The organism is Variovorax sp. F042 (genome assembly GCF_057814215.1).
This window is the reverse complement of sequence record NZ_JBVASX010000005.1, coordinates 223540-278569: the sequence shown is the minus strand read 5'-3', so window position 1 is coordinate 278569 and position 55030 is coordinate 223540. Positions and strand designations below refer to the sequence as shown.

The window sequence follows — 55030 nt, the reverse complement described above, 5'->3', positions numbered from 1 at the left end:
TTTCTCCATGCTCACCATCTACAACGACCAGCACGTTCTTCACCAGGGCAAAGTCGAGATGTTCCGCGGCGAACTCGTGCCGTGCTTCGAGGTGCCCGCCCGCGTCGATCATGTGAAGCATGAGCTGGAGCGCCGGGGCCTCGGCGCGCTTCAGGCGCCAGACGCCTTCGACGAGGCGCTGCTGGCCAAGGTGCATGCGCCGCGCTACCTGGACTTCATCGCGCATGCATGGGAAGAGTGGGTCGCGCTCGACCCGACCAACGTCTCGCGTGATGCGCTGCCTTCGTACTGGCCCACGCGCGGCATGCGCACCGACGTGCTGCCGAAGAGCTTTCCGGCGCGCATGGGGCTGTTCTCGTTCGATGCGGGCACGCCGCTGATGGCAGGCAGCTGGGCGGCGGCGCGGCATGGCGCGGCCTGCGCGTGGACTGCGGCGCAGCGCGTCATTGGCGGCGAGCGCGCGGCCTTCTCGCTCTCGCGGCCGCCGGGTCACCATGCCGGCGCCGACTTCTTCGGCGGCTATTGCTTCATCAACAACGCCGCCGTCGCGGCGCAGGCGCTGCGTGACGCGGGCGTCGAACGCGTGGCCGTGCTCGACGTCGACTACCACCACGGCAATGGCACGCAGGCCATCTTCTACGAGCGCAGCGACGTGCACTTCGCGAGCCTGCACGGCGACCCGCTGACCGATTACCCGTACTACCTGGGCCACGCCGACGAGCGCGGCGCGGGGCAGGGCGAAGGCTTCAACCACAACCTGCCGCTGCCGCGCGGCACGGACTTCGCGGCCTGGCGCGCGGCGCTGAAGACCGCGCTCGACCGCATCGCCGCGGTGAAGGCCGGCGCGCTCGTGGTCTCGCTCGGCGTCGACACCTTCGAGGGCGACCCGATCTCGGGCTTCAAGCTCAAGAGCGACGACTACCTGCGCATGGGCGAAGACCTGGCGCGCGCGGGACTGCCGACGGTGTTCGTCTTCGAGGGCGGCTATGCGGTGGCCGAAGTGGGCGTGAATGCGGTGAACGTGCTCGAAGGTTTCGGGCAGGCGTAGTCAGCACATGCCGCGCTGACGCGCAGGCGACTCGGATGCCGCGAATGGCCCTGTTTTCCCCGGGAAATCAGGGGAGCCCCGATTGCCTTCCCCAACGGGGCGGGGCCCAATCGGCGCTTTCAAAGTCAGGATCCAGTCAGCCATGCTCCGCCGCACCACATTCCTCCGCGCCGCCGCCGCGCTTGCCGCTTGCGGCCTTGTTTCTCCCATGGCGGCGTTCGCGCAGGGATTTCCCGCCAAGCCCATCAAGCTGGTGATCGCCTTCCCGGCCGGCGGCCCGACCGACATCACCATGCGCCAGCTCGCCGAGAACGCGAGCAAGATCCTCGGCCAACCGGTGATCATCGACAACAAGCCCGGCGCGGGCGGCACGCTGCCCGCGCAGGCGCTGCAGACCTCGCAGCCCGACGGCTACACCGTCGCGCAGATCCCGCTCGGCGTGTTCCGCCTGGGCTACACCACCAAGATCAACTGGGACCCGCTGAAGGACATCACGTACGTCATCAACGTCACGGGCTACGCCTTCGGCATCGTCGTGCCGGCCAACAGCCCCTTCAAGACCTGGGCCGACTTCGTTGCCTACGCCAAGGCCAACCCCGGCAAGCTCACCTACGGCTCCACCGGCACGCTGACCAGCCCGCACCTGACGACCGAAATCGTCGCGCAGAAGGCCGGCATCGAACTGCAGCACGTGCCCTACAAGGGCAGCGCCGACCTGATGCTCGCGGTGGTCAGCGGCCAGCTGATGGCCGCCGCCGACAGCACCGGCTTCGCGCCGCAGGTCGAGGCGGGCAAGCTGCGCGTGCTGAACACCTGGGGCGAGAAGCGCCTGGCCAAGTTCCCCGACGCGCCCACGCTGAAGGAGCTGGGCTACGACGTGGTGCAGAACTCGCCCTTCGGCATCGGCGCGCCCAAGGGCACGCCGCCCGAGGTGGTGAAGAAGCTGCACGACGCGTTCAAACAGGCGATGGAAGAGCCGAGCTACGTGACCGCGCTCGGGCGCTACGACATGCTGCCGAACTACATGAGCTCGGCGACGTACACCAAGTTTGCGCAGGAGACGGTGGTGCGGGAGAAGGTGATCATCGACAAGCTGGGGCTGGCGAAGGAAGTCAAGACGAACTGAGCACGAACAGCTCGTCCACCAGCCGCCCCGCCAACTCCGGCTTTACCGGATCCGCCCCGAACACCAGCCGAAACACGATCGGCGCAATCAGGTGATCGATCACCTGCTGCGGCTCCGGCGCGTGCTCGCCACGGGCGCGTGCCTGCTCGACCAGCGTCAGCGCCTCCTTGCGGCGGTTGCGCAGGCAGTCGGTGTCCGAATCCCCGTTGGCCAGCGCGGCCGCGGCTTTCAGCAGCGAGGTGTTGCACGGCTTGGCCAGGTGCTCGATGAGTTCGCGCGCCCAGGCTTCGAGATCGGCCCGTAGTGCGCCGGTGTCTGGCAATGGACGGTTCGGGTCCAGCCGGTGGGTGGCCGTTTCCGCCAACAACCCCTGCAGATCGCCCCAGCGCCGGTAGATGCTGGAGGCGCTGACGCCAGCGCGCTCGGCCACTGCCGGCACCGTCACACGCTCCCGCCCTTGTTCGGCCACGAGTTCTTCGAGGGCGGTGCGCACCAGCGCCTGCACTTGCGCGCTGCGGCCACCGGGGCGTTTGTGGGGAAGGGCGATGTCGTTCATGTTCGGACTTTAACGCAAAGATATTTGCTTTAGTTGATTCTCAGGTCTAGAATCACAAAAGCAAAAAAAGTTGCGTTAAGGATTCGCCATGCCATCCACCTGCCCCGACCTCGCGGTCAGCACCTCCGACCTCGCCGCCCGCGCCAAGCCCTGGCGCTTGCCGGCACGCGCGGCTTTTCCGTTGCTGGCCGCCGTGCTGTTCGCCTTTTTCTTCGCGGCGGCTGCACCGTCGCCGCTGTTCGTGGTGTTCCAGCACGCCTGGCACTTTTCGTCATCGCTGCTCACGGTGGCTTTTGCGATCTATGCGATTGCGTTGCTGATCTCGCTGCTGGTGGCGGGTTCGCTGTCTGACCACATCGGCCGGCGGCCGGTGGTGCTGGCGGCGCTGGTGCTGCAGGCGGTGGCAATGGGGCTCTTCCTGCTGGCGCACGGCATCGGCGGGCTGATCGTCGCTCGTGTGGTGCAGGGCGTGGCCACGGGCATCGCTAGCGGCGCGCTGAGCGCGGCGGTGGTCGAGGCCGCGCCGGCTTCGCGCAAGCGGCTGGGGGCGCTGATCACGAGCGTGTCTCCGCTGGCTGGCCTGGCGTTGGGCGCGTTGCTGACGGGTGTGGCGGTGAAGTTCTCGGCCCAGCCGGTGATGCTGGTTTTCGGCGTGCTGGCCGCGGTGTTTGCGCTGGGTGCGGCGGTGGTGCTGTGGATGCCCGAAACCGTCACGCCGCGCGCCGGTGCGCTGGCCTCGCTGGTGCCGCGCGTGTCGATTCCCGTGCGCGCACGGGCCGAGTTCACGCGCGGGCTGCCGGTGTTCGTCGTGGTGTGGGCGCTCGGCGGGTTGTATCTGTCGCTCGCGCCGTCGTTGATGCTGCATGTTTTCGGCATCGACAACGGCGTGGTCAACGGCCTCACGGTGGCGGTGCTCTCCGGTATGGGCGCGATCGCGCCTACATTGCTTGGCCGCTTCGCTGCACCTCGCCCAGCCATCCTCGGCATGGCCAGCATCGCGGTCGGGCTGGGGCTGCTGCTCGCCTCGCTTGCCACTCATTCGCTCGCGCTGTTCTTCGTCGGCACCGCGGTGGCGGGCATTGGCTTCGGCGGTGCGTTCTCGGCGCTGGTGCAAACGCTGGCGCCACTGGCGCAATCGCATGAGCGCGGCGAACTGTTCGCGGCGATCTTCGTCGTGAGCTATCTCGCGTTCAGCCTGCCCGCGATGCTGGCGGGCTTCCTGGTGGCGCCGCTGGGGTTGCTGAACACGACGGAAGGCTATGCGGCGGTGCTGCTGCTGATCGCTGCTTTCGGCGTCTGGAGCCAGTGGTCGGTGTTGCGCCGTGGCGCGCAGCTCACACATGTCAAGTGCGGTATCCCTTCATCAATTAAGCGTTAACCCTATGTAATTCATTCGTCTTCTAGCGAAGAAACACTCGGATGCAGTCCTGTGGCGCAAAGGCCCGGACTTCTTAACTGTCGCGCCCGATACGGAGCGACGAATTCCCCATCCTGGAGTGATACGAATGAAAAAATCCCTGCTTGTTCTGGCCGCCCTTGCGGCTTGTGGTGCCGCGTCGGCGCAATCGACCGTAACGCTGTTCGGCGTGGTCGACGCCGCCTACCGCAACGTATCGAACAAGAGCGAATCGACGAACCCCTTCGGCCCCTTCTACAGCGTGAAGGCCAGCCGCACCGAACTGGCCAATTCGGGCCTGAGCTCCAGCCGCCTCGGCTTCCGCGGCGTGGAAGACCTGGGCGGCGGCCTGTCGGCCAGCTTCTGGCTCGAATCCCCGATCACCAACGACGACGGCGCCACTGGCCTCAGCAATTTCAGCCGCCGCTCGACGGTGAGCCTTGCCGGCAGCTTCGGCGAAATCCGCCTCGGCCGTGACAAGACCGCCACCGTGCTGAACGAAGAGCAGTTCGATCCGTTCGCCGACACCGGCATCGGCGGCTCGCTGATCATCGACGCCAACGAAACCAGCGTGTCGGGCACCGGCTACGGCAGCAACAGCACGTACAAGCGCGCCGGCAACATGGTGCAGTACTTCCTGCCGCGCAACCTGGGTGGCTTCTACGGCAACGTGGGCTACAGCCTGCATGAACTCACCCGCACCTCGCCGGACTCCGTGGCCGGCGCCGACAAGACCAACACCGGCCGCCACATCGGTGGACGCGTCGGCTACGCGGCCGGCCCGCTCGACGTGGCTGCCAGCTACGCGCAGAACGACACGAGCTTCACGACCGGCACTGGCGCCGCGGCCGTGGCGCGCCCGGGCAAGATCAAGACCTTCAACCTCGGCGCAACCTACGACTTCGGCGTGGCCAAGCTGTTCGGCGAGTACTCGCGTTCGAAGGACCAGCGCGACCCGCTGAATGTCTTCACCCGTGTGCCGGACGTGGACCTGACCGGCTACCTGATCGGCGTGACCGTGCCGATCGGCCCGGGCCAGATCCGTGCTTCGTACTCGCAGGTCAAGTACGACTTCAACCGCGTGCCGGTTCTCGGCGTCGTGAACGCCCCCGATCCGAAGTCCAACAAGCTCGCACTGGGCTACGTGCACAACCTGTCGAAGCGCACCGCGCTCTACGGCACGATCGCGCGCGTCAGCAACAAGAACGGCGCGGGCAACACGGTCGGCGCCGGCCCATCGTATGTCGTCGCGTTCAACCGGGCCGCGCTGCAGCCCAAGTCGTCGATGGGCTACGAGTTCGGCATTCGCCACGCGTTCTGAGCCGGGTAGTCAGTCCTCCCGAGTTTTCTCCAAGGGTCTTCAGACCGATCCTTTTAGCCCGCCTCGTGCGGGCTTTTTTTATTTCCTTGTTGCATTCGTGCCGACAGCACGGCGCGCGCCGCCTCTGCAAAACCCGAGCCGCGCTCGCCCTGCGTCACGTAGCGCGGCAGGTGCTCCAGCTGCGGTACGAAGCGCGCGACGTTCGCCACGCCGATGCTGTGCGCGAAGGTGCGAAACATCAGCTGGTCGTTGGTGGAGTCGCCCACGTAGGCCCAGCGGTCCATTTCGTCGTCGAGCGTGCGGCCCCACAGTTCGCGCACGATCCAGCGCGCGCCTTCGAGCTTGTCGTTGTCGCCGTACCAGCCGTTGATGTGGATGCTGCTCACGGTGGCGTGCATGCCCTCGCCGCGCATCAGCGCCACCACCTGCGCGATGATGGCGTCGCTGAGCTGCACGAACTCGCTGTGGTCGATGGCGATGTCGGTCTCGCGCCCCGGCGAATCGGTGGCGCGCCCGACACCCGGAAATTCGCGCTCGATGCGCGCCAGCACGGTCTGCATGCGCGCGAAGTTGGCGGCGCGGGTGGTCGCATCCTGCTGGTAGCGTTTCCAGACCCGGCCGCCGGCCGCGGGCAGCAGCGCCACTGCGCCGTTCTCCGCCACGATGGCATCGACGGGCCACGCATTGACGAAGGGCAGGCTCCAGCCCACCGGCCGGCCGGTGATTGCCACCACGGACAGCCCCGCAGCCTTGAGATCGCCCAGCGCCTGCAGCGCATCGGGCGTGATCGCGCCTTCGTGGGTCAGCGTGTCGTCGATGTCGGTGAAGACGCCGACGAGCGCGCTGCGTGCCGTCGCCTCCCAGCGGGTCAGCGGCAACAGGTGGTGGGGCGAGGCGGGCAGCGAGGGCATGGCGAGGAATGTTGGGGAGAGTCGGTGATCGTACTTGTGCCTTCTTCGTGTAGCATCCCGCCCCCGCCGCGCCATCGAGGCCGGCGCGGCGCCCTTCATGCCTCACATCCTCGTCGACCACCTCCGCAAGACCTACCGAATCTCCGAGCGCGACCCTGGCGTGATGGGCGCGCTGCGCGGGCTCGTGCAGCGCCGCCATCGCACGGTGGAGGCGCTGTCGGGCGTCTCGTTCTCGCTCGAGCGCGGCGAGCTGCTCGGCTTCATCGGGCCGAACGGCGCGGGCAAGTCGACCACGATCAAGATCCTCTCGGGCATCCTGCGGCCCGACGGCGGGCGCGTGGAAATCGACGGGCGCGATCCGTTTGCAGACCGCGAGCGGCACGTGGCCCGCATCGGCGTGGTCTTCGGCCAGCGCACGCAGCTGTGGTGGGACCTGCCCGTGGGCGACGGCTTCGACCTGCTGCGCGACATCTACCGCGTGGACCCGGTGCGCTATCGCCGCACACGCGACGAGCTGGTCGCGCTGCTGCATCTGGAGCGTGTGCTCGACCAGCCGGTGCGCCAGCTCTCGCTGGGCCAGCGCATGCGTGCAGAAATTGCTGCGGCGCTGTTGCACGAACCCGACATTCTTTTTCTCGACGAGCCGACCATCGGTCTCGATGCGCCGTCGAAACTCGCCGTGCGCGACTTCGTGCGCCGCGCCAACCGCGAGCGCGGCACCACCGTGCTGCTGACCACGCACGACATGCATGACATCGAGGCGCTGGCCCGCCGCGTGATCGTCATCGGCCACGGCCGCGTGCTGGCCGACAGCCCGGTGGAGGCGCTGCGCGCGCAGGTGATGGCCGAGCGCCGGCTGGTGGTCGACTTTGCGCAGGACGCCGAGCTGCCCGTGGAAGTGGCCGGCGCACGCGTGCATTCGCGCGACGGACAGACACTGGTGCTCGACTTCGACCCGGCGCAGACCGCCGCGCCCGCGCTGATCGCGCGCATCGCCGCTGCGCATGCGGTGGAAGACATCCGCCTCGAAGGGCTGGCGATCGAAGCCGTTATCGCGCGCTTCTATGCCATGCATGGAGCGGCCGAGGCATGACGGCGACCAGCCCGCGCGATCTTGCGAGGCCCTACTTCGCGGCCTTCGCGTCGCGCTTCCTGCAGATGCTGCAGTACCGCACCGCCGCGCTCGCCGGCTTCGCCACGCAGTGCTGGTGGGGCGGCATCAAGGTGATGGTGTTCGCAGCCTTCTACGGCCACGCGGCCACCACGGGCGCGAGCAGCTCGATGTCGCTCGCGCAGGCCATCACATACACGTGGCTCGCGCAGGGGCTGCTCGTGCTGCTGCCCTGGCTGGGCGACCCGGAGGTGGGGCAGGCGGTGCGCACCGGCGCCGTCGCCTACGACCGGCTGCGGCCCGTCGATGCCTATGCGCTGTGGTTCGCGCGCAGCGCCGGCTGGATCGCCGCGCGCGTGCTGCCGCGTGTGGCGTTGATGGCTGCGTTCGCGATGGTCGTGTTGCCGCTGGCCGGCCTCGGTGAGTGGGCCTGGCAACTGCCGGCGGGCGTGGCGGCGGGGCTCGCATTCATGCTGTCGGCCGTGCTCGCGCTGCTGCTTTCGACGTCGATGGTGATGCTTCTGAATGTGGCCGCCACCGCCGCGCTCAACGAACGCGGCATCAGCGCGGTGGCCACGCCGGTGGTCATCGTGCTCTCGGGCAACCTGCTGCCGCTAGCGATGCTGCCCGATGGCTGGCAGACCGCGCTGCTGATCCAGCCGCTGGCCGGTTTGATGGACATTCCGGCTCGCCTGTACTTCGGGCAGCTGCAGGGGTGGCAGGCCGTCGGCGGCTTGGGGCTGCAGGCTTTCTGGATCGCGGTGCTCGTGGCCTTCGGCCATTTCGCCATGGGCCGCACCATGCGCGGCCTGCAGGTGCAGGGCGGGTGAACGCGATGGGATCGCTTCCGCTTTTCTTCCGCTTGGTCGGCGCGTCCATCGGTGGGCAGGCGCGCTATCCGGCCTCGGCGCTGATGCTGACCGTCGGCCAGTTCCTCGGCTCCGGCATCGAGGTGGTCGCCGTCTGGGCGCTGTTCCATCGCTTCGGTGAAGTGCAGGGCTGGCACATCGGCGAGGTGGCGCTGTTCTACGGGCTGGTGAACTGCATGTTCGCGCTCGCCGATGCGCTGGGCCGCGGCTTCGACGTGCTCGGCACGGAGTTCCTGCGCACAGGTGCCTTCGACCGCCTGCTGCTGCGCCCGCGTTCGCTCGCGCTGCAACTGATGGGCAACGACTTCCGCATCAGCCGCGCAGGGCGCTTGTTGCAGGGTCTGGCGGTGATCGTGTTCGCCACGCATCAGGCGGCCATCGCATGGACTCCGGCCACGGTGGCGATCGCCCTGTTCGCCGTTGCCGGCGGCGTCGCGCTGTTCCTCGGCATCCTGGTGCTGCAGGGCACGCTGTCGTTCTGGACCGTCGAGAGCCTGGAGATCGCCAATGTGCTGACTTACGGCGGCGTGCAGGCGGCGCAGTATCCGTTGGCACTGTATGCGCAGTGGTTCCGCCGCGTGCTGACCTTCATCGTGCCGCTGGCTTGCGTGGCTTATTACCCGGTGCTGGCAATTCTGGGCAAGGCCGATCCGCTGGGGGCGCCCGGGTGGGTGGGCATGGTGTCGCCGCTCGCGGGATTCGTGTTTCTCGCGGCGGCGTTCGGGGCGTGGCGCTTCGGGTTGCGCCACTACGCTTCGACCGGCAGCTAGCGTGCCATCAACCGGCGCTCTGCAGCGCCAACCCCGCATGCTCCCGCAGCGGATGAAAGTGGATCTTCGGAAATCGCTCCTGCGCCAGCCGCACGTCGTACGGCGAGGTGCACAGGAAGGCCAGCGTATCGGCCGCGTCCTTGGCCATGCGCACCGGGTACGCGTTGACGAACTCGCGCAGCTCGGCCGGGGTGTCGGCCGTGATCCAGCGTGCGCCGGTGTACTGGCAGCCTTCGAGCCGCACGTCGGCGTCGTACTCGGCCTTCAGGCGGTGCTGCACCACTTCGAACTGCAGTTGGCCGACCGCGCCCAGCAGCATCGGGCCGCCGACCTCGGGGCGGAACACCTGGATCGCGCCTTCTTCGCCCAACTGGGCCAGGCCCTGCTGCAGCTGCTTGGTGCGCAGCGGGTTCTTCAGAATCACGGTCATGAACAGCTCGGGCGCGAAGAACGGCAGCCCGGTGAACTGCAGGCTCGCGCCGTCGGTGATGGTGTCGCCCAGCTGCACGCCGCCGTGGGTGGTAAAGCCCACGATGTCGCCCGCGTAGGCCTCTTCGACCGCCTCGCGGCGCTGGCTCATGAAGGTCACCACGCTGGTGGGGCGCAGTTCCTTCGAGGTGCGCTGCACCTTGAGCTTCATGCCCGGCGTGTACTTGCCCGAGGCCATGCGCACGAAGGCGATGCGGTCGCGGTGGTTGGCGTCCATGTTGGCCTGCACCTTGAAGACCACGCCCGCGAAGTCCTTGTCCTCGGGCTGGATCTCCTTCACCACCGGCTGGCGGTTGACCATGGTAGTGCTGGTGCGCGACTGCGGCGAAGGCGCAAGGTCGACCAGCGCGTCGAGCACTTCCATCACGCCGAAGTTGTTCACGCCGGAGCCGAAGAACACGGGTGTCTGCTTGCCGGCCAGGAAGGCTTCGCGGTCCCAGGTGGGCGATGCGCCGGTGGCCAGCTCCATGCTGTCCATGGCGGTCTCGAAGTCGGCGCCGAAGCGCTTGGTGAGCGTGTCGCGCTCGCTCAGCGGGATGGTCTCGAAGTCCTGCGGCAGACGTTCGCTGCCCGACTCGAACACCGTCATCGCCTGCGTGCGCAGGTTCATGATCCCTCGGAAGGTCTTGCCCTGGCCTACGGGCCAGGTCATGGGCACGCAGGGCATGCCGAGCTCGCGCTCCACCTCGTCGAGGATGTCCAGCGGCTCGCGCACTTCGCGGTCCATCTTGTTGACGAAAGTGATGATGGGCGTGTCGCGCTGGCGGCAGACTTCGATCAGCCGCCGCGTCTGCGCTTCCACGCCGTTGGCCGCGTCGATCACCATCAGCGCCGAGTCGACGGCGGTGAGCACGCGGTACGTGTCTTCCGAGAAGTCCTTGTGGCCGGGCGTGTCGAGCAGGTTGATGACGTGGTCGCGATACAGCATCTGCATGACCGACGAGGCCACCGAGATGCCGCGCTGCTTTTCGATTTCCATCCAGTCGGAGGTGGCATGGCGCGAGGCCTTGCGCGCCTTCACCGAGCCGGCGATCTGGATCGCGCCAGAGAAAAGCAGCAGCTTTTCGGTCAGCGTGGTCTTGCCGGCGTCAGGGTGGGAAATGATCGCGAAGGTGCGGCGGCGGCGGGTTTCGGCTACGAAGGGTGATGACACGGGGAACTCCAAGAGCCCGTGATTTTCGCAGACTGGGCCGAAGGAGCCGGATGGGTCAGTCGGCCAGGCCTATATGCAGGTTGTCGAAGGGCGGGGCGGCCTGCATGAGCGCGATGACACCGTTCTGGGCCAGCTGGTACCTTTTTCCAGTACTGTCGGTGCCTTCTCGCACCTGGAAGTTGCCGAGGGCGTTCTGCATTTCGAGGGTCAGCGAGCCGGGAGTACCGTCTGGCCGTGAATAGCTGGTCGCATAGCGGGACGCGTCGACGTATGCGGTTCCGAAGGTGCCCCCCGTCGAGGTGACGTGCATGCGCATCGCAGGCCAGTACACCGGGAACGTTACGCCCGTCGGCTGCTGAAGGCCTGTCATGAGTATCCAGATCGGATATGGGAAAAGTGGGGAGCTCGGAGCAACGTACGGTGAATAGGATTCCGAAATCTGCAGCATGACTCTTCGGCCATTGATATGGGCAACTCGTACCGCGAAGTGCGTCTTTCCGTTCTGGGTCAACAGCCAGATGCCGGGTGACACGCCTGCAGAGATGGCGTAGTCACTCAAGCTCACCGTGGGGAGACAGGCGGAGGTCGTGGGGGGACATTGCCTTGCTACTGTTCCCGCCGCATCTATGTAGAACTGCCAGTAAGCGCCCGGATGCGTAAGGTTGTTGCTGCCTCCCGCCGCAACGATCACGTCGTAGGTGCCGGCCAGCTCGCTCCTGTTGGTCACGAAGGAGCGTGCGGCGATGAAGGGCTGGACCGCATAGGCAACGGGGTCCGACTTGAAGAGGGCGAATGGAAACCCTCCGACGATCGCGCCGCTCGCGGTCCTGAAGCGCGCCGTGTTCCATGCAGTCGTGATGCGCTCGTTCGCGAAGACGTAGGTCCCGGGGTCGTTCGCATCCTCGCTGAAGGTGCCTGTAATCGCGTCGCCGCCAGGCGCCGTCATTGTGTAGAGCTTCTTGTCGAAGTCGATGTCCAGCGTCTGCTCCGTGCCATTGGTCGCGAACACTGTGTAGCGCCCGTTCCGGGCATCCCAGCTGTCCTTGAAAAGGTTGACCTCCATATAGCCCCGAGTATTGGAGGCGGGTAATCCGACGACGACCGAAAGGGCGTTGTTGTGTATCTCGTAGTACCTCTTGGTGCCTGGAGAGTTCAGGAGCCGGATGCCTTGCGGCTTTCCGATCGACGACAGCGGAAGGCTGAGTTCGCTAGCAGCACCCTCGGGAGTGACCGCCGTGCGCATGGAGTTCCAGACATCGAAGACGTTGGCCCCCCAGCTGCCCTCGGTCGAGGCGCCGATATACCTGGTCGTCGACCAGTCGGCGGCATTTTTCAGGCCCACCTGGAAGACGCGCGTGTTGGGAGTCGTGTCGGTGTTCCCGCCCGAAAGCCAGATGTTCTGTCCGCCGATGCGGGCCATGCGGAACTGGAGGGCGTCGGTGGGCGAACTGCTCGTTCCCGTCCACGCGAAATCGGTCGAGGCCGTGATGGCATATGTCCGCTTCGAACCGGAAGGGCAGTACTCGAAGCCGAAGATCGGGTCGTTGTCGAAGCAGGTCTCCAGAGTTGTGCCGTGCCCGGTTATGCGCATCGGAAGAACCTGCGAATCCGAAGAGCCGTCGCTGTTGCGGATGATGCCGAAGCCGTTGTAAGTACCGTCGAGTTGTGCTGGGTCCGTGACGAAGGTCCGTGGCGCGACGAACGGCATCACCTGATAGGCCACGGGGTTCGACCACGGCTTCTCGAAAGGAAAGGCGCCGACGACGGCATCGGGGGTGAGGCGAAAGCGCGCCGTGTTGACGGTGCTCGTGATGCGGTTGCTTGCGAAGACGTAGGTGCCTGGCTCCGCTGGGTCTTCGCTGAAGTTGCCGGAGGTTGCTTGGCCGCGGCTGTCCGTCAGCGTATAGTTCCGGGTGTCGAAATTGATGCCCAGCTTCTGGCGTGTGCCGTTGGTGCCATCGGCGGCGTAGACGTAGTAGACGCCGTTGCGTGGATCCTGGCCGTTCAGATGCGCCGCGACAACCGTCGGATCGAACCTCATGCTTGCTGCCTGCAGGGTGGTCAGGGAAGACGCAGACTCCTCACCCGTCGGCTGCGAGGGCCCGGCGTCCTTCTGCAATGCGCGACCCCCATCGCTCTTGGGAAGAGCCGAATTCGCCACAGGCGAAGCGGCGCCATCACCACTGCCGCCTCCGCAACCGACGAGGCTTATACACAAGAGCGCCGCGCACAGAAGAGTTGCCGGCGAGCTCGGCGTGCATTTCATGCTTTCCCTCTCCCTGTTGTTCGACTGTTCGTGGATCGGTGCTATCGATCCGCGAGGCCTATATGCATCTGATTCGAATCGCCGCTCGTGGGCATTGCGAACATGAACTGACCGTCCTGGATCGCGACGTATGGTGTGCCGCCGCCGTCCGTTGCGGTCTTGACCTGGGCGTTGTTCGCCACCGATGTGAGAGTCAGGGAGAACGGCATCGTCGTTCCATTGGGCAGCACGTACGTGGTCGCAATGCTGGACGCGTTAAGAAGCGTGGTGCCCGGCTCGCCGGCTCCCGAATAGCTGTGCGCTGCGAAGCTGGTCCAGGCAGCTATACCGGCAGACGGCTGACGCAGCCCTGCAACCATGTAGGAGCCGACCTTCGTGTTGTTGTCGTACATCTGGATGAACGCGTACAAGGCGAGTCTGCGGCTTCCCACCTTGGCTACGTAGAAATTCATGTTGGAAAGCCCGCTGTAGAGGAGCCACGAGTCAGACGTAATTCCCAGTGCCACGCTGTAGGGGGAGGATGAACCGTCTTCACAGGTCGTGACTGGCACGAGCTGGCAGATCTTTGCATTTCGCCCGTCCTGGGCGATCACCTGGCGGAACAGGTTGACTGGAATCTTGCTTGTCACGCCGGCTGGCACGCTCGCGACCATCACGTCATACGCGCCTTCGAGTTCGGTTCTGCTAGTGACGAAGTTTCGTGCCGCGACGAAGGGCCTGACTGCATAGGTGAATGGCACCGTCGGAATCACATAGAACGGGAAAGCGCCGACGATCGCATCTTGCGCGACGCGGAATCGCGCAGTGTTCATGATTCCGGAGACCCGCGAACTCGAGAAGACATAAGTGCCCGGGTCGGCCGGGTCGGCGCTGAACGTGCCGCTGCTGGTCTGGTCGAAGTCCTCGTTCATGCGGTAGGTGCCGGCGTCGAAGTCGAGCGTCAGCCTTGAGCTCGAGCGCTGGCTTGCGAACACCTTGTAGGTGCCGTTGCGCGGGTCGACGCCGCCATGGTCCTTGAACAGTCCGACCTGGATATAACCCTGCGTGTTCGGGTTGCTGCGAGCGCCGACAACGACCGAAAGCACTTCGTTTTGCATCACGAAGTATTTCTGTTCGCCGTTCGCATTGAGTCCGTGGATGCCTATGGGGCCTGAATTGCCGCTTTCGTTCACCGGTTGGGAGACGGTGCTGGGCGTGCCCGCTGCATCGACGCTGTCGCGCGTTGCGCTGGTGGTGCTGATGAGGTTGGTGCCCCAGCGGCCGTCCGTGGAACTGCCGATATAGCGTGCGGTGGGCCAGACGGTCGAATCCTTCAGGCCAACACGAAACACATGCACATTGGGTGCCGCGTCGGTGTAGCCGCCCGACAACCAGACGTTCTGGCCGTCTATGCGCGCCATGCGGAACTGGAGGATGTCATCTGGTGACCAGATGTTGGTACCGGTCCAGTTGAAGTCGGAAGAGGCGACCAGGCTGTAGCTGCGCTTGGATGCAGGCGGGCAGCTTTCCACCCGGTAGATGACGAAATCGAAGCACATCTCCAGCAACGTACCCTGGCCCGAGATCCGCATCGGGAGTATTTGCGAGTCCGAACTGCCGTCGCTGTTGCGGCTGATGCCATAGCGGTTGTAGTCTCCATCGAGCAACGCAGGTGCGGTGACGAAGGTGCGTGCCGCGACGAAAGGCGTCACCTCGTAGGCGACCGGATCCGACCACGGCTTCTCGAACGGGAACGCCCCGACGATCGCATCGGTCGTGATGCGGAAGCGAGCCGTGTTCACCGCGCTGGTGATTCGGCTGCTTGCAAAGACATAGGTGCCAGGTTCCACCGGGTCCTCGCTGAAGGTACCGGATGTGGCGCTTCCCTTGCTGTTGACCAGCGAATAGCTCTTTGTATCGAAGTTGATCCCGAGCTTCTGCCTGGTCCCGTTGCTGCCGTCGGCGGAATAGACGTAATACACGCCGTTGCGCGGGTCGCCTGCGTTCAGGCGCGGGACGACGGAGGAAAGGTCGAGCGCGGGGCTCGTCGCCTGTTGTGCAGTCAATCCGGAGTCGTCATCGATGCCCGGTGCCTGGAGCGGGGTAGACGTGATCTGCCCGCTGGTGTCGCTCTTCATTGCCGCAGACACGCCTCCTGAGCCGGCGCTCGCACCCCCACTCTCTCCACCGCCACCGCATCCGGCAAGGCTCAACGCCAACGTGAGGAGTGCGCAGCGTGTCCACGCATTGACGTTTTCGAGCTTCATGCTCATTGATCTGCTCCCTCAATCAAGAACATTCCGAAGTCAGTGCCAAGGCCGAAACCGTGCGACATGACCACCAGCCCCTTGCTCTGCATGGCGGTGTGGATTGGGCCGATGCCCGGATCAAGGCCAATGCCACGTATGCCCTGGGGTTTGTTGATGTCGGCGGGTGCGACGGCAAGATGCTCGATGGCCTGAGTGCCGTCGGCATGTGTCGCCGTGCGGTCGAGCCAGGAGGCATCCAGCCTGATGTCGTTCCAGGAACTGTTGGAGGGGTTGAAGGTCACGCGTCTCGTGGAAGCACCACGGGCTACGACCGGTGGCCAGGCCCCGCTATCTTCGAGGCCGATGGTGAACATCTTGGTGCCCCATATGCTGTACTGCACACCCACGTAGGTCTTCTGCCCGGCCACTTCCATGATGCTGAAGTTGTACTTCCGCGCGAAGTTGGGTGAACTTGGCGGCAGGCCGGGGATCTCGGCTGTCCAATTGCCGCTCGCGGTGTCGGGCGATACGGCAAAAACTGTTTTCAGTTCGGCCGGACAGTTGTCGACGGTGTAGTTCGCTTGTGCACTTGAGTCATGCTCATCGCATATCTGCAAGGTCGTGCCGCTGTTGGCGATCCGTACTTGCCGCGCGAGCCGGCCGTAAGCTGAGACGTTGTCCGAATTCAGCGTGAACAGGTTGTAAGTGCCGTCGATTGCCGACTGCGCGGCTGCAAGAGCGTTCGAGCCGATGAAGGGTTGGACTTGGAAAAGATCCCCGAGTGGTCTGATCGGGTAGGGAAACGCGCCCACCACGGTATTTTTCGCAACGCGTAGTCGCGCCGTATTGGCGGCGGAGTCAATGCGGAGGTTGCTGACGATATAGGTGCCCGGCTCGGCAGGATCCTCGGCAAGTGTTCCGCCCGTCGAAACGCCAGCTTCGTCCGCCGTGCCATAGCTCTTCGCCTCGAGGTCGATGGTCAGGGTATGCCTCGAGCCGAGTGACGCAAAGACCGTGTATGTGCCGCTGTTCGGTCCTCGGCTGACGGGGCCGTCGATCCGCCCGATCTGAAGGTAGCCTCTTGTGTCCAGGTTGGCTGGCGTGCCTACCAGCGCGACCAGCTTCGTGTTCCGGATGGCGAAGAACCTGGCGTTTCCTGCGCCGTTGATCTGTTGCACCCCCTGCGTGCCGGTCACGACTTTCGCGTCGTAGGCGAATCCGCTGCTCGTCGCGTCCGGGCGGCGCGTGTTCGTGCTGTACATGGGCGCATCGGTCACGGCAATGCCATAGCTGCCGTCCGATGCGTATACCCGCGCCTTGATCGTTTCCTGCGCGGCTGGAATGTCGGGGAAGCCGATGCTCAGCCGTTGGTAGTTCTCGGGTGGGTACCCGGGCGTCGAGTACGGATTGGCGGCCAGGAAGGTGTTCTGGTCGCCAATGCGCGCCATCCTGAATCTGAACTTGTTGCCCGGGAAGCCGACGTTGGTGGCGAGCCATGCGTCCGATGCGTCCCTGCTGATCGTGTAGCTTTCCACCCCGGTCCCGGCGCATCCGCCACTCGAGAAGACGAGGTCGTGCATGCAGAACTTCAATCGCGCGCCGTTGCCTTCGATGCTGATTTGCTGGATCTGCGAGCTCGAATAGCCTTTCGTCGGACCCACGGCCACGCCGACGACGTTGTAGATGCCGTCGAATTGCCTCGGGTCATCCGTGAAGGAGCGGAATGCCAGGAAAGGCTGTACCGAGTAGGTGGGCGGGTTCGAATCGCCTTGCCTGAACGGGAAGCTGCCCAGGACGGCTCCGTCCACCACCTGGAAGCGCGCCGTGTTGACCTGCGCGGTGGCCCGTGGGCTGTTGAAGACGCTGACGTCGGCTTCCAGGGGATCCAGGGTAAAGGTGCCGGTGGTCACCTGCCGGGACGCGTCGGTCATCGCGTAAGTGCTGGTGTCGAAATTGATCGACAGCACCTGTTCCGTTCCATTGGCCGCATAGACCGTGTAGGCCCCATTGCGGCTGTCTCCGCCGGAGGCCCCGTGGATCAGGCCGGATGGCCGGCCTTGGTCTCGGCCTGCATCGACGAGTTGCGCCAGGATCGATTCGCTGTCGGCCTGCGATGCGGGAGCCTGCAGGCCGTAGGCAACTGCTTCGTCACCCTTGCTCGCACTCTGGACGGAGGCGCCGTCCCCTGGCGATGCCATTCCCCCTCCGCTTCCGCCGCCGCACGAGGCTAGGCCCATGCACAACGCAACCGCGCCTCCGAGCGCGGCGAATGTTTTTTTCATTGCTTATTCTCCGAATCGGCTCTTTGATGCTGTAGCACCGGCCTATGCCCCCTCCGGGCATTTCTTTGAATCGTATCTACGATTGTTGACTTTGCATACTTTCTATAACAAAAATTGCAAAATCGTTGCCAAGTATCTGACGGCTGGTCCTTCCCTTCTTCTCTTTCTCTCCCTATCTAGAACGCCTCCGTCATCCCATACGCCCGCATCTGCGCCTCGAACCGCGCCACGTCGTGGCTCAGCACCACGAGGTCGTGCGTCACGCCCTGCCAGTCCTTCACGTGCTTGCTCAGCAGCGCCTCGGGGCGAAAGCCCAGGGCCTGGAAGACGGCGATGGCGCTGCGCTGGTCGATGGTCATGCGGGCGACGAGCTTTTCCGCTCCGCGCTCAATGGCCAGCGAGCAGGCCTCGCGCGCGAGCCGCTGGCCCAGGCCGCTGCCGCGCTGCTCGGGCGCGGCCAGCACGCGCAGCTCGGCGACGTGACTGGACCACGAGTGCGGATCGCGGATCACCGCCGCGCAGCCAAGTACCGCGGCTTCGCGCACCGCGAGCACGCTGTCGATGTCGCCGCGCTCGATGGCTCGCACCCAGGCGTTCATCACCTTGGGCTGGGTGATGTCGCGTGGCAAAAAGAGCAGGTCGTGCGCGGGCAGTGCCTGCGCGAAGGCCAGCACGGCGGCAGCGTCGTCCGCGGTCATCAGGCGCAGGACGATGTTGCCTTCGCTGCTCGTCACGGTGCGCGGATAGGTCCGCGAAAAGGAATCGGAAACGGCGGTGATGGTCATGTCGATCGCACTCCAAGCCATTCGTCGAGTTTGGGCCACAGCCTGCGCACTGCGTTGGGGCCGGCGGCAAGGCTGACGTGGCCGCCCTTGAGCACCACTTCTTCCTTGTCGGCCGAGCCGATGCCGGCAATCAGCGGCTGCCCCGCTTCATACGGAACGATGTGGTCGTGCTGCGCAAGCGCGTGCAGCACCGGCACCTTGATGTTCTTCAGCAGCACCTTGCGCCCGCCGAGCATCAGTTCGCCCTTGTGCAGCTTGTTGCCCCACATGAGTTCCTTAACGGTCTGGCGGAAATACTCGCCGGCCAGCGGAAGCATCTCGGTGCCCCAGCGATCGAACATGCGGTACGACTTGACGAACTCGTCGTTGTCCATGTTGTCCCACAGCTGCACCACGCCTGCGCTGCGGCCCGCCGGGCGCAGCATGTCGAAGGAGGCGAACAGCATCTCGGGCGGCACGTTGCCCACGGTGTCGACCAGCCGGTCGACGTCGAAGTAGCGCTTGTCCGACCACGCATGGAACATCTTCATGTGGCTGAAGTCGATCGGCGTGGTGAAGAGCGCAAGGTTCTTCATCGGCCCGCCGGGGTGCAGCGCCGCATAGAGCGTGGAGAGCACGCCGCCCATGCAGTAACCGATGAGTGTGACGTCTTCCTCGCCCGAGCGTTCCTGCACGCGCCGCAGCGAATCGGGGATGAAGTCGAGCACGTAGTCTTCGATGCGCAGGCGCTTCTCGTCGGGGCGCGGCGCGTTCCAGTCCATCATGTAGACGTCGTAGCCCTGCAGCAGCAGGTGCTCGACCATGCTCTGGCCCGGAGCGAGGTCGAGGATGTAGCCGCGGTTGGTGGTTGCCATGACGATCAGCACCGGCACGCGGTAGATCTCGTCGACCATCGGGCGGTAGTGGTACAGGCTCAGCGTGCCGCGCCGGTGGATCTCGTCCTTCGGCGTCTGGCCGACGGTGGGCGTGGCCGAGGTGAGGAAGTCCAGGCCCTTGATGTTGCGCTGGATCGCGCGCTCGATCTCTGCGCCGATGTCGGGCAGGGCGAAGGCATCGAGGGCGGTGGTCATGCCGGGCGCTTTCCTGCTGGCTTGCGCGTGCGGGCCGGCTTCGCCGTTGCGGCCGGCGGCGGGCTCGGCGGCTGGCGCGTGCGGCGCGGCTTCGGTGCGGCAGCTTGCGCGGTCGGCGCGGGGCCGGAGCCGCCTTCCACCGCACGGGCGATGCGCGCAAGGTGATCGTCGATGCGCTGCAGTTGCTCGCCCAGCACCTGGAGGTCGGCGCGCGTGGGCAGGTTCAGCAGCGTCAGGTAGCGCGCCATCAGGTCGCCCAGCGCCTTCTGCGCGGTGAGCGAGGCGTTCATGCCGCCGTGCATGCCCTGGCGGAAAGGGTCGGAGGCCATGGCCTCGTTGGCGAACTCGTTGGTGCTCTTTTCCCACTGGGCGGTGAGCTCGCGCCACATCGCCATCGGGTCGAGCGGGGAGAACTGGTTCATGGCAGGTGCTCCCTTGTCTGTCGTTCTTGTCTCAGGTGTTCGGGTGCCGCGCCGTGTGCGCCGTGTGCGCGGAAATGGCGTCGACGATCTGCGGCCACATCGGAATGGGCAGCGCGTGGCCCATGCGCGGAATGCGCAGCAGCTGCGCGCCCGGGATGGCATCGGCCACGTCGACCCCGCAGGCCACCGGCACCAGCGGGTCGGCGTCGCCGTGGATCACCAGCGTTGGCACGCGCACGTCGCGCAGCGCGGGCTTGCGGTTGCCCGAGGCCAGGATGGCCGCGAGCTGCCGTGCCACGCCGGCCGGGTTGAGGCCGCGCAGGAACACGAGCTGGGCCTTTTCGGCGTCGCGCGCCTCGTCGAGCGGAAAGTCAGACGGGCCGCGCAGCACGCGCCACACCCCGGCGTAGTGCGGCAGGTAGGCCTCGAAGGTCGTCGGCGAAGGCGTGAACAGCACGGCCATCGCCTCGGGCGTGGGCGGCGGCAGGCCCGGAGCGCCGGTGGTCGACATGATGCTGGTGAACGACAGCATGCGGTGCGGGTGGTGGATGCACAGCTCCTGCCCGATGGCGCCGCCCATCGAGGCGCCCACGATGTGGGCACGCGCGATGCCGAGCGCGTCTAGCAGCCCGACGCAGTCGGCGGCCATGTCGCGCAGGTTGTAGGGCGTTCGCAGCGGCTGGCCCGCCATCGCCTGCGCCATCAGCGCCTGGATGTCGGGCACGCCGAGGTGCGAGAGATGCGTCGAATGGCCGATGTCGCGGTTGTCGAAGCGGATCACGCGGTGCCCGCCGGCTTCGGCGAGCCGGGCGCAGAACGCGTCGTCCCACGCCACCATCTGCGCGCCGAGGCCCATGACCAGCAGCAGCGGCGGTGCACCGGCGTCGCCGAAGCTGTCCCAGGCGAGCTCGATGCCGTTGGCGCGCGTGCGCTGCTCGACGCGGGGCGGGACTGCGGTCATGGCTGCGGCCCGGCTTACTTGCGCTGCAGCAGCTTCGTCACTTCGTCCACGTTGGCCTGGATGCGCTGGCGCACCACGTCGAAGGCATCGGCCTGCGATTTGGCGGCGAGGTTGGCCAGCTCCTTGATGTCGTCGATGGCGCGCTGGAAAGACTGGCGGCCGAGTTCGTCGAGCTTGGCCAGGTTTTCCTTCGGGTCCTTGCCCGGCATTGCCTTGGCGGCGGTCTGCCATTCGGCAATCGCGCTCTTGATCATTTCGGTCTGCCGCTGCACGACGGTCTGCAGGCCCTGGTAGGACTTCTCGTTGGCCTGCATCAGCGCCGCCAGGTCCTTGCGGCCGCTCTCCAGCAGCTTGCCGGCACCGCCGGTCAGGTTGAGGTTCTGCAGCTTGTCGGCCATGCCCTTCAGCGGATTGAGCATGTCCGCGGCGGTCGGCATCGCCGTCTTCGCGCTGGCGGTGCTGCTGCTGGCGGTGGTCTTCTTGGCGGCGGCTTTCTTGGCAGTGGCCATGGTGCGGAATCTCCTGTGACGGTGAACGGTTGGATGGCAGGGACCAGCCTGACGGCAAAAGTCCCTCGCCACGATACGCCGCACAGATGCACCGGAGGTTGCCGCAGCGACAAAAATGCCTGCGGGATTTCCCTTGGGTGCCGGGCTTCTTCTTACATCGGCGGCGCAAAGCCGTTGCGGCCGGCCGTGACGCGCAATGCCGTGGGCGTGCCGTTCTTCTCCTGCGCATTGACCAGCACGTGGGCGCCGGGCACCAGCAGCGCGTCGGTGCCGGGGCGGAAGGTGACCACGGGCACATCGGGCGGCACGATGACGGTCTTCTCGCCACCCTTGTAGGTCAGCCGCAGCTGCTGGCCGCCGCGCACCGACTTCGGCGCCGCGGCCAGGTCGGCGACCGTGGCGTTGGTCATGGTGCTCTGGGGCAGCAGGTCCCATGGGCGGTGGCCTTCGCCCGTGCCGCGCGCAGCCTCGGGGAACACCACCACTTCGAGCGCCTTCTGCGTACCGTCGGCCTGCGGCATGGCGGCGGTGCCGATGAAGCTGCCGCGCTTGATGTCGGACAGCTTGATGCGGTAGACCTCGGACACGGCCATCTCGGCCGGGCGTGCGAGCGAGACGACCTCGCCGCCGCGGTCCTGCACGACGAGGGTGTTGGCATCGACGCGCACGATGGTGCCGCGGATGCGTACGGTGTCGGGGCTTTGCGCCGATGCGGTGACCGGCAGCACGGCGGCGGTCAGGCAAAGGGCGGTGGCGGTGGTGGCGAGCAGGGCTTTGGACGCGCTGGACAGGGAAATCGGCATGGTGGCTTTCGGGGGCGATGGGAGTCCGGCCAATGTACGTCGCGGCGGCGAATCGTGCAGACCGCCGACTTAGGCCTGAATGAGCAAGAAAAAAGGCCGCACACCGCGCGATGCGGTGTGCGGCCTTTTTTACGAAGAGCCTGGAGCGTCAGTCGATCAGGCCGATTTCAAGCGCACCGGCCGTGGCCGGGTTGCGCGAGCCGACCATCGCAAAGAGCTTGCTGCTCTGGCTTGCGAAGTGGAACGCGGTGCCGCCGAACGTTGCCGCGCGCATGTTGAGCGGGCCGATCGTGCCCATCGAACCCAGCGTCGCACTGAGCGTGGCCGTGGTGCCGTCGGGTAGCACCTGCGCGCGGGCGTAGTTGACGGCGTCGATGGACGTGCCGCCCCAGCTGCCGTTGGTGGCGCCACCGCGTGCGGCGATGGTGGGCCATGTAGAGCGCTCCGGCAGGCCGATGCGGAACTGCGAGATCGTGGGCGTCGAGGAGCTGACGCCGGCCCCGAGGTAGACGTTCTCGCCACCGATGCGTGCGATCCCGAAGTTGCCGTTGTCGGAGGGATTGGTCACGCTCACGATGTGCCAGGTGTCGACGGTCGGGCCGGCCGACACGGTGTAGGTCCGCAGGGAGGCTGCAGGGCAGTTGTCGATGCGGTAGATCCCGTTGTCATTGCACAGGTAGAGCGTGGCGCCTCCGTTGGCGATCTGGACCTGCGTGATCGACGAATCGCCGGTGGTGGCCGTCAGGTTGATGCCCAGACGGTTGTAGGTACCGGCCAGGTCGGCCTGCGTCCTCACCAGCGCACGCGATGCCACGAACGGCCGCACGCCATAGCTCACCGGGGTGACCTGCGCGACAGCGAACGGGAACGATCCGACCACCGTGTCCGTCGCAAGGCGGAAGCGCGCCGTGTTCACCGGGCTCGTGATGCGGCTGCTGTCGAAGACGAAGCTGCCGGCTTCTGCCGCGTCTTCGGCGAAGCTGCCGGAAGCTACGGTGCCGGCCTCGTCGGTCATCTCGTAGCGCTTGCTGTCGAGGTTAAGCGCCAGCGTCTGCCGCGTGCCGTTGGTGGCGTAGACCTTGTAGCGGCCATTGCGCGCGTCGGGCGCGGTGCCGGTGTCGATCAGGTTGATCTGGATGTAGCCCTGCGTGTTGGGGTTGCGCGAACCGACGACCACCGAGAGCAGGCCGTTCTGCATCGCGAAGTAGCTGCTCGCGCCGCCGCTGTTGACGGTGCGGATGCCTTCGGGCGGCAGCGGAAAGGTGCCGCCTATCGGCATCGTCAGGGTGCCGTAGGTGCCGTCCGTGCTGGTGGCTGTGCGCACCGAGTTGGCGGTGTCGATCAGGTTGCTGCCCCAACTGCCCGTGGTCGATGCGCCGATGCCGCGGGTGGTGGGCCAGTTCGAAGAGTCGGGCAGACCGATCCTCAAGAGCTGGGTGGCCGGCGCAGTCGGGCTGGTGCCCGCCGCCAGATAGACGTTCTGGCCGCCGATGCGCGCCATCCGGAACCTCACTGTGTCAGCGGCATCGGCAATGTTGGTCGCAACCCACGCGCTGTCGATGTCTGCGGCGATTGTGTAGGTTCGCTTCGACGTGGCGGGACACAAGGCGATTCGGTAGACCACGTTGTCGAGACAGATCTCGAGCGTCGTGCCGGTGCCGGAGACGCGCATGGACAGGATTTGCGAGTCCGAAGCGCCGGCGCCGTTGCGTGTTATGCCGAGGCGGTTGTAGTCGCTGTCGAGCAGTGCGGCGTCACTCACGAAATCGCGCGCGGCGATGAAGGGCTGCGCGGCATACGCAGCGGGGCTCGAGTACGCGGTCTGGAACGGGAAGGCACCGACGATGGCGTCCGTCGTCACCCTGAAGCGCGACGTATTGGCTGCGGTCGTGATCCGACTGCTGGCAAAGACGTAGGTCCCCGGCTCGGTGAAGTCTTCGCTGAAAGTGCCGGACTCGGCCAGGCCGAGGTTGTCCGTCATCGTGTAGCTGCCGGCGTCGAAATCGACCGCCAGTTGCTGTTGCGTGCCATTGGCCGCGTAGACGCGATAGCTGCCGTTGCGCGCGTCCGCACCCAGGGTCTTGCCGGCCGCGACCTCCGGCTTGCCGCTGCCGCCCGACGACAGCGAAAGGCCACCGGAGCCGCCGCCTCCTCCCCCGCAAGCCGCCAGCAAGGCGACCATGCACCAACTTGCAAGATTCCTCGTCATCCTCATTTTTGTGCCCTTTTGTTTTCAGATAGGCTCGACAACAGGCCGGTTGGCTGCTGAACCAAACCTGAGGAAATCGTAACCAGAGGTCAATGTCACTCCGAGGGTGACAAATGTCAGCCAAGCCCCGAGCATTGGCGCAGGCTCTTGCCCCGTCTACAATCCGCCGTTCCGAGGAGCGTTGCAGCGCCGTCAGGCGTGAGGCTCGGACCACACATCGCAACCACGCTCACCCGCTGTTCTTGCGGTGAGTCCGTTCCCCGTACGCAGCGGCATCTTTCAAACCAGTTTTGTTGGAGTTCCCATGAGCGCTGTTCTCAAGCCCACCCCCGTTTCGACCGCCGACCAGGCGATCGCCGACCTGTCCCTCGCCGCCTGGGGCCGCAAGGAAATCAAGATCGCGGAAACCGAGATGCCCGGCCTGATGGCCATCCGCGAAGAGTTCTCGAAGGCGCAGCCGCTGAAGGGCGCGCGCATCACGGGCTCGCTGCACATGACCATTCAAACGGCCGTGCTGATCGAGACGCTGCAGGCGCTAGGCGCGACCGTGCGCTGGGCCTCGTGCAACATCTTCTCGACACAGGACCACGCCGCCGCCGCCATCGCCGCGGCAGGTACGCCGGTGTTCGCCATCAAGGGTGAGTCGCTGAAGGATTACTGGGACTACACCCACGCCATCTTCGACTTCGGCCCCAAGGACTCGAAGGGCGAAGGCCCGAACATGATCCTGGACGACGGCGGCGACGCCACGCTGCTGATGCACCTGGGCCAGCGCGCCGAGAAGGACCTGGGCGTGCTCGCCAACCCGGGCAGCGAGGAAGAGCGCATTCTTTTCGCCGCCATCAAGGCCAAGCTGGCCGTCGATTCGACCTGGTACACCCGCAAGTCGGCCGAGATCATCGGCGTGACCGAGGAAACCACCACCGGCGTGCACCGCCTGAACGAGATGAGCGCCAAGGGCACGCTGCTGTTCCGCGCCATCAACGTGAACGACTCGGTCACCAAGAGCAAGTTCGACAACCTGTACGGCTGCCGCGAATCGCTGGTGGACGGCATCAAGCGCGCGACCGACGTGATGATCGCCGGCAAGGTGGCGTGCGTGGCCGGCTACGGCGACGTGGGCAAGGGCTCGGCTCAGGCGCTGCGCGCACTGTCGGCGCAAGTGTGGGTCACCGAGATCGACCCGATCAACGCCCTGCAGGCCGCGATGGAAGGCTACAAGGTCGTGACGATGGAATATGCCGCCGACAAGGCCGACATCTTCGTGACGACCACCGGCAACAAGGACGTCATCACGCACGACACGATGGCCAAGATGAAGGACCAGGCCATCGTCTGCAACATCGGTCACTTCGACAACGAGATCGACGTCGCGTCGATCGAGAAGTACGAGTGGGAAGAGATCAAGCCGCAGGTCGACCACATCAAGTTCCCGGACGGCAAGAAGATCATCCTGTTGGCCAAGGGCCGCCTCGTGAACCTGGGCTGCGGCACGGGCCACCCGAGCTTCGTGATGTCGTCGTCGTTCGCGAACCAGACCATCGCCCAGATCGAGCTGTTCACCAAGCCCGACGCCTACCAGGCCGGCAAGGTCTACGTGCTGCCCAAGCACTTGGACGAGAAGGTCGCGCGCCTGCACCTGAAGAAGGTCGGCGCCATGCTCACCGAGCTGACCGACGCGCAGGCCGCCTACATCGGCGTGAGCAAGAACGGCCCGTACAAGCCGGACACGTACCGCTACTGATCGACAACGGATGCGCGCTGATCAACTGTTGGTGGAGCGCGGCCTGGCCGCGTCGCGTTCGCAAGCGGTGCGGCTCATTGCCGGCGGCCTGCGCTGGCGCGATGCGGGCACGAGCGACGCGTGGCGCTCGGTCGTCAAGAACAAGGACGACGTGCCTGAGTCGGCCGAGCTCGAGCTGGCCGATGCGGCCGAGGCACGCTATGTGTCGCGCGGCGGGCTCAAGCTCGAAGGCGCGTTGGCCGAGAGCGGCATCGATCCCTCCGGCAAGCTGTGCCTCGACGTGGGCCAGTCGACCGGCGGGTTTACCGATTGCCTGCTGCAGCGCGGTGCCGCGAAGGTGGTTGGCGTCGATGTCGGCCACGGGCAGCTGCATGCACGGCTGCGCGAGGACGAGCGCGTGGTTGCCATCGAAGGCGTCAATGCGCGTGCGTTGTCGCCCGATGACCTGGAAGAAGAAGGCGAGTCGCGTTTCGACCTGATCGTTGGCGACCTCTCGTTCATTTCGCTCACGCTGGTGCTGCCTGCGGTGGTCGAATTCCTGGCCGACTACGGGCGTCTGCTGATGCTGGTCAAGCCGCAGTTCGAACTGCAGCCCGGCCAGGTCGGCAAGGGCGGCATCGTGCGCGACGAGTCGATGTATGCGGTGGTCGAAAAACGCCTGCACGATGCCTGCGAGGCGCTGGGCCTGCGGGTGCTGCAGTGGTTCGACAGCCCGATCGCCGGAGGCGACGGCAACCGCGAGTTTTTCATTCACGCCGTTCGTGCCGTCCAGGACGCGAACGACGGTTCCTAAGGAGACGCAGGTGCGCCTTCCGCTGAGTTTCGAATTCTTCCCGACCAAGACGCCCGAAGGCGCGGTCAAGCTGCGCGCCGTGCGCCAGCAGCTGTATGTGCGCAAGCCGCAGTTCTGCTCGGTCACGTACGGCGCGGGCGGCTCCACGCACCAGGGCACTTTCGGTGCGGTGCAGGAGATCCTGTCCGAAGGCGTGGACGCCGCGAGCCACTTCTCGTGCATCGGCGCCACGCGCGCCACGGTGCGCGAGCAGCTCGCCGAGCTGAAGGCCATGGGCGTCAAGCGCCTCGTGGCCCTGCGCGGCGACCTGCCGAGCGGCTACGGCATCGGCGGCGAATTCCTGTATGCGAGCGACCTCGTCGCCTTCATCCGCGAAGAGACCGGCCGAGACTTCCACATCGAGGTGGCCTGCTACCCCGAGATCCATCCGCAGGCCCGTTCGCCCGAGGCTGATCTGCAGGCCTTTGCCGCCAAGGTGAAGGCGGGCGCCGATTCGGCAATCACGCAGTACTTCTTCAGCCCCGAGGCCTACTTCCGCTTCGTCGACGACGCGCGCAAGCTGGGGCTCGACACGCCGATCGTGCCGGGCATCATGCCGATCACGAGTTCGACGCAGCTCATGCGCTTCTCGGACGCCTGCGGCGCCGAGATTCCGCGCTGGATCCGCCTGCGTCTGCAAAGCTTCGGCGACGACACGGCATCGATCAAGGCCTTCGGCCTCGACGTGGTGACCGACCTGTGCGCGCGCCTGCGCGACGGCGGCGCCCCGGCGCTGCACTTCTACACGATGAACCAGTCGGCGGCCACGCTGGCTGTACTGGAGCGCCTCGATTGAGAGGGCGCGCGGGGCTTCGTGCAGTCCTGGTCGCTGCGACCTGCGTTCTCGCCGGTTGCGCCATGCCGCCGGCCACGGACGCCGAAGGCGGAACGGGGAAGCTGCTGCCCTTGCCCCGCGCCATCGCGGTGCCGCCGGGCGCCGCGCCGCGTTCGAGCGTGCCGTCGGTGCGCTATGACCTGGCGGTGTCCGGAATGGGCGAACAGACGCCGGACGACGGCGTGCCCGGCGACGACGGGCCGCGTGAAATCTTCGAGCGCGGCGGCGCCTCCTGGTACGGCATCCAGTTCCACCAGCGCAAGACCGCCAGCGGCGAGCGCTTCGACATGACCGCCCTGACGGCGGCCCACAAGACCCTGCCTTTCAACACGCGCGTGTGCGTGCGCAGCCTCGTCAACGGCAGCGAGGTGCTGGTGCGCATCAACGACCGCGGGCCCTATGCAGCGGGCCGGGTGATCGACCTGAGCCGCGCGGCGGCCGACCGCATCGGCCTGACGGGCCTGGGCATCAAGCAAGTGGCGCTGTCGATCGTCGACCGTGAAGGGATGCGCTGCGGTGGTTTGCCGGTGGAGGCAGGCGATGCGTCGGCGCCAGTGGCGGCTGCGGCCGTGCAGCAGCGAGCCAAGTCGCCGGTGCCCGCGCGGCGCAAGGTGATCGTGCCGCCTCGTCGCCGTAAATAAGAAACGAAAAGGCGGAGGCTCAGCCGCCCGAATCGAGCGAGAAGGCGGCGTGCCGGTCTTGCGCCAGGCGCTCCACCAGCTGCGGCAGCGCAGCCGCCAGCAGCGGCTTCAGCGTGTACGGCGGATTGATCAGGAACATGCCGCTGGCCGGCAGCCCCGGCCGGTGGGTTTCGCCCGACGCGTCCGTCGTGATCTTGCTGGACTTGACCGTCAGCGTGGCGTGCAGCCACGACTTGCCGGCCTTGGTCGCCATCGTCTTGAGCCGGCGCGGCAAGTCGTGCGCCTCGGGGCGCGGAATGATCGGATACCAGATCGCGTAGGTGCCGGTGGCAAAGCGCTTGAGCGCCTCGGCCGCGAAATCGAGCACCCGGCCGTAGTCGGTCTTCATCTCGTAGCTGGGGTCCATAAGCACCAGCGCGCGGCGCGACGGCGGCGGCAGGAACTTGGTGGCGCTGCCGAAGCCGTCTTCGCGCAACACCGCGATCTGGCGGCCGGCCTCGAGCTGGGCGATGTTGGCGTCCAGCGTGCGGGCGTCGGTCGGGTGCAGCTCGAACAGCTTGAGCTTGTCGTGGTCGCGCAGCAGGTGCTGCACGATGAACGGCGAGCCGGGGTAGACGCGCGCGCCGCCCTTGGGGTTGAAGTCGTGGATCACGCTGAGGTAGCGGGCGATAGCGTCGGCCAGCGGGGCTTCGGCTTCGGGTGCTACCTTTTTGCTAGCGGACTTCGCCGCGGGGGCGGGCGTGGTGGGCTCTTTCTTGTCCGAAAGAAGGCGCAGGATGCCGTCAGCCGCTTCGCCGCTGGTGCCGGCGTAGTCGCCGTCGAGCCGGTACAGGCCGGCGCCGGCGTGGGTGTCGACGACCGTCAGGGCTGCCTCTTTTTCAAGCAGATGGTCGAGCGTGGCAATCAGCACCGTGTGCTTGAGCACGTCGGCGTGGTTGCCGGCATGGAAGGCGTGGCGGTAACTGAACATAGGGGGAGGATGGTAACGGTGTTGGGCCGCACATATGCGAATTTGCCAGCACAGGGCCATTCTTTATATAATCGCGGGCTTCGCAGCGTTTTTGTGGCCCCGCGGCGAAGACTACCTTCCCACCTAAGAGATTCCCGTCAGAGGAACGCCGACCGTGGAAAAGGGCCCGACAAACCCTCTTTTCAAGAGAAAAACTCATGACCAAAACGTTCAGCGCCAAGCCCGCTGACGTGACGCACGAGTGGTTTGTGATTGACGCGACCGACAAGGTCCTCGGACGAGTAGCCAGCGAAGTTGCTCTCCGTTTGCGCGGCAAACACAAGGCCATTTACACGCCTCACGTCGATACCGGTGACTTCATCGTCATCATCAACGCCGCGCAACTGCGCGTCACCGGCGCCAAGTCGATCGACAAGGTGTACTACCGTCACTCGGGCTACCCGGGCGGTATCACGGCGACGAACTTCCGCGACATGCAATCCAAGCACCCGGGCCGCGCCCTGGAAAAGGCTGTCAAGGGCATGCTGCCCAAGGGCCCGCTTGGTTACGCGATGATCAAGAAACTCAAGGTGTACGGTGGTGCTGAACACCCGCATACCGCCCAACAGCCCAAAGTGCTGGAACTGTAAGGAGCCTTGAGAATGATTGGTGAATGGAACAATGGCACCGGCCGTCGCAAATCGAGCGTCGCCCGCGTGTTTCTGAAAAAAGGCACCGGCAAGATCACGGTCAACGGCAAGGACATCCAAGAGTTCTTCGGCCGCGAAACCTCGATCATGATTGCCAAGCAGCCCCTCGCGCTGACCAACAACCTCGAAGCTTTCGACGTGATGGTGAACGTGAACGGTGGCGGCGAATCGGGTCAAGCCGGCGCCACGCGCCACGGCATCACCCGTGCGCTGATCGACTACGACGCGTCGCTCAAGCCCGTCCTGAGCCAAGCCGGCTTCGTGACGCGCGATGCACGTGAAGTCGAGCGCAAGAAGGTCGGTCTGCACTCCGCCCGTCGTCGCAAGCAGTTCAGCAAGCGCTGATCCACTGTTCGCTGCGAACAAAAAGCCGCCTTCGGGCGGCTTTTTCATTGGAAGCCCTCTTGGCGCCAGGGCCTCCAACCCCACTTGCATTGGGGTGCACGCCACACCCAGCCTGCCGAGAATGCGGCATTGCAGTAGCATTCGTTCCATTGGCCGCATGTCCGGCCCCCTAGGAGTTATCACCCCATGAGCGCCGTTGCCGAAAACATCCAGACCCAGATGCCCGAGCCGATCGTCTTCACAGACAGCGCGGCTGCCAAGGTGGCCGACCTGATCGCCGAGGAAGGCAATCCCGACCTGAAGCTGCGCGTGTTCGTGCAGGGTGGCGGCTGCTCCGGCTTCCAGTACGGTTTCACCTTCGATGAAATCACCAACGAAGACGACACCACCATGACCAAGAACGGCGTGTCGCTGCTGATCGATGCCATGAGCTACCAGTACCTGGTCGGCGCCGAGATCGACTACAAGGAAGACCTGCAAGGCGCCCAGTTCGTGATCAAGAACCCGAACGCCACCAGCACCTGCGGCTGCGGATCGAGCTTCTCGGCCTGATGCCTGAATGCTGCTGACCCAGCCTCCCAAATAAGCCGCCTCCGGGCGGCTTTTTCGTTCCTGCTTCTCTTTTCCCTGCCTATGAACTCCGAGGCTGACGCCGCCGTCAATCCCGTTCGCAAGAGCCTGTTGTGGCTCGTCGCCGTCGGCTTCTTCATGCAGACGCTCGACGCCACCATCATCAACACCGCACTGCCGGCGATGGCCGCGAGCCTCGGCGAGAGCCCGCTGCGCATGCAGTCAGTGGTGGTGGCATATGCGCTCACCATGGCGATGCTGATTCCCGCATCGGGCTGGATTGCCGACCGCTTCGGCACGCGGCGCATCTTTTTCTCGGCCATCGTGCTGTTCGCCGCCGGATCGGTGCTGTGCGCGCTCTCGCACGGACTGGGCCAGTTGGTGGCCGCCCGGGTGGTCCAGGGCCTGGGCGGCGCGTTGCTGCTGCCCGTGGGGCGCCTGGCGCTGCTGCGCACGGTGCCGCGTGGGGAATTCCTGCAGGCGATGAGCTTTGTCGCCATTCCGGGCCTCATAGGGCCCTTGCTGGGCCCTACGTTGGGTGGCTGGCTGGTGCAGTACGCCTCGTGGCACTGGATCTTCCTGATCAACGTGCCCGTGGGGCTGCTGGGCTGCATCGCCACGCTCAAGTACATGCCTGACCTGCGCGGCGTGGTGCAGAAGCGTTTCGACAGCGTGGGCTACGCGATGCTGGCCTTCGGCATGGTGGCGATTTCGCTCTCGCTCGACGGCGTGGGCCTGCGCCAGGGCGGCGTGATGGTCGTGCTGATCTTCGGCTTCGCGAGCATCGTCGCCTATTGGCTGCGCGCTTCGCGTACGCCCGAGCCTCTGTTTGCGCCTTCGCTGTTTCATGTGCCGACGCTCAGCATCGGCCTGATCGGCAACCTGTTCTCGCGGCTGGGCAGCAGCTGCATGCCTTTCCTGGTGCCGCTGCTGCTTCAGGTGTCGATGGGCTATTCACCGGTGCGCGCCGGGCTGATGATGCTGCCGATCGCGTTGGCCGGCATGGCCATGAAGCGCTTCGCCACGCCGCTGATCACGCGCCACGGCTACCGCAAGGTGCTGGTGGTCAACACCATCCTCGTGGGTTGCACGATGGCCAGCTTCGGGCTGACGGCGCCGGGCCAGCCGATGGCGCTGCACGTGCTGCAGCTGCTGGCTTTCGGGGCGGTCAATTCGCTGCAGTTCACCGCGATGAACACCATCACGCTGAAGGACCTGGACGGCAGCATGGCGAGCAGCGGCAACAGCCTGCTGTCGATGGTGCAGATGCTGGCTATGAGCCTGGGCGTGGCCGCCGCGGGCGCCCTGCTGGCGGGTTACAACGGCATCTTCGGCACCGAAACGCCTGCGCACACGCTGGATGCCTTTCAGGCCACCTTTGCAAGTATGGGGCTGATCACGGTGGCTTCAGCGATGATCTTCTGGCATCTTCCCTCGGAAGTACGAGCGCCGCACCCCGCGCAGCCGGAGGTTTCCGGCCAGGGCTGAGGGCGAATCAGGCGGGGTAGATCGCGCCGAGCACCCGTGCCCCGCGTGCGCCAGTCACGCTGGCCAGATTGCCGGCCTCGCGCCGGACGGTCGCGCGGGCAAGCCATGCAAACGCCGCCGCCTCGACTTGTTGGGGCGGCAGGCCGTGATCGGTCGAAGCCGCCACATGGATGCCAGGCAGCAGGGCGCGCAGGCGGTCTAGCAGATGGTCGTTCAGCGCGCCACCGCCGCAGACGATCAGCAGCTTGCTATCTTTTCCATAGTTCTTCACGTCCGCGGCACAAACCTGTGCGGTCAATTCGGCCAGTGTCGCCTGCACATCGGCAGGCGCCATCGTCGTGGTGCCGAGCTGGGCGGCGAGCCAGGTCGGGTTGAACAGGTCGCGCCCGGTGCTCTTCGGCGGCGTCTTGGCGAAGTACGGGTCGGCCAGCAACTGCGAGAGCAGGGCGGGCAGCACCTGCCCGCTGGCAGCCCATTGGCCGCCACGGTCGAAGGGCTGGCCCTGGTTGGTCTGGCACCAGTGATCCATCAGCGCATTGCCGGGGCCGCAGTCGAAGCCGAGCACGCTGGCGCCGCCCGCCGTATTCGTGGCCGGCAGCAGGCTCAGGTTGGAAATGCCGCCGATGTTCAGCACCGCGACCGTCTCGTCGGCCCGTGCGAACAGCGCGCGGTGAAAGGCCGGCACCAGCGGCGCACCCTGGCCGCCGGCCGCGAGGTCGCGGCTGCGGAAGTCGCCGACCACGTCGATGCCGGTCAGCTCGGCCAGCAGCGAGGGGTTGTTGACTTGCAGGGTGTAGCCGACCTCGTCGAACTCGAGCGGCCGGTGGCGCACCGTCTGGCCGTGAGCGCCGACGGCGGTGACGGCCTTGGCGTCGGTGCCGCTGTCCGCCAGCAACTGGGCGACGACACCGGCATACGCACGCGCCAGCCCGTTGCCGGCAAGTGCCGCGCGATGCAGTTCGTTGTCGCCGGGAGTGTTGAGCGCGAGCAGTTCGGCGCGCAAGGTCACAGGGAACTGCGCCGTGGCGTAGGCCTGCACCGCGATGCGGCCACCGGAAAAGTCGGCGAGCACGCCATCGACGCCATCGAGCGAGGTGCCCGACATCAGGCCGATGAAAAGTTCGGCGGCCATCTTTGGATCAGGGCTGGAGAGGCCGGCCGCGCGACGGAATCAGTCGGCGCTGGCCTGGATGACCGAGAAGGCAGCCGCCAGCTCGGTGCGCGCACCCACGGCGACACGCTCGAAGGCCGGGCGCATGGCGGCGGTGATCGGCGCGCCGCCTTCCTGTGCGATGGAAGCCGGGTCTTGATAGACGCCGCCCACGCGGAATTCGAAGTGCAGGTGCGGGCCGGTGGCCCAGCCGGTGGAGCCCACCGCGCCGACCGTCTGGCCCTGGCTCACTGCCTGGCCGGCCTTGACGTCGATGCGGCTCAAATGCGCGTACGCCGTCTGCTGGTTGTTGCGGTGATTGATGATGACGATGTTGCCGTAGCCGTTCTGCGTGCCCGCGAAATCGACCGTACCGTCGCCCACCGAACGCACCGAGGTACCCGTAGGAGCCGCGTAGTCGATGCCGTTGTGCTGGCGCCAGCTGTTCAGGATCGGGTGCATGCGCATCGCGAAGCCGCTGGACACGCGCGAGAACTCGACCGGCGTCGCCAGGTAGGCCTTGCGCAGGCTGTCGCCGTTCGGGCGGTAGTAGCTGCCTTTCTGGCCCGCGCCCGGAGGCTGGAACCAGACGGCCTGGTGGATCTTGCCGTTGTTCTCGAACTCGGCCGACAGCACGCGGCCGCTGCGCAGCGCCTGTCCGTCGGCTTCGAAGGTTTCGTACACCACGGCGAAGCGGTCGCCCTTGCGCAGGGCGCGCACGTCGACGTCGCCCGCGAAGATGTCGGCCAGCTGGCTCGCCACCGCGTCGGGAATGCGCGAGTCGTCGGTGGCGGCGAACAGCGAGGTGCGGATGGTGCCGCTCGCCAGGCGCGTGCCCGGCGTGAGCATGTCGCGCTCGGTCACGCCGGCAAAGCCGGTGGGCGTGCGTTCGATGACGAAGCGCTTGAAGCCGCCGTCGCCGTCGGGAATCCAGCGGGCGCTGAGCTTCTTGAGCTGGTTTTCCTGCGTGGCCTCGGCCGTCACGGTGCGGCCGGCGCGCGAGAACAGCGCGTTGCGGGCTTCCACGCTGCTGCGCACGAAGGCGGTGGCGGCCGGGTCGGAAATGCCCAGGCGCTTCATCAGGGCCTCGGCCGTGTCGCTCGAACGGGTGACGTCGGTGCGGAACAGGGTGAAGCTGAAGTTTTCGAGCGATTCGCTCTGGTCGGCGAACGACATTGGCGCCGTCGCTTCGAGAATCTGGTGGACCGGGAGGTCGGATGCGTCAGGACCGAGCGATGCCACCGCGAGGGTGCCGGCGCTCAGCAGCGCGGCAGCAATGACCGCGGTGATCTGCTTGGGGTACGTCCGGAATGTATAGGCCACGCGAGAAGCAAGTAGCTCCTCGGCGGCAAGAATGCCGTTGATCAAACTGTGAATTCCAGCTCAGGTTCTGCAAATCCGTGCTGCAAGGCCCAGTACGTTCAGGGCGGCAGCAGACGGTGCGGAAAAAAGCGCCGCTTAGAATTCGGCGCTTGAAAAGTCGGGCTGAGTATAGCTTCGGCACCCCCAAAGTCAGCTAAAAAAGCCCGTAAAGGCCGAATCTGTTACATCCATGAGCCTCTCAAATAGTGTAGGACGCGCGCTAGAAATATCCCTCCGCGGCGCTGACGAGCTGCTGCCGCAGGACGAGTGGGTGCGCAAGCTCCAGCGCTCCGAAGCCACCGGGACCCCCCTGCGCATCAAATTCGGCCTGGACCCGACGGCACCGGATATTCATCTGGGTCACACGGTGGTTTTCAACAAGATGCGCCAGTTGCAAGACCTGGGCCACACGGTGATCCCGCTGATCGGCGACTTCACCACCACCATCGGCGACCCGTCCGGGCGCAACAGCACCCGGCCGCCGCTGACCCGCGAGCAGATCGAGGCCAATGCGGCGACCTACTTCGACCAGCTGCGCCTGGTGCTGAACGTCGATATCGCCGAAGTCCGCTACAACTCCGAGTGGAGCGACCCCCTGGGCGCGCGCGGCATGATCCAGCTCGCCGCCAAGTACACGGTGGCCCGGATGATGGAGCGCGACGACTTCAACAAGCGCTTCAAGGGCGGCCAGTCGATCTCGGTGCACGAATTCCTCTACCCGCTGATGCAGGGCTACGACTCGGTCGCGCTCAAGAGCGATCTCGAACTGGGCGGCACCGATCAGAAATTCAACCTGCTCGTCGGTCGTCATCTCCAGCAGGAATACGGCCAAGAACCGCAGTGCATACTCACTATGCCATTGTTGGAAGGGCTCGACGGCGTCGAAAAGATGTCGAAGAGCAAGAACAATTACATCGGTATCAGCGAAGACGCCAACACCATGTTCGCCAAGGTGCTGTCGATTTCCGACGACCTGATGTGGCGCTGGTACACGCTGCTGAGCTTCCAGTCGCTGGAGCAGATCGCGGCGCTGAAGGCCGAGATCGAGGGCGGCCGCAATCCGAAGGACGCCAAGGTCGCGCTGGCCAAGGAAATCACCACGCGCTTCCACAGTGCGGCGGCGGCGGACGCGGCCGAGCAGGATTTCATCAACCGCAGCAAGGGTGGCGTGCCGGACGAGATTCCGGAGGTGTCGCTGTCGGGTGCTCCGCTGGGCATCGCCCAACTGCTCAAGCAGGCGAACCTGGCGCCTTCGACCTCGGAAGGCAATCGCCTGATCGACGGTGGCGGCGTGCGTATCGATTCAGCCGTGGTCAGCGACAAGGCGCTGAAGCTGCCCGCAGGCAGCTACGTGGTGCAGGTCGGCAAGCGCAAGTTCGCCCGCGTGACCCTGAGCTGAGGGGCTTTCAGCGAACCTCGATGGTGACGCGCCGGTTCCGCGGCTCGTCCACCTCGTCGGCAGTCGGAACGGCCAGGTCGCGCTCGCCGCGGCCCACGGCCTCGATGCGGTTGGCCGGGAACTGGCGTTCCACGAAGAGCTGAACCACTTCCTGCGCCCGACGACGCGACAACTGGTCGTTCTGCTCGCCGCTGCCCTTGGTGTCGGTGTGGCCCGTGACCACGATGTCGCCGCCGCTGCGCGCCAACGCCGCAGCCAGCGCCTCGGTCATGATCTGCTGCGAAGCCGGCGTCAACGTGGTGCCGCCGAGCTCGAAATACACCGTGTAGCGCTGCGGCGGAGGCGGGCGCATGTCGAACAGCGGCTTGTTCTCTGCCTGCACCTTGGCCGGATCGGCCTGGTCGACCACCGGAGCGCCCTTTGCGCCCACTGCGGCCGTGGCGCGCTGGTAAGGCGTGGAAAGCACTTCTTCTCCGTCCTTGGCGCGCACCACCACTGCCGATGGCTTGCCGTCCGCCTGCGGCAGCAGCACCACCCGCGTGCCGGGCGTCGAGCATGCGGCCAGCAGCAGGGCGGCCAGCGCGGCCGGAAGAAGGAATGCGAGGCGGGACTGTTGGGGGTTGGGGGTCTTCATCATGGCTGGCCGTCGGCTTGCACGATGAAGTCGGTGCCGCGAATGCCGATGGTGGCCGTCTGCGTCTCGACCCGCACTGCGTCGGGATTGGTCTTGCCGATCAGGCCGGTGATCATGCGCATGGAGCCTCGCAGCAGCGAGACCAGCATGCCGCCTTCGTGCGTCGTGCCGTCGAAGTGGAATTCCTTCAGGTCGAGCCGCGACGAGGGGCCGACCACCAGTGTCGTGTCGTCGCGCAGCACCACGGAGGCCGAGGAGTCGGGTCCGGTCACGATGCGGTCCACGGCGCCCAGCGCGTCGCCGGGGCTGGCCGCGCGGGTGGCGCCGGCGCCGTTGAGCAGTTGCACGTTGCCGCGCACGAACTTCACGAAGCCCGCCTGGGGATCCGCCTTGGCGGCGGGGGCGGCTGTAGCAGGCGCCGGTGCGGACGCGGCTGCGGCAGGTGGCGCCGCCACGGGAGCGGCCGACGGCGTCTGGGCTTGTGCCAGCGCGGCCGAGGCCACAATGGCGAGGCCGCCCAAGGCGATCACGAGGTTTTTCATCATCTGGGCTCTCTGCGAAGGACTGTTTCGCGTTGGTCGCAAATTATTAATGCGAAGGCGTTACATGTAGACACGGAGCCGATAATTCAGGCAGTTCTTGCGGCCTTTTACCGCTTTTTGCGTTGCCTTCTGCCCAATTCCCATGGTTTTTGCATGACGTTGACCCCCAAGACGCTGCTGCGTGTGTCCGTTGCCGTGGCTTTGATCACGATCGTGCTCAAGGGCCTGGCTGGCTACATGACGAATTCGATGGGCCTGATCTCGGACGCCATGGAATCCTTCGTGAACCTGGCGAGCGCCATGTTCGCGCTGGCCATGGTGACCATCGCCGAGCGGCCCGCCGACGACGACCATCCCTACGGCCACCACAAGGCCGAGTACTTTTCCTCGGGCTTCGAAGGCATCCTGATCGTGGGCGCGGCCATTGCGATCCTCTGGGTGTCCATCCAGCGCCTGCTGTCGCCGCAGCCGCTGGAGCAGCTGGGCTGGGGCCTGGCGCTGTCGGTGCTCAGCTCGGGCTTCAACGCGGGGCTGGCTTTCATGCTCTTCCGCGCGGCACGCACGCACCGTTCGATCGCGCTGGAGGCCGACGGCCGCCACCTGATGACCGACGTCTGGACCTCCGCCGCCGTGGTGGTCGGCATCGTCGGCGTGCAGCTCAGCGGCTGGCTCTGGCTCGACCCGTTGCTGGCCATCGGCGTGGCGCTCAACATCGTGCGCGAGGGCGTCAAGCTGGTGTGGCGCTCGTCGCAGGGCCTGATGGACGAAGCCCTCGACCCCGAAACCCTCGCCACCGTGCGCGCCACCCTCGACGCCTTCGCCGCCCGCATGCCCGAAGGCACGCGGCTGCGCTTCGACGACATGGTGACCCGCAGCGCCGGCCAGCGCCGCTTTGCCGACCTGCACATGCACGTGCCTGGCGACTGGACCCTGCAGCATGCCGCCAACATGCGCGACCAGCTGGAGCAGGCCCTGATGGACGCCGTGCCCGGCCTGCGCGTGACGATCCAGCTCCTGCCCCTGACCATGGAAGCCCGCGCCACCCAGGCCGGCGAACATCACGCCTTATGAAAGCTGTTCTCCAACGCGTGGCAAATGCACGCGTCGACATTGCCGGCCGCACCGTCGGCGCCATCGACGCGGGCCTGCTCGTGCTGCTGTGCGCAGAGCGCGGCGACGTCGACGCGCTCGCCGACCGCATGCTCGCCAAGATCCTCAAGCTGCGCATCTTCTCGGACGAGGCCGGCAAGATGAACCGCAGCGTGCAGGACATCGGCGGCGGCCTGCTGGTGGTGAGCCAGTTCACGCTGGCGGCCGACGCGAGCGGCGGCAACCGCCCCAGCTTCACCCAGGCCGCGCCGCCCGACGAAGGCCGCCGGCTCTACGGGTACTTCGTGGCGCAGGCGCGCGCCGCGCACCCGGTGGTGGCCACCGGCGAGTTCGGCGCCGACATGCAGGTGCACCTGCTGAACGACGGGCCCGTCACCATCCCGCTGCAGATGACGGCGTAGCGGCGGCCGTTATTTATTTGCCGTACGGGCTGCGAATGCCCAGTCCCGCGAGGATCTCGATCTCGTAGGCCTCCATCTCGTCAGCGTCGGCCTCGCTGGTCTCGTGGTCCCAGCCCTGCGCATGCAGCGTGCCGTGCACCAGCAGGTGTGCGTAGTGGTCGGCCAGCGTCTTGCGGTTTTCCTTTGCCTCGCGCGCCACCACCGGAGCGCACAGCACCAGGTCGGCCATCACCAGCGGGCTTTGCGCGTAGTCGAAGGTCAGCACGTTGGTTGCGTAGTCCTTGCCGCGAAACTCGCGGTTCAGGCGCTGGCCCTCGTCGGCGTCGACGATGCGCACTGTGATCTCGCCGTCGATGTCGAGCGCATGGCGGATCCAGCGCGTCACGCTGTGGCGCGGCAGCGCGGCGCGATGGCGCTCCACGCCCTTGAAGCGGCCGAATTGCAGCGAGAGCGAAAGTGCGGGAAGTGCGGATGCGGCCATCTCAGTGGGCTCCCGCGCGCTTGCGCTGGCCGTCGTAGGCATCGACGATCTTCGCCACAAGCGGGTGGCGCACCACGTCCACGCTCGTGAAGTGCGTCATGGCAATGCCGTTCACGCGCTTGAGCACGCGTTCGGCGTCGATCAGCCCGCTCAACTGCTGCTTGGGCAGATCGATCTGGCTCACGTCGCCCGTCACCACCGCGCGCGCGCCGAAGCCGATGCGTGTGAGGAACATCTTCATCTGCTCGGGCGTGGTGTTCTGTGCCTCGTCGAGGATCACGAAGGCGTTGTTCAGCGTGCGCCCGCGCATGAAGGCCAGCGGCGCGATCTCGAGCGCATTTCGCTCGAAGGCCTTCTGCACCTTCTCGTAGCCCATCAGGTCGTAGAGCGCGTCGTACAGCGGGCGCAGGTACGGGTCGACCTTCTGCGTCAGGTCGCCCGGCAGAAAGCCCAGCCGCTCGCCCGCTTCCACCGCAGGCCGCGTCAGCACGATGCGCTGCACCGCGGCGCGCTCCAGCGCATCGACCGCGCAGGCCACTGCGAGATACGTCTTGCCGGTGCCGGCCGGGCCGATGCCGAAGGTGATGTCGTGCTTGGCGATGTTGTCCAGGTACAGCGCCTGCGTGGGTGTGCGCGCGCGCAGGTCGGTGCGGCGGGTGACGAGCATCGCTATGTCGTCGTCACCATCGAGCATTCCGCCGTCGCCGGCCAGCGTGAGCTGCACCACCGCCGCGTCGATGGGCCGCTGGGCAATTTCGTACAGCGCCTGCAGCACGTCCATTGCGCGCTGCGCGGAGGCCTTGGGGCCGTCGACCTTGAACTGTTCGTGACGGTGCGCGATCTTCACGCCCAACGCCTCTTCGATGCGGCGCAGGTGGGCGTCCAGAGGTCCGCACAGGTGGCCGAGGCGCGAATTGTTCAGTGGGGTAAAGGTGTGTCGCAGAATCACGCCGGACATTTCAAGGAAAAAGGGCACCCATGATAGGCAAACTGACCGGCACGCTGGCCGAACGCAACCCACCGCAGGTAGTTGTGGACTGCAACGGAGTCGGCTATGAGGTCGACGTGCCGATGAGCACGTTCTACAACCTGCCGAACCTCGGCGCGAAAGTCTCGCTGCTCACGCACTTCGTCGTGCGCGAGGACGCGCAGATTCTCTACGGCTTCGGCACTGCGGAGGAAAGGGCAGCCTTTCGCCAGCTCATCAAGATCACCGGCGTGGGGCCGCGCACCGCGCTGGGCCTGCTCTCGGGCATGAGCGTGGGTGAGCTTTCGCAGGCGATCACAACGCAGGAACTCGGCCGGCTCGTGAAGATTCCGGGCATCGGCAAGAAGACGGCCGAGCGGCTGTTGCTTGAACTCAAGGGCAAGCTCGGCGCTGACATCGGCCTGCCGGCGCATGCGGCGTCCGATGCGCAGGCGGACATTCTCCAGGCGCTGATCGCGCTGGGCTACAGCGACAAGGAGGCCGCGCTTGCGCTCAAGGCGCTGCCAAAGGATGCGACGGTGAGCGAGGGCATCAAGATGGCGCTGAAGTCACTGGCTAAGTGAGCTTGGTTCGGGGCGCGATCACGCCGACGGCGTGATCGTTCAGCGCAGCGCTTGAACCTCCGGCACAACGGCAGCGCACATGTGCGAATGGCACCGGGTGCTCCCCGCAGCGAAATAAAGGAGGAGGCCGTAGGCCGGGGGACATTCGCGGAGGGGAGTACCCGGTGTCATTCGCACGCACCCCGGAACGAAACTCTCGCCGCTCAGGGGTAGATCTTCTCGCCCTTGGCCAGCATCTCCACGAACTGCGCGATGCGCCGCGCCCGGGTCTCGGGCTTCTTCGCCCCCTGAGTACGAAACAGCACCGCAAAGCGGTTGCGCGCATCCAGCGTGGCGAAGAACTTTGCAGCTTTCTTGTTCGCGTCCAGCGCGGCCTGAAGATCGGGCGGCACTGTCGCCACGCTCGCGGCTTCGTAGGCCGCGTCCCAGCGCCCGTCGGCCTTCGCGCGCTCGATCTCGGCCAGTCCGGCCGGCTGCATGCGGCCTTCGTCGATGAGCTTCAGCACCTTGGTGCGGTTGATCTGCGACCAGATGCTGCGCTTGGTGCGCGGCGTGAAGCGTTGCAGGAAATACTGCGCGTCATCGCTCTTGCGCTGGCCGTCGATCCAGCCGTAGCACAGCGCTTCCTCGAGTGCGGCGGGGTGGTCGATGGAGGCGATGCCGCTGTCCTTCTTCGCGATGCGAAGCCATACACCGGCGGCGGTCGCGTGGTGGCGCTTGAGCCAGCGTGTCCACGACGCGGCATTGGTGCACTCGATCGGCGTGTCGTGCGGAATGCGCTCTGCCGTCTTCGTGGTCATGGCACCCACCAGTAGCGCAGCGCGTGAAAGTAGATGGGCGCTGCAAAGATCACCGAGTCGAGCCGATCGAGCATGCCGCCATGGCCTTCGATCATCGAACCCCAGTCCTTCACGCCGCGGTCGCGCTTGATGGCCGACATCACCAATCCGCCGAAGAAACCCATCAGGCAGATCGTGAGCGCCATCAGCGCCGCCTGCCACGGGTTGAACGGCGTGGCCCAGTACAGCGCGGCGCCCAGCGCGGTGGCGCTCGCCACGCCGCCGATCAGGCCTTCCCAGGTCTTGGAGGGCGACAGTTCGGGCGCCACCTTGCGCTTGCCGAAGAGCTTGCCCCACACGTACTGCAGCACGTCGCTGCCTTGCACCACGATCACCAGGAACGCGATCAGCAGCAGGTTGCGACCTTCGAAGCCGGGAATCTGCAGCGTGAGCAGCGCCGGCACATGGCTGATGCAGAACACGCACACCATCAGCCCCCACTGGATCTTCGAGGTGCGCTCCAGGAAGCGGCGCGTGTCGCCGCCGACCGCCGCCAGGATGGGCAGCAGCAGGAATGCATAGACCGGGATGTAGATCGCGTAGAGCCCATACCAGTCGATCCAGATCAGGAAATACTGCCCCGGCAGCGCGAGGTAGAAAGCCAGCGCGATCGGCGCATGGTCGCCGCGCCGCGTGTAGGCCAGGCTGATGAACTCGCGCAGAGCATAGAACGAGATCAGATAGAACAGCACGATCACGCCGCCCTTGCCGAAGGCAAAGGCAATGCCGATCACCGCCACCATCACCCACCACGCATTGACGCGCGAGTTGAGGTTGTCGATTACCGAATGAGGCTGGCCGTGCGCCACGCGCCACTTGAGCAGCGCGCCGATGGCCGAGGCCAGTATCAGCACGCCGGCCACGCCGCCGAAAAGTTTGAGCGTGGTCCACGCGAAGGGAGAGAGTTCGATCACGAGGCGCTCCCTCCGTTGCTTTGTTCGTTTTGTTGTTCGATGCGGTCGTATTCGGGGCGCAGGTCGAGCATCGCCGTGCGCGCGCGAGCGATGAAGGTGTTCTTGTCTTCCCCTTCGGCCAGCTTGATCGGCGCGCCGTAGCGCACCGTGCACGCGAGCGGAATAGGCACCAGCGTGCCCTTGGGCAGCACGCGCTTCAGGTTCTCGATCCACACGGGCACCAGCCGCACGTTGGGGCAGGCGCGCGCCAGGTGGAAGAGCCCGCTTTTCAGCGGCAGCAGGATCTCGTCGCCCGTGTTGCGCGTGCCCTCGGGGAACATGATGAGCGAGTCGCCTGCGTCCAGTGCCTCCTTCATCTGCTCGACCGGGTTCTCGCCCTGGCCCGAGCCGTCGCGGCGGATCATCAGCGCATTGAACACGTCGGCGCCGATGAACTGGCGCGTCTTCGAGGCCATCCAGTAGTCCTGCCCCGCCACCGGCCGCGTGAGCGCGCGCAGATCGGGCGGCAGCGTGGCCCACAGCAGCACGAAGTCGCCGTGGCTCGTGTGGTTGGCGAAGTACAGCGTCTGCTCGGCCCTCGGCGTGGTGCCCGACCAGATGGCGCGCACCCCGGTCAGCAGCCCGGCCGCACCGATGATCAGCTTGCCCGCCACGATGGCGAGCCCGCGCCGCAGCACGGTGCTTTCGGGCTTGTCGTTGTTCTTGTTGTTTTCTTCGGTCAAGAGAGGTCCTGTGTCATCAAGGCAAGGAGGAACAAGGCGCTCTGGCAGGCCACGACGATGGCATGGCGCTGCATGAGCTGTCGGGTGCCCTGCACGCGGTCGTCGAGCGGGCGCGTGGTGTTGTGTTGCGACGGCGGTGGCTCGCGCAGTCCGAGCGTGGAGAGCGCTTTGTCGAGCGCTTCGAGCGAAGCGACGGTGTTGCGCGCGAGGCCGTCGAACAGCGCTTCGTCGAAGCGCAGCCGGAACGCGAAGTAGCGCTCCAGCGCGCCGAGGATCACGACCGCGCCGAAGCCCATGGTGGCCGTGGTCGAGAGCGAGCGCAGCGTCAGCGCAAGCACCAGCGCCGAGATGCAGGTGAGCGCGAAGCCCCAGAGGCCCAGCAGCGTGATGGCGCGAAGCAGGCCCGCCAGTGCGGCGCAGGTGGTTCGGTCGTTGTCATCGGTCATGGGGCGGTACCTCCGGCAAAGGTTTGAACGGCTCCAGTGACACCCGCCAGGCACCCCGCAGCACGATCTGCGGCCGTGCGCGGCGCACCGTGTCTTCGGCCTGGGCGACGCCGCCGGCCGGGCCGTAGCGGCCCAGCCAGGCGATCACCGCCGCAGCGCTGCGCGAGAAGCCGAGCGCGCAGCAGACCCACACTGTGGCACCGTCCGCGTTCCGGCGCTGGCCTTCGATGACGGCCGCCGCGCGCTGCAGGCGCACGGTTGGCGGCACCGTCAGGTCGAGCAGCGGCACGCAGTGCGCATGCGGGACGCCCGCGGGCATCTGCAGCTCGGCGCACAGGCTCACCAGCCTGGGCTGCCCGGCGGCCAGCCATTCGGCGTGCGTCGGCCGGCGGCCCAGCCGCAGGCCCGGCACCACTTCGACCGAAGCCGGCAGCTTGCGCGTCCAGAGCCAGGCGTTGATGGCGGCGGCGAGCCGGTAGGGCGCCAGCATCCAGCGCGCGGCCCAACCCATGCGACCGTGGCCGTCCATCTGGAAGCCGCGTGCGCCGAAGCCGATGTAGTTCAACGCCACCAGCGCCAGCGACGCGGCCGGCCATGCGAGCCACAGCGTGACACCGCCGCCGTACAGCGCTGCCGCAAGGAACAGCGCCGCACCCACTGCATAGAAGCCCGCCAGCTTCCAGCGCTGCGAGTCGCGGGTGATGCGCCACGCGCGCGGCATCGACACCACGCGCTCCAGTGGCCACAGCCATACGCAGAACAGGCCCAGCAGCGCACCGGTCGGAATGTCGATGAAGTGGTGCTGCCACGTCGTGAGCACCGACGCGCAGATGGCGAAGGCCCACACATGCAGCACCAGCCGCGCCCAGAGGGGCCGGATGAACTGCCGATACCAATCCCACAGGATCACGGCCAGCGCGATGTGCAGCGAAGGCGCCTGGTTGAACGGCTGATCGAACCCGCGCAGCGCGTTGAACAGAAAGGCCGGCGCCCCGTCGACTGGCGGCTGCCCGAAGCTGAAGTGCAGCGGCCAGAGGATGAAGCAGCTGCAGGCGACGAGCGTGGCCGTGACCAGCCGCAGCGCGTGCCGGTCGAGCGTGTGCCGGCTGCGCGCCAGGAACAGCGACAGCGCATAGAAGACGTTGATCGTCCAGTAAGGAAAGATCGTCCACGGCCAGAACGGCACTTGCCGCTCCCACTCGAAAGCCATCGACGGCACGTTCGCCCGCGTGGTCGCCCACCAGTTGGCGAAACCATAGGTCGCATAGAACAGCGGCCCCAGAAACACCAGCCATGCGGCGGCGCGCTTCCAGGGCCGTTGCGCCAGCCAGGCGGTCATTGCGTGACGCGCACTGCCAGCGACACCGTGAAGATGCCCCACTCGTCGACCCGCTGGTCGATCTTGCGGAAGCCCGCTTCTTCCACCAGCTGGTCCATTTCGTACTGCGTGCGGCGGCGCATCACCCAGGCCTCGCCCTGGCGGTGGCTGGTGAGGGCGCGCGCGATCATCTCGAGCTGCGGGTGCCATGGCTGACCGGTGTAGACGAGGTAGCCGCGGTCTTCCACTGCGTCACCCACGCCCGCGAGCGAGCGGCGCACCATCTCGTTGTCGGGGAACAGCTCGTACAGGCCCGACACCACGGCCAGCGTGGGCCGCGGCAATACGCTCGCGAGGCTCATGCGGTCGAAGGCGTCGGCCTGCACGAACTGCGCGACGTCCTCCAGGCCCTTCTCGGCGATGAGCGCCCGGCCATCGCGCACGTTGATATCGCTGTAGTCGCGCAGCAGGATGGAGCTGGCCTTGACGGGGCTGGCCAGCACCGCGTCGAGCACGTAGCGGCCGTGGCCGGCGGCGATGTCCATCACGCGCACCTCGCGGTGCATGTCGGCCAGGCGCTCCATCGCGATGCGCAGAAGCTCCTCGACGTGGATCTTGCGCTGGCGGATGCCGCGCCAGCCGATGGAGTCCAGGTACGTCTTGTCGATGGAGCGACCGATGGCGGAGCTGCCCTGCGCATGGTTGCGGTACACGTAGTCGAGCGTGCTGCCCGAGTCGAAGCCGGTGGCGTGGCCGAGCTTGATGCCCTCGGACATCGTGCCGCCCAGCTTCAGGCTCGCGCGGGTCATGGCCCAGTAGGCGCCGCGCGGTGACAGGGGCGACAGCGGCTCGGCCAGCGCACGCGACTCGTCGGCCGTGTCGCCGCTCAAGTGCGCCTCGCGGCGGTCCACCGGCACGGCCGGCTCGTCGAAGCGCTGCAGGATGAATTCGCGGATCTGCGCCACGGCCGGCGCCCGGTCTTTCTCGCCCAGGGTGTCGTGGAAGAAGCCGGGCAGCTCGGTCTTGGTCTTCACCGCGCTGCCCAGCCGCTCGAAGAACTGGTGCTGCGGCTTGTGGTGCACCACCCAGTCGGCGCCCGAAATGAGCAGCTGCACAGGCAGCGTGATCGCATTCGCATCGGCCACCACGCGGTCGGCGGCTTCGTACAGGCCCAGCAGGATGTTGACCGCGATGGGCCGCGAGATCAGCGGATCGCTCTCGTAGCTGGCGATGCGTTCGGGGTCGTGCGTGAGGAACTTCGCCTTCACGTAGCTGTTGACGAAGAACAGGCCGCGCAGCTTGTGCATCAGCCCGAGCCCGGCGCGCGCGAACGGCACGTAGAGCTTGACCTTGAAGGCCGGCGAGGCGAGCGTGAGCCCGCGCACCTTGGGCGCGTAGTCGTGCGCCCAGGTGGCGATCAGCACCGCGCCCACGCTCTGCGCGACCACGTGGATGTCCTGCTCGGGCACGCCGTGTGCCGTGCCGATGTGCTGCACGAAGGTCTGCACGTCGCGCACCGAGGTGCCGAAGCTCGGGCTGTAGCCGCGCTGCCCGGGCGAGCGGCCGTGGCCGCGGGCGTCCCAGGCGAAGAAGTCGAAGTCGGGCAGGTTCAGCTCGTCGACCAGGTGCGCCATGCGCGCGCCGTGTTCATGGCCGCGATGGAACAGCACGATGGCGCCGCGCCGCGTGGCGCCGGTGGCTGGCCAGTGGCGGTAGAAAAGCGATTCGCCGTCGTGAGTCTGGAAATGAAGCTCGTTCGGAGCGCGTGGGGTGGTGTCGTTCATTGAATCCCTGTGAAATCTTGTAGGAGCTTGTTCAGTGGCTGCCTGCGGCGTCGGCCTCGGCCAGCGCGCGGCGGATGCGGTTGACGGTGGTCCAGGCCACCAATACCGCCAGCAGCGGCATCAGCCAGGCCGTCCAGCCCGGCAGCGGCAAGCCCAGCGCCACGTAGAGGCCGAGTGCGCCGAACACGAAGGCCCGGTCGCTCTTGCCCAGCGGGCCGTCGTAGCGGCGCGAGGCACCCACCGTGGGGCCCAGCGCGCCGGCGAATTCGCTCAGCCCGGCCAGCACGATCACCGTGCCGACCCAGAAGCCGCTGAAAGGCAGCACCAGCGCGAAGGGCAGGTACAGCGCCGCGTCGGAGACCACGTCGGTCAGTTCGTTGAGAAAGGCGCCCAGCTTGCTCTGCTGGTTGTGCTCGCGCGCCAGCATGCCGTCGATGGCGTTGAAGGCCATGCGAAGGAACATCCAAAGTGGAATGAGCCCGAAGGCCGCCAGCGAGGGCGCCGCGAAGAAGAGCCAGAGCCCGAGCGCGACCGAAACGACGCATGCCGCCATCGTGACCTGGTTGGCGGTGACGCCCATCGCATGCAGGCGGACCACCAGCGGCCGCAGCAGGGCCTGGAAACGCGGCTTCAGTTCGTAGATCGACACGTGCTGGCTTCCCCTCGTTTGTTATGTGCCGAAGCATTCTGCCAGTCTGGCCCAAGGACTAAACTTGCCGACGCAGACCCTTACCCAATGACCATCCAGACAGACGACTTCGCGCCCGCCCCCCAACGCGTGGTGTCCGCAGCTCCCGCATCGCCCAACGAAGAGGCGATCGAGCGGGCCCTGCGCCCCAAGCTGCTCGACGAGTACGTCGGCCAGGCCAAGGTGCGCGAGCAGCTCGAAATCTTCATCGGCGCCGCGCGCAAGCGCAAAGAGGCGCTCGACCACGTGCTGCTGTTCGGCCCCCCGGGCCTGGGCAAGACCACGCTGTCGCACATCATCGCGGCCGAACTGGGCGTCAACCTGCGCCAGACCTCCGGCCCCGTGCTCGAAAAGCCCAAGGACCTGGCGGCGCTGCTGACCAACCTGGAGCCCAACGACGTGCTCTTCATCGACGAGATCCACCGCCTGAGCCCGGTCGTCGAGGAAATCCTGTACCCCGCGCTGGAGGACTACCAGATCGACATCATGATCGGCGAGGGCCCCGCGGCGCGCAGCATCAAGCTCGACCTGCAGCCCTTCACCCTGGTGGGCGCCACCACCCGCGCCGGCATGCTGACCAACCCGCTGCGCGACCGCTTCGGCATCGTCGCGCGGCTGGAGTTCTACACGCCCGAAGAGCTGGCGCTGATCGTGACCCGCAGCGCCCGCCTGCTCAAGGTGGAGACCGACGAAACCGGCGGCTTCGAGATCGCCCGCCGTTCGCGCGGCACGCCCCGCATTGCCAACCGCCTGCTGCGCCGCGTGCGCGACTACGCCGAGGTCAAGGGCAATGGCCGCATCACCGAAGAAATCGCGCACAAGGCGCTGGCCATGCTCGACGTCGACCCGCAGGGCTTCGACCTGATGGACCGCAAGCTGCTCGAAGCCGTCATCCACCGTTTCGACGGCGGCCCGGTGGGCCTCGACAACGTGGCGGCCAGCATCGGCGAGGAGCGCGACACCATCGAGGACGTGATCGAGCCCTATCTCATCCAGCAGGGCTACCTGCAGCGCACGCCGCGCGGGCGCATTGCCACGCTGGCGGCGTACCGGCACCTGGGCGTGACTCCGCCTTCGAGCCGTTCCGACGGACAAGACCTCTTTGGAGCCTGAAGACACATGCACACTCATGACCTGAGTGCCTGGCAGCACGACCACCATTTCGGCGCCGACACCGCCTCCGCCGAGCGCAGCACGCGCCTCGTGATGTGGATCACCGCCGCGATGATGGTCGTCGAGATCGGCGCCGGCTGGTGGTTCAACTCGATGGCGCTGCTGGCCGACGGCTGGCACATGAGCTCGCACGCGCTGGCCATCGGCCTGAGCGCCTTTGCCTATGCGGCCGCGCGACGCTACGCGCGCGACCCGCGCTTTGCCTTCGGCACCTGGAAGATCGAAGTGCTCGGCGGTTTTGCCAGCGCGCTGGTGTTGCTGGGCATCGCGGCGCTGATGGTGGTGGGCTCGCTCGAGCGGCTGTGGTCACCTTCGGCCATTCACTACCCCGAAGCCATCTCGGTCGCGGTGCTGGGGCTGGTGGTCAACCTGGTCTGTGCGCGGTTGCTGGGCGGGGCGCATCACCATCATCACGGGCATGACGATCACCACGCGCATGGCGACCATGGCCACGACCTGAACCTGCGCTCCGCCTACATGCACGTCGTCGCCGATGCCGCCACCTCGGTGCTGGCCATTGCGGCGCTGCTGGGCGGCTGGTTCTACGGCTGGGCCTGGCTCGATCCGGCGATGGGCATCGTCGGCGCGGTGCTGGTGGCGGTCTGGGCCAAGGGGCTGCTGAAGGAAACCGGCAAGGTGCTGCTCGACCGCGAGATGGACCACCCGGTGACGCAAGAGATCCGCGAAGGCGTCGAGACGACGCTGGCCGATTCGGAAACTTGCGTGGCCGATCTGCACGTGTGGCGCGTGGGGCGCGATGCGTACGCCTGTGCGCTCACGGTGGTGACGCATTCGATGACGCTGACGGCCGATCAGGTGCGGGCGTGCTTCTCGATGCACGAGGAAATTCGCCACTCCACGGTGGAAATCCAGCGCTGCGTCGACTAGCTTCTTGTTCTTCCCGCAGGCCGCGTGTGCCGCACGATCAGAATCTGCGCCGCGTAGTAGGTCGCCAGCACCCACAGCGACGCCAGCGGCAGCGGTGACACGAAGCGGTTCGTTGCCAGCAGCGAGTCGCTCAGCATGAAGAAGCAGGCGCCCACCGCAACCCATAGCGAGGCAGGGTCCGCGCTTCGTAGCACGGCGGCCCGCCCGATGGCCTGTGCCGCCATGCAGGCGATCACGATCACATAGACGCCGACCGGCACCCGCAGGGCGACGGGCAGCCCACCTTGCCAGAGAAACGCGTACATCCCCGCGCCAATCAGCAGCGTCGCCGCGAGCACGCCGCGGCGCGGAAACAGGCCGACCCCGATGCGGAACAGCGCGATGTAGGCCAGGTGCGCCAGCAGGAAGCACACGAGCCCGGGCACGAACAGCTTGGCCGATCCCATCAGCAGCACGTCGCCGGCCAGCGATGCCACCAGGCCCGTCAGCAGCAGCCCGTCGAAGGTCGTTACGGCACCGGCCGCCATCGCCCGCCGCGCGGCGAAGAAGATCGCGATCGACAGGGCCAGCGGCTTGAAGACGAGGTGCAGCCAGCCGATGCCCAGCGCCGCGCTCGCCGTGGCCAGGGCCGCTGCCTCGATCAGCAGCACCTCGGTCATCGACAACCGCCCCTGCAGCACGCCGCCGATGGCCCACAGGCTCGCCGTCAGCGCGGCCAGCCAGACGGCGGCCTGCGGCAGCGGCATGGTGTCGGAGAACCACAGGAAGAATATGGCCCCCGCCAGCATCAGCATGAACTGCACGCCCGCGAACCACTGCACGGCCCGGCTCACCACCGGTTCGTAGCGCGTCACCGTTGAAATGTCGAAGGCGGGCTTTGGAAATCGCGCTGCCACGTCGGCCGGCCGCCAGCCCGGCGGCTTGAACCACACGCGCAGCTTGTCGGCCCAGCTGCGCGCATGCCATGAATCCTTCGCCAGCGCCCAGTACACCTCGGCGTTGGCCCACAGCGGGTCCCAGCTGCGCAGCTCGCCGCGCGTGCCGTAGACGCAGCGTTCGTCTTCCTCGCGGAAGCTGCCGAACATCCGGTCCCACACGATCAGGATGCCGCCGTAGTTGCGGTCGAGGTACTTGTCGTTCACCGCGTGGTGCACGCGGTGGTTCGAGGGCGAGCAGAACCAGCGGTCGAACCAGCCCAGCTTGCCCACCTGCTCGGTGTGCACCCAGAACTGGTAGAGCAGGTCGACCAGAGCCACCACGCCGAACACCAGCGGCGGCACGCCCGCCACCGCCATCGGCAGATAGAACACCCAGCCCAGCAGTGCGCCGCTCGATGTCTGCCGCAACGCGGTCGACAGGTTGTAGTGCTGGCTCTGGTGATGCACCACGTGCGCCGCCCACAGGATGGCCGACTCGTGGCCCATTCGGTGCAGCCAGTAGTAGCAGAAGTCGTAGAACACCAGCGCCAGCAGCCAGCCGTACCACGTCGTCCAGAAGTCGCGCGCTGCCTCTTGCGGAAACAGCGCCACTACCGAATACGCGGCCGTGTAGATGCCGATGCGCAGCAGCCCCGTGAGCACTGCGCTGATCTGGCTCAGCATGCCCAGGCCGATGCTGTTCACCGCGTCGGCGAGGCGGTAGGTGTCATGCCCCGTGCCGCGTCGCGCGCGCACGCGGCCGACTGCGAATTCGATCGCGATCAGCAGGAAGAAAACGGGAGTTGCGAGAACGATGATCTGGCCAGGACGCATCGCGCGATTGTGGCGTTGCCGTCGGGCCACAAGTCACCGGGATGTCACGGAGGCGCCATCGTATGGTCACGTGGCGGTGGGAGCCTACCCGTCCATGCAACGCGACGACGCCTTCCTTCGTGCATGGCACGACACCGCGACCCGGGCCCTCGACCCCGAGGACGATGATCGCGTACGTCCACCCCTGCAATTCCGCACCCTCTGGATCTCCGACCTGCACCTGGGCACGCCCGGCTGCCAGGCTCGTGCGCTGCTCGACTTCCTGAAGCACACCGAGTGCGAGACCCTGTTCCTGGTCGGCGACATCATCGACGGCTGGCAGCTCAAGCGCCACTGGTACTGGCCGCAGGCGCACAACGACGTGATCCAGAAGCTGCTGCGCAAGGCGCGCAAGGGCACGCGCGTGATCTTCATTCCGGGCAACCACGACGAGTTCGCCCGCAAGTACCTGCATCACAACTTCGGCGGCATCGACGTGGCCGAAGAATGGATCCACGAGACGGCCGACGGCCGCAAGCTCTGGATCATCCACGGCGACCTGTTCGACGGCGTCATCCAGTGCGCCAAGTGGCTCGCCTACGTGGGCGATTCGCTCTACGAGTTCACGCTCAAGCTCAACCGCCATCTGAACTCGCTGCGTGCGCGCATGGGGCTGCCGTACTGGTCGCTGTCGAAGTACCTCAAGGGCAAGGTCAAGCGCGCGGTGAGCTACGTGGGCGACTTCGAAGTGGCCGTGGCCCGCGAAGCCCGCAAGCGCGGCGCACAGGGCGTGGTCTGCGGGCACATCCACCATGCCGAGATGCGTGACATCGACGGCATCCTCTATTGCAACGATGGCGACTGGGTCGAGAGCCTGACGGCACTGGCCGAGCATGCCGACGGCACGCTGGAAATCATCGACTGGGCGCAGCACATGCCCGTGCCGACGAAGGCGACGCCGCAGCGCGAAGCCGTCGCGGCCTGAGCCCGTCCGGGCAGGCCGGTCAGCCCTTGCGGCCGGGGTCGTTCGTCGTATGGCCGAGTTGCTCGCGCCAGGCGTCGTAATGCCGAAGCATGCTCTTGCTCATTTCGTCCATCCATAGCCACCAGGCCAGTGCGAAATTCTCGGGGCCATCGGGCTCCGGTGACGTCTGGAAAAGGCTGGCGGGCGGTTCCGGCAGTTCGTAATCGCACAGCCGCTCGACGCTGCTGTGCGGGAAGCCGGGAATGACAGTGCTCACTGCTGTGCTCCTTCGAGGGCGGCGCGTTCTCGGGCGCCCGGAACAACTCCCGCACGCATTGGAGCAGGAACCGGGACGCCGACGTATCGGATTATCCCGAATGAAAACAAAAGACTACGGAAGACGGTGGCTTTCGAGGCGCCATGCCGCGCGTGGCCGCGTTCGTCCGATCCGACGATGCCGCCGGGCCTCCGGGGGCCTCACACTCGGCCGGTGTTATTCCGACAGCAGGAGACGACAAACACCATGGCCTGGGCATTCACGGCGGCGGAGACCGCATTCCGCGACGAGGTTCGAGGCTTCCTGGCGCGTGAGCTGACGCCCGAACTGCGTGCCGCGGGCCGGCGCTGCTCCGGCATCTTCACCGACTACGAATACGGCAACCGCTGGCACCGTGTGCTGGCAAAGCGCGGCTGGAGCGTGCCGAGCTGGCCGGTCGAGCACGGCGGCACCGGCTGGACGCCGATGCAGCACTATCTCTTCGCGGCCGAGCTTGCCGCCGCCGATGCGCCACCGCGCGCACCCATGGGGCCGGGCATGGTCGCGCCGGTGATCATCGCCTTTGGCACCGAGGCGCAGAAGCGCGCGTGGCTGCCCGGCATCCGATCGGGCGAGGACTACTGGTGCCAGGGCTACTCGGAGCCGCAGTCGGGCTCCGACCTGGCCTCGCTTCAGTGCAAGGCGGTACGCGACGGCGACCACTACGTCATCAACGGCACCAAGATCTGGACCACCCACGCGCAGTACGCCAACCGCATGTTCTGCCTTGTGCGCACCACCTCGGGCGGCAAACCGCAGCAGGGCATCAGCTTCCTGTGCTTCGACATTCCGGCGCCGGGCATCACCGTCCGGCCGATCATCAGCATCTCGGGCGACCACGAGCTCAACCAGGTGTTCTTCGACGACGTGCGCGTGCCGGCCGACGGGCTCATCGGCGAAGAGAACCAGGGCTGGACCATCGCCAAGTACCTGCTGCAGCACGAGCGCGGCGGCGCATGGGCGCCGATGCTGCGCGCGCGCCTGCGCCGGCTAACTACCGCGGCAGATGCAGCCTTTTCAGCTTCAGGCGGCGACGCACACGAAGCCGACGACATGGCCCTGCGCCTGGCCGAAGCCGAGTGCGCCATCGACGCCCTCGAGGCCACCGAGCTGCAATCGCTGCGCGCGCAGGCCCGCGGCGAGCAGCCGGGCATCCGCCCGTCGATGGGCAAGGTGCTGGGCTCCGAGCTGCGCCAGCGGCTGACCGAGCTCGGCGTGGAAATCGCCGCCCACTACGCCGCCGTCGACCTGCCGCTGGACGACGGCCTGCAAGGCGAGCCGCCGATTCCCGAAGACGCCGTGTTCTCGATGTCGGCCTACCTCAACGACCGTGCGGCTTCCATCTACGCGGGCTCCAACGAGGTGCAACGCAACATCGTCGCGGCCCACTTGCTGGCGAACTGAGGTCCTTCCATGAGCACCCTCACCGAGCAGGACGAAACCCTCGCGATGCTGCGCGACAGCCTCGCGCGCTACCTCGACGACAACCACGGCTTCGAGCAGCGCCTGTACGCGCTGCGCAAGGCCGACGATGCGCCTCCGCCGTTCTGGCAGGGCCTGGCCAGCGAGCTCGACCTGCTGGGCGCGGCGCTGCCCGAGTCGCAGGGCGGCCTCGGCGGCGGCATGGCCGCCCACCTCGCGATGATGGAAACGCTGGGCGGCGCACTCGCTGCCGAGCCGTACCTGTCGACGATGGTGATCGGCGCGGGCCTGCTGCAGCGCCACCCCGGCGCGCAGGCCGATGCGCTGCTGAAACGCATCGTCGCCGGGCAGGCCGTGCTCGCCTTCGCGCACGGCGAGCCGCAGAGCCGGCACGACCGCGCCGATGTGCAGACCGAACTCGCGCGCGACGGCGGCGGCTTTCGCCTGAACGGCCGCAAGGCCGTGGTGCACGCCGCGCCATGGGCCAGCCACTTCATCGTGAGCGCGCGCAGCGGCGCCGGTCTCTCGCTGCTCGTCGTGCCCAAGGAAACAGCCGGCGTGCGCCTGCGCGCCTACCCAACCCGCGACGGCGGCCGCGCCGCCGACATCGTCTTCGACGACGTGCGCCTGCCCGCTGAAGCGCTGCTCGGAGCCGAGGGCAGCGCGTTGCCGCAGATCGAGCGGGCGCTCGACGAAGCCACGCTCGCGGTCTGCGCCGAGTCCATCGGCGTCATGCGCCGCCTGATGAGCGACACGCTCGACTACGTACGCCAGCGCAAGCAGTTCGGCGTGCCGAT

General features: G+C 66.5%; 53 protein-coding genes and 1 riboswitch (1 of these 54 cut by a window edge). Of the genes, 24 read left to right on the top strand and 29 right to left on the bottom strand.

What is annotated here, in order from left to right:
• Nucleotides 1-7: 7 nt before the first annotated feature.
• Nucleotides 8-1048, top strand: a complete 1041-nt coding sequence (locus ACZYSP_RS19045) for a histone deacetylase family protein (RefSeq protein WP_489015895.1) — start codon at nucleotides 8-10, stop codon at nucleotides 1046-1048.
• Between the two features lie 142 nt (nucleotides 1049-1190).
• On the top strand, nucleotides 1191-2174 hold the full coding sequence (locus ACZYSP_RS19040) for a tripartite tricarboxylate transporter substrate binding protein (protein ID WP_093078378.1): 984 nt from the start codon (nucleotides 1191-1193) through the stop codon (nucleotides 2172-2174).
• Here the strand turns inward: ACZYSP_RS19040 and ACZYSP_RS19035 are convergent.
• Nucleotides 2161-2730: a TetR/AcrR family transcriptional regulator gene (locus ACZYSP_RS19035; RefSeq protein ID WP_489015892.1), complete on the bottom strand. Its 570-nt coding sequence runs from the start codon at nucleotides 2728-2730 to the stop codon at nucleotides 2161-2163. The two genes, ACZYSP_RS19040 and ACZYSP_RS19035, sit on opposite strands and share 14 nt — an antisense overlap.
• Before the next feature lie 88 nt (nucleotides 2731-2818).
• Here ACZYSP_RS19035 and ACZYSP_RS19030 point away from each other — a divergent pair, with 88 nt between their 5' ends.
• Nucleotides 2819-4108 (top strand): MFS transporter, encoded by a 1290-nt coding sequence (locus ACZYSP_RS19030; protein WP_489015890.1) that lies wholly within the window; start codon nucleotides 2819-2821, stop codon nucleotides 4106-4108.
• A gap of 127 nt (nucleotides 4109-4235) precedes the next feature.
• A complete protein-coding gene (locus ACZYSP_RS19025; protein ID WP_354338676.1) occupies nucleotides 4236-5447 on the top strand; it encodes a porin in 1212 nt (403 codons plus the stop codon).
• A 53-nt stretch (nucleotides 5448-5500) separates the two neighbouring features.
• Here the strand turns inward: ACZYSP_RS19025 and ACZYSP_RS19020 are convergent, their stop codons facing one another.
• Nucleotides 5501-6358: an HAD-IIB family hydrolase gene (locus ACZYSP_RS19020; RefSeq protein ID WP_489015887.1), complete on the bottom strand. Its 858-nt coding sequence runs from the start codon at nucleotides 6356-6358 to the stop codon at nucleotides 5501-5503.
• 97 nt (nucleotides 6359-6455) lie between these two features.
• On the opposite strand from ACZYSP_RS19020, the gene ACZYSP_RS19015 reads away from it, so the two are divergent.
• The 3 genes from ACZYSP_RS19015 to ACZYSP_RS19005 are packed head-to-tail and all read left to right on the top strand — an operon-like array spanning nucleotide 6456 to nucleotide 9108.
• Complete coding sequence (locus tag ACZYSP_RS19015; RefSeq protein ID WP_093056714.1) at nucleotides 6456-7451, top strand: ABC transporter ATP-binding protein; 996 nt, start codon at nucleotides 6456-6458, stop codon at nucleotides 7449-7451.
• Nucleotides 7448-8299, top strand: a complete 852-nt coding sequence (locus ACZYSP_RS19010; RefSeq protein ID WP_093177309.1) for an ABC transporter permease — start codon at nucleotides 7448-7450, stop codon at nucleotides 8297-8299. The genes ACZYSP_RS19015 and ACZYSP_RS19010 overlap by 4 nt, the downstream gene beginning before the upstream one ends.
• Nucleotides 8300-8304: 5 nt before the next feature.
• Nucleotides 8305-9108 carry an ABC transporter permease gene (locus ACZYSP_RS19005; protein WP_489015884.1) on the top strand — a complete coding sequence of 268 codons (804 nt, stop codon included), beginning with the start codon at nucleotides 8305-8307 and terminating at the stop codon, nucleotides 9106-9108.
• A 7-nt stretch (nucleotides 9109-9115) separates the two neighbouring features.
• On the opposite strand, the gene ACZYSP_RS19000 is transcribed toward ACZYSP_RS19005, so the two are convergent.
• From ACZYSP_RS19000 to ACZYSP_RS18950, 11 genes are all read right to left on the bottom strand, one after another.
• On the bottom strand, nucleotides 9116-10750 hold the full coding sequence (locus ACZYSP_RS19000) for a peptide chain release factor 3 (protein WP_354338668.1): 1635 nt from the start codon (nucleotides 10748-10750) through the stop codon (nucleotides 9116-9118).
• A gap of 55 nt (nucleotides 10751-10805) precedes the next feature.
• Nucleotides 10806-12791: a hypothetical protein gene (locus tag ACZYSP_RS18995; RefSeq protein WP_489015882.1), complete on the bottom strand. Its 1986-nt coding sequence runs from the start codon at nucleotides 12789-12791 to the stop codon at nucleotides 10806-10808.
• A 266-nt stretch (nucleotides 12792-13057) separates the two neighbouring features.
• Nucleotides 13058-15268: a hypothetical protein gene (locus ACZYSP_RS18990; protein ID WP_489015880.1), complete on the bottom strand. Its 2211-nt coding sequence runs from the start codon at nucleotides 15266-15268 to the stop codon at nucleotides 13058-13060.
• Complete coding sequence (locus ACZYSP_RS18985) at nucleotides 15265-17526, bottom strand: hypothetical protein (RefSeq protein ID WP_489015878.1); 2262 nt, start codon at nucleotides 17524-17526, stop codon at nucleotides 15265-15267. The genes ACZYSP_RS18990 and ACZYSP_RS18985 overlap by 4 nt, the downstream gene beginning before the upstream one ends.
• Nucleotides 17527-17702: 176 nt before the next feature.
• Entirely contained in the window at nucleotides 17703-18311 is a 609-nt protein-coding gene (locus tag ACZYSP_RS18980; RefSeq protein ID WP_354338664.1) for a GNAT family N-acetyltransferase, read from the bottom strand.
• A complete protein-coding gene (locus ACZYSP_RS18975) occupies nucleotides 18308-19381 on the bottom strand; it encodes an alpha/beta fold hydrolase (protein WP_093078396.1) in 1074 nt (357 codons plus the stop codon). Before ACZYSP_RS18975 ends, ACZYSP_RS18980 begins: the two co-directional genes overlap by 4 nt.
• A complete protein-coding gene (locus tag ACZYSP_RS18970) occupies nucleotides 19378-19803 on the bottom strand; it encodes a hypothetical protein (protein ID WP_093078397.1) in 426 nt (141 codons plus the stop codon). The genes ACZYSP_RS18975 and ACZYSP_RS18970 overlap by 4 nt, the downstream gene beginning before the upstream one ends.
• A gap of 31 nt (nucleotides 19804-19834) precedes the next feature.
• Nucleotides 19835-20764 carry an alpha/beta fold hydrolase gene (locus tag ACZYSP_RS18965; protein WP_489015875.1) on the bottom strand — a complete coding sequence of 310 codons (930 nt, stop codon included), beginning with the start codon at nucleotides 20762-20764 and terminating at the stop codon, nucleotides 19835-19837.
• Nucleotides 20765-20778: 14 nt separating this feature from the next.
• Nucleotides 20779-21273 carry a TIGR01841 family phasin gene (gene phaP, locus ACZYSP_RS18960; RefSeq protein ID WP_093056706.1) on the bottom strand — a complete coding sequence of 165 codons (495 nt, stop codon included), beginning with the start codon at nucleotides 21271-21273 and terminating at the stop codon, nucleotides 20779-20781.
• Between the two features lie 152 nt (nucleotides 21274-21425).
• Entirely contained in the window at nucleotides 21426-22076 is a 651-nt protein-coding gene (locus ACZYSP_RS18955) for a hypothetical protein (protein WP_093177320.1), read from the bottom strand.
• A gap of 148 nt (nucleotides 22077-22224) precedes the next feature.
• Nucleotides 22225-24258, bottom strand: coding sequence for a hypothetical protein (locus ACZYSP_RS18950; RefSeq protein WP_489015872.1), 2034 nt, complete (start codon nucleotides 24256-24258; stop codon nucleotides 22225-22227).
• Nucleotides 24259-24452: 194 nt separating this feature from the next.
• Nucleotides 24453-24523: riboswitch (S-adenosyl-L-homocysteine riboswitch) on the top strand.
• Nucleotides 24524-24589: 66 nt separating this feature from the next.
• Between ACZYSP_RS18950 and ahcY the strand changes: the two genes are divergently transcribed.
• The 4 genes from ahcY (at nucleotide 24590) to ACZYSP_RS18930 (ending at nucleotide 28337) form a co-directional block, all read left to right on the top strand.
• Entirely contained in the window at nucleotides 24590-26029 is a 1440-nt protein-coding gene (gene ahcY, locus ACZYSP_RS18945; RefSeq protein ID WP_093078405.1) for an adenosylhomocysteinase, read from the top strand.
• Nucleotides 26030-26039: 10 nt separating this feature from the next.
• Complete coding sequence (locus ACZYSP_RS18940; protein ID WP_354338658.1) at nucleotides 26040-26822, top strand: TlyA family RNA methyltransferase; 783 nt, start codon at nucleotides 26040-26042, stop codon at nucleotides 26820-26822.
• Nucleotides 26823-26832: 10 nt separating this feature from the next.
• Entirely contained in the window at nucleotides 26833-27657 is an 825-nt protein-coding gene (gene metF, locus ACZYSP_RS18935) for a methylenetetrahydrofolate reductase [NAD(P)H] (RefSeq protein WP_093056701.1), read from the top strand.
• 62 nt (nucleotides 27658-27719) lie between these two features.
• Entirely contained in the window at nucleotides 27720-28337 is a 618-nt protein-coding gene (locus ACZYSP_RS18930) for a septal ring lytic transglycosylase RlpA family protein (RefSeq protein ID WP_093078408.1), read from the top strand.
• A gap of 19 nt (nucleotides 28338-28356) precedes the next feature.
• Here ACZYSP_RS18930 and ACZYSP_RS18925 read toward each other — a convergent pair whose 3' ends face one another.
• Complete coding sequence (locus ACZYSP_RS18925; RefSeq protein WP_093177325.1) at nucleotides 28357-29307, bottom strand: 23S rRNA (adenine(2030)-N(6))-methyltransferase RlmJ; 951 nt, start codon at nucleotides 29305-29307, stop codon at nucleotides 28357-28359.
• Between the two features lie 197 nt (nucleotides 29308-29504).
• Here ACZYSP_RS18925 and rplM point away from each other — a divergent pair, with 197 nt between their 5' ends.
• The 4 genes from rplM to mdtD all read left to right on the top strand — a co-directional run bounded on the left by rplM (nucleotide 29505) and on the right by mdtD (nucleotide 32399).
• Nucleotides 29505-29936, top strand: coding sequence for a 50S ribosomal protein L13 (gene rplM, locus ACZYSP_RS18920; protein WP_028259766.1), 432 nt, complete (start codon nucleotides 29505-29507; stop codon nucleotides 29934-29936).
• Nucleotides 29937-29948: 12 nt separating this feature from the next.
• A complete protein-coding gene (gene rpsI, locus ACZYSP_RS18915) occupies nucleotides 29949-30341 on the top strand; it encodes a 30S ribosomal protein S9 (RefSeq protein ID WP_093056698.1) in 393 nt (130 codons plus the stop codon).
• A 186-nt stretch (nucleotides 30342-30527) separates the two neighbouring features.
• A complete protein-coding gene (erpA, locus tag ACZYSP_RS18910; protein WP_007827949.1) occupies nucleotides 30528-30893 on the top strand; it encodes an iron-sulfur cluster insertion protein ErpA in 366 nt (121 codons plus the stop codon).
• A gap of 81 nt (nucleotides 30894-30974) precedes the next feature.
• Nucleotides 30975-32399, top strand: coding sequence for a multidrug transporter subunit MdtD (gene mdtD / locus ACZYSP_RS18905; protein ID WP_489015866.1), 1425 nt, complete (start codon nucleotides 30975-30977; stop codon nucleotides 32397-32399).
• Nucleotides 32400-32406: 7 nt separating this feature from the next.
• Here the strand turns inward: mdtD and ACZYSP_RS18900 are convergent, their stop codons facing one another.
• On the bottom strand, nucleotides 32407-33531 hold the full coding sequence (locus ACZYSP_RS18900; protein WP_489015864.1) for an anhydro-N-acetylmuramic acid kinase: 1125 nt from the start codon (nucleotides 33529-33531) through the stop codon (nucleotides 32407-32409).
• A gap of 39 nt (nucleotides 33532-33570) precedes the next feature.
• Complete coding sequence (locus ACZYSP_RS18895; protein ID WP_307615911.1) at nucleotides 33571-34917, bottom strand: M23 family metallopeptidase; 1347 nt, start codon at nucleotides 34915-34917, stop codon at nucleotides 33571-33573.
• Nucleotides 34918-35101: 184 nt separating this feature from the next.
• On the opposite strand from ACZYSP_RS18895, the gene tyrS reads away from it, so the two are divergent.
• Nucleotides 35102-36310 (top strand): tyrosine--tRNA ligase, encoded by a 1209-nt coding sequence (tyrS, locus tag ACZYSP_RS18890; protein ID WP_093056694.1) that lies wholly within the window; start codon nucleotides 35102-35104, stop codon nucleotides 36308-36310.
• A 7-nt stretch (nucleotides 36311-36317) separates the two neighbouring features.
• On the opposite strand, the gene ACZYSP_RS18885 is transcribed toward tyrS, so the two are convergent.
• A complete protein-coding gene (locus ACZYSP_RS18885; protein WP_426390506.1) occupies nucleotides 36318-36947 on the bottom strand; it encodes an OmpA family protein in 630 nt (209 codons plus the stop codon).
• Nucleotides 36944-37489 carry a FecR family protein gene (locus tag ACZYSP_RS18880; RefSeq protein WP_093078414.1) on the bottom strand — a complete coding sequence of 182 codons (546 nt, stop codon included), beginning with the start codon at nucleotides 37487-37489 and terminating at the stop codon, nucleotides 36944-36946. The genes ACZYSP_RS18885 and ACZYSP_RS18880 overlap by 4 nt, the downstream gene beginning before the upstream one ends.
• 150 nt (nucleotides 37490-37639) lie before the next feature.
• Between ACZYSP_RS18880 and ACZYSP_RS18875 the strand changes: the two genes are divergently transcribed.
• A complete protein-coding gene (locus ACZYSP_RS18875) occupies nucleotides 37640-38557 on the top strand; it encodes a cation diffusion facilitator family transporter (RefSeq protein ID WP_093177331.1) in 918 nt (305 codons plus the stop codon).
• Nucleotides 38554-38997 carry a D-aminoacyl-tRNA deacylase gene (gene dtd / locus ACZYSP_RS18870; protein ID WP_426390505.1) on the top strand — a complete coding sequence of 148 codons (444 nt, stop codon included), beginning with the start codon at nucleotides 38554-38556 and terminating at the stop codon, nucleotides 38995-38997. The genes ACZYSP_RS18875 and dtd overlap by 4 nt, the downstream gene beginning before the upstream one ends.
• A gap of 13 nt (nucleotides 38998-39010) precedes the next feature.
• Here the strand turns inward: dtd and ybeY are convergent, their stop codons facing one another.
• Together ybeY and ACZYSP_RS18860 are read right to left on the bottom strand one after the other, a co-directional pair.
• Nucleotides 39011-39478: an rRNA maturation RNase YbeY gene (gene ybeY, locus ACZYSP_RS18865; protein ID WP_093056690.1), complete on the bottom strand. Its 468-nt coding sequence runs from the start codon at nucleotides 39476-39478 to the stop codon at nucleotides 39011-39013.
• A gap of 1 nt (nucleotide 39479) precedes the next feature.
• Nucleotides 39480-40436, bottom strand: coding sequence for a PhoH family protein (locus ACZYSP_RS18860; protein ID WP_426390504.1), 957 nt, complete (start codon nucleotides 40434-40436; stop codon nucleotides 39480-39482).
• A gap of 20 nt (nucleotides 40437-40456) precedes the next feature.
• Here ACZYSP_RS18860 and ruvA point away from each other — a divergent pair, with 20 nt between their 5' ends.
• Nucleotides 40457-41029: a Holliday junction branch migration protein RuvA gene (gene ruvA / locus ACZYSP_RS18855; RefSeq protein WP_093056689.1), complete on the top strand. Its 573-nt coding sequence runs from the start codon at nucleotides 40457-40459 to the stop codon at nucleotides 41027-41029.
• Between the two features lie 203 nt (nucleotides 41030-41232).
• Here the strand turns inward: ruvA and ACZYSP_RS18850 are convergent, their stop codons facing one another.
• From ACZYSP_RS18850 to ACZYSP_RS18820, 7 genes are read right to left on the bottom strand one after another with little or no spacing between them, the layout of a single operon-like run.
• A complete protein-coding gene (locus tag ACZYSP_RS18850) occupies nucleotides 41233-41829 on the bottom strand; it encodes a YdeI/OmpD-associated family protein (protein WP_489015860.1) in 597 nt (198 codons plus the stop codon).
• Nucleotides 41826-42782 carry a phosphatidate cytidylyltransferase gene (locus tag ACZYSP_RS18845; protein ID WP_093056687.1) on the bottom strand — a complete coding sequence of 319 codons (957 nt, stop codon included), beginning with the start codon at nucleotides 42780-42782 and terminating at the stop codon, nucleotides 41826-41828. The genes ACZYSP_RS18850 and ACZYSP_RS18845 overlap by 4 nt, the downstream gene beginning before the upstream one ends.
• Nucleotides 42779-43504 carry a lysophospholipid acyltransferase family protein gene (locus tag ACZYSP_RS18840; protein ID WP_436318400.1) on the bottom strand — a complete coding sequence of 242 codons (726 nt, stop codon included), beginning with the start codon at nucleotides 43502-43504 and terminating at the stop codon, nucleotides 42779-42781. The genes ACZYSP_RS18845 and ACZYSP_RS18840 overlap by 4 nt, the downstream gene beginning before the upstream one ends.
• Nucleotides 43501-43950, bottom strand: a complete 450-nt coding sequence (locus ACZYSP_RS18835) for a hypothetical protein (protein WP_354338648.1) — start codon at nucleotides 43948-43950, stop codon at nucleotides 43501-43503. Before ACZYSP_RS18835 ends, ACZYSP_RS18840 begins: the two co-directional genes overlap by 4 nt.
• Nucleotides 43940-45289, bottom strand: coding sequence for a phosphatase PAP2/dual specificity phosphatase family protein (locus tag ACZYSP_RS18830; protein ID WP_354338647.1), 1350 nt, complete (start codon nucleotides 45287-45289; stop codon nucleotides 43940-43942). Before ACZYSP_RS18830 ends, ACZYSP_RS18835 begins: the two co-directional genes overlap by 11 nt.
• Nucleotides 45286-47052, bottom strand: a complete 1767-nt coding sequence (locus ACZYSP_RS18825) for a bifunctional alpha/beta hydrolase/class I SAM-dependent methyltransferase (protein WP_354338646.1) — start codon at nucleotides 47050-47052, stop codon at nucleotides 45286-45288. The genes ACZYSP_RS18830 and ACZYSP_RS18825 overlap by 4 nt, the downstream gene beginning before the upstream one ends.
• A gap of 31 nt (nucleotides 47053-47083) precedes the next feature.
• A complete protein-coding gene (locus tag ACZYSP_RS18820; protein ID WP_354338644.1) occupies nucleotides 47084-47701 on the bottom strand; it encodes a CDP-alcohol phosphatidyltransferase family protein in 618 nt (205 codons plus the stop codon).
• A gap of 87 nt (nucleotides 47702-47788) precedes the next feature.
• On the opposite strand from ACZYSP_RS18820, the gene ruvB reads away from it, so the two are divergent.
• The gene (ruvB, locus tag ACZYSP_RS18815) at nucleotides 47789-48853 is read left to right on the top strand and encodes a Holliday junction branch migration DNA helicase RuvB (RefSeq protein ID WP_093056682.1); all 1065 of its coding nucleotides are present in this window, start codon (nucleotides 47789-47791) and stop codon (nucleotides 48851-48853) included.
• A 6-nt stretch (nucleotides 48854-48859) separates the two neighbouring features.
• Nucleotides 48860-49801 carry a CDF family Co(II)/Ni(II) efflux transporter DmeF gene (dmeF, locus tag ACZYSP_RS18810; RefSeq protein ID WP_093177337.1) on the top strand — a complete coding sequence of 314 codons (942 nt, stop codon included), beginning with the start codon at nucleotides 48860-48862 and terminating at the stop codon, nucleotides 49799-49801.
• On the opposite strand, the gene ACZYSP_RS18805 is transcribed toward dmeF, so the two are convergent.
• Nucleotides 49798-51552, bottom strand: a complete 1755-nt coding sequence (locus ACZYSP_RS18805) for a lysoplasmalogenase family protein (protein ID WP_489015854.1) — start codon at nucleotides 51550-51552, stop codon at nucleotides 49798-49800. The genes dmeF and ACZYSP_RS18805 overlap by 4 nt on opposite strands.
• A 94-nt stretch (nucleotides 51553-51646) precedes the next feature.
• Here ACZYSP_RS18805 and ACZYSP_RS18800 point away from each other — a divergent pair, with 94 nt between their 5' ends.
• The gene (locus ACZYSP_RS18800; protein WP_093056679.1) at nucleotides 51647-52516 is read left to right on the top strand and encodes a UDP-2,3-diacylglucosamine diphosphatase; all 870 of its coding nucleotides are present in this window, start codon (nucleotides 51647-51649) and stop codon (nucleotides 52514-52516) included.
• Between the two features lie 19 nt (nucleotides 52517-52535).
• Here the strand turns inward: ACZYSP_RS18800 and ACZYSP_RS18795 are convergent, their stop codons facing one another.
• Nucleotides 52536-52772, bottom strand: a complete 237-nt coding sequence (locus tag ACZYSP_RS18795; protein WP_093056678.1) for a hypothetical protein — start codon at nucleotides 52770-52772, stop codon at nucleotides 52536-52538.
• A 246-nt stretch (nucleotides 52773-53018) separates the two neighbouring features.
• Between ACZYSP_RS18795 and ACZYSP_RS18790 the strand changes: the two genes are divergently transcribed.
• Nucleotides 53019-54215 carry an acyl-CoA dehydrogenase family protein gene (locus tag ACZYSP_RS18790; protein ID WP_489015851.1) on the top strand — a complete coding sequence of 399 codons (1197 nt, stop codon included), beginning with the start codon at nucleotides 53019-53021 and terminating at the stop codon, nucleotides 54213-54215.
• Nucleotides 54216-54224: 9 nt separating this feature from the next.
• On the top strand, nucleotides 54225-55030 hold the 5' portion of the coding sequence (locus ACZYSP_RS18785) for an acyl-CoA dehydrogenase family protein (RefSeq protein WP_489015849.1). 328 nt of this gene lie beyond the right edge of the window; only the first 806 of its 1134 coding nucleotides appear in the window; its start codon is at nucleotides 54225-54227; its stop codon lies beyond the right edge, outside the window.

What these genes read in the sequence shown, in the direction of transcription:
- ACZYSP_RS19045 (WP_489015895.1), top strand. Translation starts at nt 8, where the DNA reads ATGCTCACCATCTACAACGACCAGCACGTTCTTCACCAGGGCAAAGTC.
- ruvB (WP_093056682.1), top strand. Translation starts at nt 47,789, where the DNA reads ATGACCATCCAGACAGACGACTTCGCGCCCGCCCCCCAACGCGTGGTG.
- ACZYSP_RS18880 (WP_093078414.1), bottom strand. Translation starts at nt 37,489, where the DNA reads ATGATGAAAAACCTCGTGATCGCCTTGGGCGGCCTCGCCATTGTGGCC.
- ACZYSP_RS18995 (WP_489015882.1), bottom strand. Translation starts at nt 12,791, where the DNA reads ATGAGGTTCGATCCGACGGTTGTCGCGGCGCATCTGAACGGCCAGGAT.
- ACZYSP_RS18835 (WP_354338648.1), bottom strand. Translation starts at nt 43,950, where the DNA reads ATGACCGATGACAACGACCGAACCACCTGCGCCGCACTGGCGGGCCTG.
- ACZYSP_RS18930 (WP_093078408.1), top strand. Translation starts at nt 27,720, where the DNA reads ATGCCGCCGGCCACGGACGCCGAAGGCGGAACGGGGAAGCTGCTGCCC.
- ACZYSP_RS18875 (WP_093177331.1), top strand. Translation starts at nt 37,640, where the DNA reads ATGACGTTGACCCCCAAGACGCTGCTGCGTGTGTCCGTTGCCGTGGCT.
- ACZYSP_RS19035 (WP_489015892.1), bottom strand. Translation starts at nt 2,730, where the DNA reads ATGAACGACATCGCCCTTCCCCACAAACGCCCCGGTGGCCGCAGCGCG.
- dmeF (WP_093177337.1), top strand. Translation starts at nt 48,860, where the DNA reads ATGCACACTCATGACCTGAGTGCCTGGCAGCACGACCACCATTTCGGC.
- ACZYSP_RS18860 (WP_426390504.1), bottom strand. Translation starts at nt 40,436, where the DNA reads ATGTCCGGCGTGATTCTGCGACACACCTTTACCCCACTGAACAATTCG.
- tyrS (WP_093056694.1), top strand. Translation starts at nt 35,102, where the DNA reads ATGAGCCTCTCAAATAGTGTAGGACGCGCGCTAGAAATATCCCTCCGC.
- ACZYSP_RS18790 (WP_489015851.1), top strand. Translation starts at nt 53,019, where the DNA reads ATGGCCTGGGCATTCACGGCGGCGGAGACCGCATTCCGCGACGAGGTT.
- ACZYSP_RS18825 (WP_354338646.1), bottom strand. Translation starts at nt 47,052, where the DNA reads ATGAACGACACCACCCCACGCGCTCCGAACGAGCTTCATTTCCAGACT.
- ACZYSP_RS19005 (WP_489015884.1), top strand. Translation starts at nt 8,305, where the DNA reads ATGGGATCGCTTCCGCTTTTCTTCCGCTTGGTCGGCGCGTCCATCGGT.
- ACZYSP_RS18985 (WP_489015878.1), bottom strand. Translation starts at nt 17,526, where the DNA reads ATGAAAAAAACATTCGCCGCGCTCGGAGGCGCGGTTGCGTTGTGCATG.
- ACZYSP_RS18900 (WP_489015864.1), bottom strand. Translation starts at nt 33,531, where the DNA reads ATGGCCGCCGAACTTTTCATCGGCCTGATGTCGGGCACCTCGCTCGAT.
- ACZYSP_RS19025 (WP_354338676.1), top strand. Translation starts at nt 4,236, where the DNA reads ATGAAAAAATCCCTGCTTGTTCTGGCCGCCCTTGCGGCTTGTGGTGCC.
- rpsI (WP_093056698.1), top strand. Translation starts at nt 29,949, where the DNA reads ATGATTGGTGAATGGAACAATGGCACCGGCCGTCGCAAATCGAGCGTC.
- mdtD (WP_489015866.1), top strand. Translation starts at nt 30,975, where the DNA reads ATGAACTCCGAGGCTGACGCCGCCGTCAATCCCGTTCGCAAGAGCCTG.
- ACZYSP_RS19015 (WP_093056714.1), top strand. Translation starts at nt 6,456, where the DNA reads ATGCCTCACATCCTCGTCGACCACCTCCGCAAGACCTACCGAATCTCC.
- ACZYSP_RS18925 (WP_093177325.1), bottom strand. Translation starts at nt 29,307, where the DNA reads ATGTTCAGTTACCGCCACGCCTTCCATGCCGGCAACCACGCCGACGTG.
- ACZYSP_RS18980 (WP_354338664.1), bottom strand. Translation starts at nt 18,311, where the DNA reads ATGACCATCACCGCCGTTTCCGATTCCTTTTCGCGGACCTATCCGCGC.
- ACZYSP_RS19010 (WP_093177309.1), top strand. Translation starts at nt 7,448, where the DNA reads ATGACGGCGACCAGCCCGCGCGATCTTGCGAGGCCCTACTTCGCGGCC.
- ACZYSP_RS18940 (WP_354338658.1), top strand. Translation starts at nt 26,040, where the DNA reads ATGCGCGCTGATCAACTGTTGGTGGAGCGCGGCCTGGCCGCGTCGCGT.
- ACZYSP_RS18950 (WP_489015872.1), bottom strand. Translation starts at nt 24,258, where the DNA reads ATGGTCGCCTTGCTGGCGGCTTGCGGGGGAGGAGGCGGCGGCTCCGGT.
- erpA (WP_007827949.1), top strand. Translation starts at nt 30,528, where the DNA reads ATGAGCGCCGTTGCCGAAAACATCCAGACCCAGATGCCCGAGCCGATC.
- ACZYSP_RS19030 (WP_489015890.1), top strand. Translation starts at nt 2,819, where the DNA reads ATGCCATCCACCTGCCCCGACCTCGCGGTCAGCACCTCCGACCTCGCC.
- ybeY (WP_093056690.1), bottom strand. Translation starts at nt 39,478, where the DNA reads ATGGCCGCATCCGCACTTCCCGCACTTTCGCTCTCGCTGCAATTCGGC.
- ACZYSP_RS18965 (WP_489015875.1), bottom strand. Translation starts at nt 20,764, where the DNA reads ATGACCGCAGTCCCGCCCCGCGTCGAGCAGCGCACGCGCGCCAACGGC.
- ACZYSP_RS18990 (WP_489015880.1), bottom strand. Translation starts at nt 15,268, where the DNA reads ATGAGCATGAAGCTCGAAAACGTCAATGCGTGGACACGCTGCGCACTC.
- ACZYSP_RS19020 (WP_489015887.1), bottom strand. Translation starts at nt 6,358, where the DNA reads ATGCCCTCGCTGCCCGCCTCGCCCCACCACCTGTTGCCGCTGACCCGC.
- ACZYSP_RS18850 (WP_489015860.1), bottom strand. Translation starts at nt 41,829, where the DNA reads ATGACCACGAAGACGGCAGAGCGCATTCCGCACGACACGCCGATCGAG.
- dtd (WP_426390505.1), top strand. Translation starts at nt 38,554, where the DNA reads ATGAAAGCTGTTCTCCAACGCGTGGCAAATGCACGCGTCGACATTGCC.
- ahcY (WP_093078405.1), top strand. Translation starts at nt 24,590, where the DNA reads ATGAGCGCTGTTCTCAAGCCCACCCCCGTTTCGACCGCCGACCAGGCG.
- ACZYSP_RS18975 (WP_093078396.1), bottom strand. Translation starts at nt 19,381, where the DNA reads ATGACCACCGCCCTCGATGCCTTCGCCCTGCCCGACATCGGCGCAGAG.
- ruvA (WP_093056689.1), top strand. Translation starts at nt 40,457, where the DNA reads ATGATAGGCAAACTGACCGGCACGCTGGCCGAACGCAACCCACCGCAG.
- ACZYSP_RS18805 (WP_489015854.1), bottom strand. Translation starts at nt 51,552, where the DNA reads ATGCGTCCTGGCCAGATCATCGTTCTCGCAACTCCCGTTTTCTTCCTG.
- ACZYSP_RS19040 (WP_093078378.1), top strand. Translation starts at nt 1,191, where the DNA reads ATGCTCCGCCGCACCACATTCCTCCGCGCCGCCGCCGCGCTTGCCGCT.
- rplM (WP_028259766.1), top strand. Translation starts at nt 29,505, where the DNA reads ATGACCAAAACGTTCAGCGCCAAGCCCGCTGACGTGACGCACGAGTGG.
- ACZYSP_RS18970 (WP_093078397.1), bottom strand. Translation starts at nt 19,803, where the DNA reads ATGAACCAGTTCTCCCCGCTCGACCCGATGGCGATGTGGCGCGAGCTC.
- ACZYSP_RS18885 (WP_426390506.1), bottom strand. Translation starts at nt 36,947, where the DNA reads ATGATGAAGACCCCCAACCCCCAACAGTCCCGCCTCGCATTCCTTCTT.
- ACZYSP_RS18955 (WP_093177320.1), bottom strand. Translation starts at nt 22,076, where the DNA reads ATGCCGATTTCCCTGTCCAGCGCGTCCAAAGCCCTGCTCGCCACCACC.
- phaP (WP_093056706.1), bottom strand. Translation starts at nt 21,273, where the DNA reads ATGGCCACTGCCAAGAAAGCCGCCGCCAAGAAGACCACCGCCAGCAGC.
- ACZYSP_RS18800 (WP_093056679.1), top strand. Translation starts at nt 51,647, where the DNA reads ATGCAACGCGACGACGCCTTCCTTCGTGCATGGCACGACACCGCGACC.
- ACZYSP_RS18830 (WP_354338647.1), bottom strand. Translation starts at nt 45,289, where the DNA reads ATGACCGCCTGGCTGGCGCAACGGCCCTGGAAGCGCGCCGCCGCATGG.